Consider the following 57671-nt stretch of genomic DNA (forward strand, 5'->3'; position numbering starts at 1 on the left):
AACACACCCGAAGCCCCCGACACCAGCACCCACCCCGACGACCCGCCGGGCGACGGCACCACGGACTCGCCCGGCACCGACGCCGACGGAACGGAGGCCGGGGAAACGGCATCCGGCGGAACGGGGACCGGAGAAACGGCATCCGGCGGAACGGGGACTGGAGGAACGGCATCCGGCGGAACGGAGGCCGGGGAAGCGGAGGAGGTGTCGGCCGGGAGGCTCAGCACGAGCTTGCCCACATGCTGCGCACGGCTCATCACCCCGAACGCCTCACCCGCCCGCCGCACGTCCCACACCCTGCGCGGCAGCAACTCCAGCACACCCGCCTCGAACAGACCCACCACCTCACGCAAGATCGCACCCAACCGCTCAGGACCCGCCTCGACAAGATCGAAAGCCCGATACATCACCCCGTCATGAGCCGCCGCCACCTCCGCCGGATCCCGGACATCCGCCTTCCCCAGTTCCACGAAACGCCCACCCGGCCGCACCAGACCCAGCGAAGCGTCCACCAACTCCCCCGCCAGCGAATCCACCACCACATCCACCCCCGCCCCGAACCGCTCCGCGAACTCCGCAGAACGCGACGACGCGATCCGCTCCTCCGGCACACCCAACTCCCGCACCGCCCCCCACTTCGCCTCACTCGCCGTCGCGAACACCTCCGCCCCCAACCACCGCGCCACCTGCACCGCCGCCATCCCCACACCCCCCGCGGCCGCATGCACCAACACCGACTCCCCCGCCCGCACACCCGCCACATCCACCAACGCGTAGAACGCCGTCACGAACGCCACCGGAACCGACGCCGCCACCACGAACGACCACCCCTCAGGAACCCCCACCACCACCCGCTCGTCCACCACGACGGTGGAGCGGAATCCGCCCTGCCAGACGCCCATCACGCGGTCGCCGACGGCCACCGTGGTCACACCGGCGCCGACCCCCGTCACGACACCGGCGCCCTCGCTGCCCATGAGGGCGTTCTCCGCGTCCGGGTACATGCCCAACGGGATCAGCACGTCGCGGAAGTTGAGCCCGACCGCGTGGATCGCGACGCGCACCTCGCGCTCACCCAGCGGACGGTCGGTGCGGATCTCGGGCGCGGGGGCCCAGGTGATGCCTTCCAGCGTGCCGTTCCCGGCGTGCGTCAGGAGCCGTTCCCCGGCGGGCACGCGCCGTTCCGGGTCCCGGTCGGTGATCCGCGGTGCGGGGCCGTGCGGTGCGGTGGGGTCCGGCGCCGGGACGGGGGCCTCGACCGGGGCCGGGACGGACTCCTCGTGGACCAGGCGCGGTACGAGGACGTCCGTGCCCCGGACGACGAGTTGGGGCTCGTCCGTGGAGAGCGCGCGCAGCACCGTGTCGGACTCCTCGGCGCGGTCGCCCGCCGCCGGGTCGCCGAGCACGTCGAGGAGGACGAAGCAGCCGGGGTGCTCGGTCTGTGCCGAGCGCACCAGACCCCACACGGGTGCCGCCGCGAGGTGGTCCACCGGTTCGCCGTCCCCGGCCGGTACCGCTCCGCGGGTGACGAGCACCAGCCGGGACGTCGCGAACCGCGCGTCGGCCAGCCACCCCTGGACGAGTTCCAGGGCGTGCCGGGTCGTCCTCTCCGCGCACGCGGCGATGTCGTCGCCGTCCTCGGCGCCCACGTCGGTCCGCAGGTCCACCAGGACGTGGCCGGGTGCGGTCAGGCCCTCCCGTGTGAGGTGTCGCGCCAGTTCCGCCAGGTCGGCGCATCCGGCGTGGGCCGGTGCCGGGGCGGGCAGGTCGGCGGACGGCCGGCCGAGCACCGCGAGGGCCGGGGGCGCGCCGTGGTGTGCCGGGACCGGCACCGCGGTCCACGCCACCCGGTACGTCGCGGCGCTGTCGCCCGCGGCGGGAGCGGGGAAGCGCGCCTCGTTCAGCGGGCGGGTCAGCAGCCCGTCGGCGGAGAGCACCGGCAGTCCCGCGGTGTCCGTGACCCGCACCGAGAACGCGTCCTCGGCGGTCGGGGTGAGCAGGACCCGCAGCCGGGTCGCTCCCGTGGCGTGCAGGGTGGCGCCGGTCCACAGGAACGGCAGCCTGACGGTGTCCTCGTCGTCGGCGCACGCCGACCAGGCGTGCAGGGCGGCGTCCAGGAGCGCCGGGTGGATGCCGAAGCCCGTCGGGTCGCCCTCCGGCAGGGCCGCTTCGGCGTGCACGGTGCCGTCGGGTCCGCGCCACACGTCCGTCAGGCCGCGGAACGCCGGTCCGTAGCCGAGCCCCCGCTCGGCCAGCCGTTCGTAGAGGCCCGTGATCTCGACCCGCCGTCCGTCCGCCGGGGGCCAGGTCTGCGGACCCGCGGGCCGCTCGTGCTCCGCGCCGCGCACCAGAACGGCCCGCGCGTGCCGCACCCAGGCGTCGGAGGGGGCGTCGTGGTGGCGGGCGTGCACGTCCACCGCCCGGCTGCCGTCGTCGGCGGCCGCGTTGACGAGCACCTGTACGTGGGTCGTCCCGGCCTCGGTCAGGACCAGCGGTGTCTCCAGGGTCAGTTCGTCCACCCGGTCGCAGCCGGCCTCGTCCGCGGCCCGCAGGACCATGTCCAGCAGTGCCGTGCCCGGCACGACCACCCGACCGCGCACGGCGTGGTCCCGCAGCCAGGGCTGGTCCCGCGCGGAGAGGCGCCCGGTGAGCAGGAGTCCGCCGGTCCCGGGCAGCTCCACGGCGGAACCGAGCAGGGGGTGCCCCGTGGCCTGCGCGCCGTCCCGGTGACCGGCCCCGGCCTTGGGGTGGGCGGTGTCCGCGACCCAGTAGCGCTTGCGCTGGAAGGCGTACGTGGGCAGGTCGACCCGCCGGACGGGGAGCCCGTCGTAGGAGCGCGCCCATCGGACCGGCACGCCGGTCACGTACGCCTCGGCGAGCGACCGCAGCAGGCGTGCCCGGCCGCCCTCGTCACGGCGCAGCGTGCCGGTGACGGTGACGTCCGTCCCGTTGTCCTCCGCCGTGGCCTGGACGGCGGTGGTCAGCACCGGGTGGGCGCCGACCTCGACGAAGCGGCGGAATCCGGCGTCGAGCAGGGCGCGCACGGTCTCCTCGAACCGGACCGGGCGGCGCAGGTTGTGGTACCAGTACGCCGCGTCCAGCTCCGTGCGACCGAGGTCGCCGCCGGTCACGGTGGAGTAGAACGGCACGTTGGCCGGGTGCGGCACCACGCGGGAGGCGGCCTCCTCGACGTGGCCGCGGATGTTCTCGACCTGTGCGGAGTGGGAGGCGTAGTCGACGGGGATACGTCGTGCCCGCACCCCCTCCGCATCGCACCGCTCGATCAAGTCGTCCAGAGCGTCGACATCACCCGAGACCACCGTCGTACCCGGCCCGTTGACCGCCGCGACCGTCACCCGACCCCCGTACACATCCAGCAGTCCCTCCACCTCCGCCACCGCACGCTGCACCGCCACCATCCCGCCGTGCCCGGCGAGTTCCGCAGCGATCGCCCGGCTGCGCAGCGCGACCACCCGCGCCCCGTCCTCCAGACTCAGCGCACCCGCCACCACCGCCGCCGCGATCTCCCCCTGCGAATGACCCACCACCGCTGACGGGCGCACCCCGAACGACTCCCACACCGCCGCCAACGACACCATCACCGCCCACAACACCGGCTGCACGACGTCCACCCGCTCCAGCGCCTCCGCATCCCCCAGCGCCTCCAACAGCGGCACCCCCAGATACGGCTCCAGCGCAGTGGCGCACTCCCCCATCCGCTCCGCGAACACCGGCACCTCGGCCAGCAACTCCACACCCATACCGGCCCACTGCGACCCCTGACCGGGGAAGACGAGGACGACGCGGTCGTCGGCGGGGGTGGCCGCGCCGTGGACGACGCGGTGGGAGGCGCGGCCCTCCGCCAGGTCCGCCAGGGCGCCCGTCAGTTCGGCGCGGTCCGTGCCGAGCACGACGGCGCGGTGGCCGAGCACGGCGCGGGTGGTGGCCAGGGCGTGCCCGATGTCGTCGGCGGGGGTGGCGCCGTCGGCGAGCGGCAGGAGCCTTCGGGCCTGGTCCCGCAGCGCGGCGTCGGTCGAGGCCGACAGTGTCCAGGGCGCGGGCGCGCCGTCACGGGTTACGGCGTCGTAGGGGACGGCGATGTCCGGGCCCTGTTCCAGGATGACGTGGGCGTTGGTGCCGCTGACCCCGAAGGAGGAGACCCCGGCGCGTCGCGGGCGTCCGGTGTCCGGCCAGTCGCGCGGTTCGGTGAGCAGGCGCACGGTGCCGGAGGACCAGTCGACGTGGGTGGAGGGCTCGTCGGCGTGCAGGGTCGGGGGCAGCGCGCTGTGGCGCAGGGCGAGGACGGTCTTGATGACGCCCGCGACGCCCGCCGCGGCCTGGGTGTGCCCGATGTTGGACTTGACCGAGCCGAGCCACAGCGGCCGCCGCGGGTCCCGGTCCTGTCCGTACGTCGCCAGCAGGGCACCGGCCTCGATCGGGTCGCCGAGCGTGGTGCCGGTGCCGTGCGCCTCCACGACGTCCACGTCCGAGGTCGTGAGGCGGGCGTCCGCCAGGGCCGCGCGGATCACCCGCTGCTGCGCCGGTCCGCTGGGGGCGGAGAGGCCGTTGGAGGCGCCGTCCTGGTTGACGGCGGTGCCCCGCACGACGGCCAGCACCCGGTGGCCGTTGCGGCGGGCGTCGGAGAGGCGTTCGACGACGAGGACGCCGACGCCCTCGGCGAAGCCCGCGCCGTCCGCGCCGTCGCCGAACGCCTTGCTGCGGCCGTCGGGTGCCAGGCCGCCCTGGCGGGTGAACTCGGTGAACACGCCCGGGGTGGACATGACCGTGACGCCGCCGGTGAGGGCGAGGTCGCACTCGCCCTGGCGCAGCGAGCGGACGGCCAGGTGCAGGGCGACGAGCGAGGAGGAGCAGGCCGTGTCGACGGTGACGGCGGGTCCTTCGAGTCCGAGGGTGTAGGCGACGCGGCCGGAGAGGACGCTGCCGATGTTGCCGGTGGCGACGTACCCGGCGGTCTCCTCGGGGACGTCGGGGCTGACGGCGAGGTAGTCGCCGCCGTTGGTGCCGGTGAAGACGGCGGTGCTGGTGCCGTGCAGGCTCGTCGGGTCGATGCCCGCCTGCTCCAGGGCCTCCCAGGAGGTCTCCAGGAGCAGCCGCTGCTGCGGGTCCATCGCCAGCGCCTCGCGCGGCGAGACGCCGAAGAACCCGGCGTCGAAGTCGCCCGCGTCGTGCAGGAAGCCGCCCTCGCGGGCGGACGAGGTGCCGGTCCGGCCCGGCCCGTCGGACGCCAGGGTGTCGAGGTCCCAGCCGCGGTCGGCGGGGAAGGGGGTGATGGCGTCGCCGCCGTCGCTCAGCAGGCGCCACAGGTCCTGGGGGGAGCGGACGTCGCCGGGGAAGCGGCAGCTCATCCCGACGACGGCGATCGGGTCGTCCCGGTCCGCGGCGGCCGCCGGGGCGGGCGGGGGCGCCGGGTCGGTGTGCGGGGCGTCGCCGAGGAGTTCGTCCCGCAGGTGGGCGGCGAGCGCACGGGCGTTGGGGTGGTCGAAGACGACGGTGGAGGCGAGGCGCAGTCCGGTCACCCTGTTGAGCCGGTTGCGCAGTTCGACGGCGGTGACGGAGTCGAAGCCCAGGTCCCGGTAGGCCGTGGCGGGTTCGACGGCGTCGGGGCCCGGGTGGCCGAGGACCTCGGCGGCCTGCGCGCGGACGAGGGTGAGCAGGGCCGCCTGCTGGTCGGCGGGGTCGCGCAGGGCGGTGACGCGGGCCGCGAGGTCGTCGGGGGCCGGGGCGGCGGCCCGCGCGGGTTCGCTCGTGGCGGCGAGGCGGCGGGTCTCGGGCAGGTCGGCGAGGAACGGGCTGGGCCGGGTCGCGGTGTAGGCGACGTGGTACCTCTCCCACTCCACGTCCGCGATCATGACGGTCGGTTCGTGGTCGCCCGCCGTCGCGGTCACGGCGGAGGCCGCGAGGTCGGGGTCCATCACGGGCAGGCCGTGGCGGCCCGCCGTCTCCTCGATGCCGTCCCCGTGGGCCATGCCCCGTTCGTCCCAGATGCTCCAGGCGATGGAGGTGGCGGGCAGGCCGAGAGCGTGCCGCTGGGCGGCAAGGCCGTCGAGATAGGCGTTCCCGGGGGCGTAGTTGCCCTGTCCCGAGGCGCCCAGGGTGCCCGCGAGGGAGGAGAACAGCACGAAGGCGTCCAGGTCCGTGTCCCGGGTCAGCAGGTGCAGGTTCCATGCCCCGTCGGCCTTGACCCGCAGGACCTCGTCGATCCGGTCCGGGGTGAGGCGCTCGATGACGGCGTCGTCGAGGACGGCGGCGGTGTGCACCACGGCGGTCAGCGGGCAGTCGTCGGGGACGGACGCGAGCAGGCGGGCGAGGTCGTCGCGGTCGCCGACGTCGCAGGCGGCCAGGGTGACGCGGACCCCGGTGGCCTCCAGTTCGGCGCGGAGCTCGGCGGCGCCGGGCGCGTCGGGGCCCCGGCGGCCGGCCAGCAGGAGGTGCCGGGCTCCGGAGCGGGCGAGGTGGCGGGCGGTCCGGGCGCCGAGTCCTCCGGTGCCGCCGGTGACCAGGACGGTGCCGCGCGGCCGCCACGCGGGACGGTCCGCGGCGACGGCACGGGTGAGACGGCGGACGAGGGCGCCGGACGGGCGCAGCGCGACCTGGTCCTCGCCGGTGGTGCCGGTGAGGACCGCCGCGAGGAGGCGGCCGGTGCGCGCGTCGGGCCGGGCGGGGAGGTCGATCAGCCCGCCGAACCGCTCGGGGTGTTCCAGAGCCGCGATCCGGCCCAGGCCCCACACCAGGTGCTGGGCCGCCGCGCCGTCCCGGTCGGCGCGGGTGTCCTGGGCGGTGGCGGTGATCGTGTCGTGGGTCAGGCACCACAGGGGGCCGGTGGTCGCGGTGTCGCCGAGCGCCTGGAGCAGGGCGACGGTCGTGGTCAGGCCGGTGCGCGGGACGCCGTCGCCGGTGGCGTCGTCGTCGGTGGCGTCGTCGTCGGTGGCGTCGTCGTCGGTGGCGTCGTCGTCGGCGAGGGACAGCAGGGACAGTACGCCCGCGACGGGTTCCTCGGGCAGTCGGCCGGCGATGTCCCGGCGGGTGGCGGTGGGTTCCAGGGTGAGGGTGGTGACGTCACCGCCGTGGTCGCGGACGGCGGCGGCGACGGTGTCGGCGCACGCGGCCGCGGTGGCGGCCCCGGCGGGGACGGCCAGCAGCCATGTGCCGGTCAGCAGCGGGCTGTCCGGCAGGGAGGCGGGCATCCAGCGGACGTGGTAGCGCCAGGAGTCGACGGCGGCGGTGGCCTTGCGGTCGCGGCGCCAGGTCCGCAGCGCGGGCAGGACGGGGCCGAGACAGGCGCCGTCGATGTCGAGGGTGCGCGCCAGGCTCTCGGTGTCGCCGCTCTCCACGGCCGTCCAGAACGTGGTGTCGTCGGCGGCCGTGGTGTGGTCGCGGGGTGCGGTGGGCCTGCGCAGGGCGGCGGGGTCCCACCAGTAGCGGGCGCGCTGGAAGGCGTAGGTGGGCAGGTCGACGTGGCGGGCCCCGGTGGCGGTGAACGCGCGGGTCCAGTCCACGGGGACGCCGTGCGCGAAGGCGGCGCCGAGCGAGGTGAACAGGCGCCGGGCCCCGCCGTCGTCGCGGGCCAGCGTTCCGGTCACCGCCGCCTCGTGGCCGGTCGTCTCGAGGGTCTCCTGCACCGCGGCGGTCAGGACGGGGTGGGGGCTGCACTCCACGAACGCGTCGAAGCCGCCGGCCGCCAGCGCGCGCACGGCTTCCTCGAAGCGGACCCGGTGGCGCAGGTTGCGTATCCAGTAGGCGGCGTCCGGCACGTCGTCGCCGAGCCAGTCGCCGGTGACCGTGGAGAGGAAGGGCACTTCGGCGCGGCGCGGACGGATGGGGGCGAGGTCGGCGAGGACGCGGTCGGTGAGGGCGTCGACCTGTCCGGAGTGGGAGGCGTAGTCGACGGCGACGCGCCGGAAGCGCACTCCTCCGTCCTCGCAGCGGCTGCGCAGCGCGTCGAGTCCCTCGGGAGTGCCCGAGACGACGGTGGCGGTCGGACCGTTGACCGCGGCGACGGAGACCGTGTCCGTGAGGCCGTCCATGAGGCGGCGCACTTCGTTCTCGGGTGCGGCCACCGCGGCCATCCCGCCGTGTCCGGCGAGTTCCGCGGCGATGGCCCGGCTGCGGAGCGCGACCACCCGCGCCCCGTCCTCAAGACTCAGCGCACCCGCCACCACCGCCGCCGCGATCTCCCCCTGCGAATGACCCACCACCGCGGCAGGACGCACCCCGAACGACTCCCACACCGCCGCCAACGACACCATCACCGCCCACAACACCGGCTGCACGATGTCCACGCGGTCCAGCGCTTCCGCGTCCCCCAGCGCCTCCGGCAGCGGAACCCCCAGGTACGGCTCCAGCGCAGTGGCGCACTCCCCCATCCGCTCCGCGAACACCGGCACCTCGGCCAGCAGTTCGGCCGCCATCCCCACCCACTGCGAGCCCTGACCGGGGAACACGAACACCGTCCGCGCGCCGTCACCCTCCACGGGCACCACGCCCGGGGCACCGGCACCGCGCGCCAACGCCCGTACACCGTCCAGGAGTTCCTGCCGCGAGGCGCCCGCGACCACCGCGCGGCGGCCGAGCACCGCACGGCCGGTCACGAGTGCGGCGCCGATCTCGGTGGGGGACGTGCCGGGTTGTGTCCCGGCGAACGCCGCCAGCCGTTCGGCCTGCGCCCGGAGTGCGGCCTCGTCGTGGCCGGAGAGGACCCACGGCACCACGGGAAGCTCGCGGCGCTCCTCCTCGGCCGGGACCGGGTCCGGTGCCTGTTCGAGGACGAGGTGGGCGTTGGTGCCGCTGATCCCGAAGGAGGAGACGCCCGCCCGCCGGGCACGGCCGGTGTCCGGCCACTCCCGCGCGTCCGCCAGCAGACGCACCGCGCCCGAGGACCAGTCGACGTGCGGCGACGGTTCCTGCGCGTGCAGGGACGCGGGCAGTGTCCCGTGCCGCAGCGCCTGGACCATCTTGATGACACCGGCGACCCCGGCCGCGGCCTGGGTGTGTCCGATGTTCGACTTGCCGGAGCCCAGCCACAGCGGCAGGCGCGGATCGCGCTCCTGTCCGTACGTCGCCAGCAGCGCCCCGGCCTCGATCGGGTCGCCGAGGGAGGTGCCGGTGCCGTGCGCCTCGACGGCGTCGACGTCCGAGGTGCCGAGCCCCGCGTCGGCCAGCGCCGCCCGGATCACCCGCTGCTGGGAGGGCCCGTTGGGTGCCGTCAGACCGTTGCTGGCCCCGTCCTGGTTGACGGCGCTGCCGCGGACGACCGCGAGCACCCGGTGGCCGTTGCGCCGGGCGTCGGACAGCCGCTCCAGCACCAGGACACCGACGCCCTCGGCCATGGCGATGCCGTCGGCGGCGGCCGAGAAGGGCTTGCACCGGCCGTCCGCCGCCAGTCCGCGCTGCCGTCCGAACTGGATCAGCGGGCTCGGGGTGGCCATGACGGTGACGCCGCCCGCCAGCGCCAGGTCGCACTCCCCCGACCGCAGCGCCCGCCCGGCCAGGTGCACCGCGACCAGCGACGAGGAACACGCCGTGTCGACCGTCACCGCCGGGCCCTCGAAGCCGAACGTGTAGGCCACCCGGCCGGACAGCACGCTGCCCGCGCCGCCGGTCATCATGAGTCCCTCGACGTGCTCGGGAACCCGCTCCAGGGGCTGGGCGTAGTCGTGGTACACCTGTCCCGCGAAGACGCCGGTGCGGCTGCCGTGCAGGGCGCGCGCGTCGAGTCCGGCCTGTTCGAGGGCCTCCCAGGAGGTCTCCAGGAGCAGCCGCTGCTGCGGGTCCATGGCCAGCGCCTCGCGCGGGGAGATGCCGAAGAACCCGGCGTCGAAGTCGCCCGCGTCGTGGAGGAAGCCGCCTTCGCGGGTGTACGTGGTGCCGGCGTGGTCGGGGTCGGGGTGGTGGAGCGTGTCGAGGTCCCAGCCGCGGTCGGCCGGGAAGGCGCCGATGCCGTCGGCCCCGTCGGACATCAGCCGCCAGAGGTCCTCGGGGCCGGTGACGCCGCCGGGGTAGCGGCAGGCCATGCCGACGATCGCGAGGGGCTCGCCGGTGGTCGCGGTGGGCGGCTCGGGGTGCGTCTCCCGCGCGGGGGCGGTCTCCACCAGTTCGCCCACCAGGAACGCTGCCAGGTCGGTGGCGGTGGGGTGGTCGAACAGGAGTCCGGCGGGCAGGCGCAGGCCGGTCGCGTTGTTCAGCCGGTTGCGCAGTTCGAGCGAGCTGAGCGAGTCGAAGCCGATGTCCCGGAAGGCGCGCGTCGCGGAGACGCGTTCGGCCGAGGCGTGGCCGAGGACCGAGGAGGCCAGGTCCCGCACGAGGGCGAGGACGGTGCCGACCCGCTCGTCGGGGGCGAGGGCCGTCAGGCGCTGGGCGAACGGCGCGTCGTCGCGGGCCCGCGCGGGCGGGCGGACGAGGCCGCGGAGCATCGCCGGGACGCCGTCCCGCGCGGCCCGCTCGCGGACCGGCCGCAGGTCGAGCCGCGTGGGCACGACGAGCGGGCTCGGGTCGGTGACCGCGCGGTCGAACAGGGCGAGGGCCTCGTCCTCGGGCATCGGCACCACTCCGAGACGGGCCAGGCGTGCCCGGTCGGTGGTGTCGAGGCCCGCGGCCATCCCGCCGCTGCGGTCGTCCTGCTGCCACAGTCCCCAGGCGAGGGACTGGCCCGGCAGTCCGAGGTCGGCGCGGTGGACGGCCAGCGCGTCCAGGAACGCGTTGGCGGCGGCGTAGTTGGCCTGTCCCGCGCCGCCGAGCACGCCGGAGACGGAGGACAGGAGGACGAACGCGGTCAGCGGGTCCTCGCGGGTGAGGTCGTGCAGGTTCCAGGCGGCGTCCGCCTTGGGGCGCAGCACGGTGGTGAGCTGGTCGGGGGTGAGGGTGGTGACGGCGGCGTCGTCGAGCGTGCCCGCGGCGTGCACCACCGCGGTGAGGGTGTGGTCGGCGCGGAGGGTGTCGAGCGCGGCCCGGAGGGCGTCGTGGTCCGCCGCGTCGCAGGCGAGTGCCGTCACCGCGCAGCCGCTCGCGGTGAGTTCGGCCGCGAGGTCGCGGGTGGCGTCGGCCCCGCGCCGGCTGACGAGCGCGAGGCTGCGTACGCCGTGCTCGTGGACCATGCGCCGGGCGAGGAGCCCGCCGATGTGGCCGGAGGCTCCGGTGAGCAGGACGGTGCCCTCGGGGCCGAGGGACGGTGCGGTGTCGTCTGCGGTCCGCGGCGTGACGCGGGTGAGCCGGGGGGCGTGGGCCCGGCCCGCCCGCAGCGCGACCTGGGGTTCGGTGCCCCCGGCGACGGCGGGCAGGGACGCCAGCGACAGGGGGTCCCGGTCGGTGTCGACCAGGTGGAAGCGTCCGGGCGTCTCCGTGTGCGCGGTGCGCAGCAGGCCCCAGACGGTGGCCGCGGCGATGTCGGGCGCGGGGGCCGGACCTGCGGCGCCCTCGGTGACGGCGATCAGACGGGTGGTGGCCGTCCGGTCGTCCAGGAGGAGGGCCTGCGCGGTCTCCAGGGCGGCCGAGGCGTGCGCGTGGGCGGCGGTCACGGTGTCGTCGTCCGTGGGCGGCACGGGCCAGACGAGGACGTCGGGTGCGGGGGCTCCGGCGTCGAGGGCATCGCGCAGGTCGGCGAGGTGCCGGTAGGTGTCCGGGACGGCGCCCGCCTGCCGGAGGGCGTCCAGGAGGCCGGTGCCCGCGGGCCCGGTGTCGTCCTCGCCCAGCAGGGCCCACCGGCCGACGGGCCGCGGGTCGTCCGGCAGCGGCAGGGGTTCCCACGCGACGGCGAACGACGACCGTGCGGCCGCGCCCGCCGACGCGGTGAGGCGCGCGGGGTCGGCCGGGCTGAGGGTGAGCGCGCCGATGGTCGCGACCGGCCGCCCGGACGGTTCGGCGAGGTCGACGCGGACGTCGCCGCCGGTGCGGGTGATCCGGGCGCGCAGCGCGCGGGCGCCCGGTGTGTGGACGGTGACGCCGCCGAAGACGTGTGGCAGCAGCAGGCCCTGACCGGGCGCCGCGGTGGTGACCACGGCGTGCAGGACGGCGTCGAGGAGTGCCGGGTGGAGGACGAAGCCGGAGTCGTCGGCGGTCTCGGCCCCGTCCTCTCCGGGCTGCCCGGTCTCCGCGTAGACGGTTCCGTCGGGGGTCTCCCAGAGCCGGGCCAGGCGCTGGAAGGCGGGTCCGTAGGAGTACCCGTCGTCGGCGAGTCCGGCGTAGAGACCGGTGAGGTCCCTCTCGGTGGCCCCCCGGGGGCGGCCAGGCGGCGGCCCAGTCGGGGGCCGGGAGGTCTTCGGCGGGGGCCGCGCCGAGGACGGCCGTGGCGTGGTGCGTCCAGGGTGGCCGGGTGCCGCCGGTGCCCGCGGGATCGTCGTCGGCGGGCCTGGCGTGCACGGTGGCGGTGGCCCGGCCGGGGCTGTCGGCGTCGGCGGTGACGACCACCTGGAGGTCCGTGGCGTCGCCCGGCGCGGACAGCAGCAGCGGTGCGTGGAGGGTGAGTTCGTCGATGTGCGGGGTGCCGTAGTGCCCGCCCGCCTGCGCGGCGAGTTCGAGCAGGGCCGTGCCGGGCAGCAGCGGGACGGCGTCGACGGCGTGGTCGTAGAGCCAGCGGTGGGTGTGCTCGGCGAGGCGTCCGGTGAGGACGAGGCGCTCGTCGTCGGCGGTGCGCACGACGGCACCGAGCAGCGGGTGCCGGGCCGGGACGAGTCCGGCGGACGCCATGTCGGGGGCGCCGGTGCCGGTGTCGGGGCCGAGCCAGTAGCGTGCGCGCTGGAAGGCGTAGGCGGGCAGGGCGACCTGGCGGGCGCCGGTGCCGGTGTAGGGCTGCGTCCAGTCGACGGGGACGCCGTGGACGAACACCTGGCTCAGCGAGGTGAGCAGGCGCCGGGGGCCGCCGTCGCCGAGGAGCAGCGATCCGACGACGACCGCGTCGCGACCGGCTTCCTCCAGGGTGTGCGTGACGCTGCCGGCCAGGACCGGGTGGGCGCTGCACTCCACGAACGCGTCGAAGCCGCCGGCCGCCAGCTCGCGCACGGCTTCCTCGAAGCGGACCCGGTGGCGCAGGTTGCGTATCCAGTAGGCGGCGTCCGGCACGTCGTCGCCGAGCCAGTCGCCGGTGACCGTGGAGAGGAAGGGCACCTCGGCGCGGCGCGGGCGGATGGGGGCGAGGTCGGCGAGGACGCGGTCGGTCACGGTGTCGACCTGTGCGGAGTGGGAGGCGTAGTCGACGGGGATGCGTCGCGCCCGCACCCCCTCCGCCTCGCACCGCTCCATCAGATCGTCCAGAGCGTCGACATCACCGGAGACCACCGTCGTACCGGGCCCGTTGACCGCCGCGACCGTCACCCGCCCCCCGTACACACCCAGCAGCCCCTCCACCTCCGCCACCGCACGCTGCACCGCCACCATCCCGCCGTGACCGGCAAGCTCCGCCGCGATCGCTTGGCTCCGCAGCGCGACCACCCGCGCCCCGTCCTCCAGACTCAGCGCACCCGCCACCACCGCCGCCGCGATCTCCCCCTGCGAATGACCCACCACCGCGGCAGGACGCACCCCGAACGACTCCCACACCGCCGCCAACGACACCATCACCGCCCACAACACCGGCTGCACGACGTCCACCCGCTCCAGCGCCTCCGCATCCCCCAGCGCCTCCAGCAGCGGAACCCCCAGATACGGCTCCAGCGCAGCCGCACACTCCCCCATCCGCTCCGCGAACACCGGCACCTCGGCCAGCAACTCCACGCCCATACCGGCCCACTGCGACCCCTGACCGGGGAAGACGAACACCGTCCGCGTCCCGCCGCCCTCCACCGGCACGGCACCGGGGGTACCGGCACCACGCGCCAACGCCCGCACGCCGTCCAGGAGTTCCTCGCGCGAGGCGCCCGCGACCACCGCACGACGACCGAGCGCCGCACGACCCGCGGCCAGGGAGAGGCCCACGTCCGCTGCGGACGCGTCCTGCCGCTCCTCGACGAACGCCGCCAGCCGCTCGGCCTGCGCCCGGAGAGCGGCCTCGTCGTGGCCGGAGAGCACCCACGGCACCACGGAGGGCAGGTCGCGGTGGCGCGCGGGTCCGGCCGCCGCGGGGGCCTGCTCGATGATCACGTGGGCGTTGGTGCCGCTGATCCCGAAGGAGGAGACGCCCGCCCGCCGGGCGCGGCCGGTGTCCGGCCAGTCCCGCGCGTCCGCCAGCAGACGCACCGCACCCGAGGACCAGTCGACGTGCGGCGACGGATCCTGCGCGTGCAGGGACGCGGGCAGCGTCCCGTGCCGCAGCGCCTGGACCATCTTGATCAGGCCGCAGACCCCGGCCGCGGCCTGGGCGTGCCCGACGTTGGACTTCACCGACCCGAGCCACAGGGGCCGCCGCGGGTCCCGGTCCTGCCCGTACGTCGCCAGCAGCGCCCCGGCCTCGATCGGGTCGCCCAGGCGGGTCCCGGTGCCGTGCGCCTCGACGGCGTCGACGTCCGAGGCGCCGAGCCCCGCGTCGGCCAGCGCCGCCCGGATCACCCGCTGCTGGGCCAGGCCGCTCGGGGCCGACAGACCGTTGGTCGCGCCGTCCTGGTTGACGGCGCTGCCGCGCACGACCGCGAGCACCCGGTGGCCGTTGCGCCGGGCGTCCGACAGCCGCTCCAGCACCAGGACACCCACGCCCTCGGACCATCCCGTGCCGTCGGCGGCGGCCGAGAACGGCTTGCACCGGCCGTCCGCCGCCAGTCCGCCCTGGCGGCCGAACTCACGGAACATGCCGGGCGTCGCCATGACGGTGACGCCGCCCGCCAGCGCCAGGTCGCACTCGCCCGACCGCAGCGCCCGACCGGCCAGGTGCACCGCGACCAGCGACGACGAACACGCCGTGTCGACCGTCACCGCCGGGCCCTCGAAGCCGAACGTGTAGGCCACCCGGCCGGAGATCACGCTCGGGGTGCTGCCCGTCAGGAGGTGGCCGGTGAGGTGGTCAGGGGCGTGGTGCGCGCGGGGGCCGTAGTCGTGCGTGGTGGCACCGACGTAGACACCGGTGGCCGAACTCCGCAGCCCCGCCGGATCGAGTCCGGCCTGCTCCAGCGCCTCCCAGGAGGTCTCCAGGAGCAGCCGCTGCTGCGGGTCCATCGCCAGCGCCTCGCGCGGCGAGACGCCGAAGAAGTCCGCGTCGAAGTCCGCGGCTCCCTCCAGGAATCCGCCGCCGGGGGCGGGCGCGTCCTTGTCCTTCGCGTACTGGTCCGCGGGTGCCCAGTCCCGGTCGGTGGGCCAGGTGGCGGCGGCGTGGGCGCCGTCGGCGACCAGGCGCCACAGGTCGTCCGCGGAGGCGACGCCGCCGGGGTACCGGCAGGCCATGCCGACGACGGCGAGGGGTTCGTCCGCGGCGGGGCGCGGGCGGGTGCCGTGGTCCCCGGTGTCGGCCGGTCCGCCGGTGAGGTGCGCGGCGGGCTCCGTCGGTGCCCGGCGGCCGGTCTCCGCAGGCGCGGCGAGCGGTGGCCCCGTGCGCACGGCGAGGCCCGTGGCGGGCCTGCCGTCCGGGGCGGCCGCCGCGCCGGGGGCATGGCCCGCGTCCATCAGCGCGTCGAGGTGGGTGGCGAGCGCCGTGGACGTCGGATGGTCGAACACCGTGCTCACCCCGAGCGCCAGTCCCGTGCGGGCGGCGAGCCTCCTGGCGAGTTCCTCGATCATGACCGAGTCGAAGCCGAGGTCCTTGAAGGTGAGCGCCGGGTCGACCGGACCGCTGTCCCGTGCGACGGCGGCGGCCTGCTCGCCCACCAGGGCACGGAGGGCGGCGGCCCGCTTCGGGCCGGTGAGCGCGGTCAGCCGGGCGACGTCCTCGTGCCCGCCGTCCGGCGCCCCGGAGACCGGACCGGCACCGCCGCTCGCGGGTTCCACGGCAGTCTCGGTGGGCTCTGTGGACTCGGCGGTCTCGGTGCTCTCAACGGTCTCGGTGGGGTTGGTGAGGTCGTCGAGCCAGAAGCGGCGGCGCTGGAAGGGGTAGGTGGGCAGGTCCACGCGGCGGTTGCCGCCCAGCAGAGGAGCCCAGTCGACGTCCGCGCCCGCGACCCACAGTTCCGCCAGCGCCCTGACCGCGCCGTGTCCGGCGTCCTCCCCCTCGCCGACCAGCGCCACGGCGGCGGGGCGGGCCCCCGCGTCCCCATCCGGGTCGTCCGCCGCCTGCTCGACGGCAGGGGTGAGGAAGGGCTCCTGACCGATCTCCAGGAAGGCCGACACGCCGTGGTCGCGCATCGCGCCGACGGCGTCGGAGAACCGGACGCTCTCGCGGGCCTGGCGCTCCCAGTACGCCGGGTCCCGGAGGAGCTCCGGCGCCGCCGCCTCCCCCGTCACGGCCGACGCGAGCGTCAGCCGCGGGACGCCGAACTCGACCGAGGACAGGACCGCGCGGTACGCCGCCGCGCCGGACCCGGTCAGGGGCAGGTGCGCTCCGTGCGCGTGCTCCAGCGGTCGCGTGCGCACACCGGCGCGGGCCAGCCGCCCGGCCTCGGCGGCGACGGCGTCGCGGGGCCCGGTGATCAGCACCGAGCCGGGCGCGTCGAGCGCGGCGACCACGACGCCGTCGTCCGTGCGCACGGCGTCCGCCGCGGCGTCCACCGCGACCGTCGCGCCGTCCGCGTCCGAGGTCTCCATCAGCCAGCCGCGCGCGAGCACCACCCGTGCGGCGTCGCGCAGCGACCACAGGCCCGCGGCGTGGGCGGCCGACGCTTCCCCGACCGAGTGTCCCGCCACCACCGACGGTGTGACACCCCATGAGGTCATCAGCCGCCAGGCGGCCACGCCGAAGGCGAACACCCCCGCCTGCGCGCACCCTGTGCCGACGGCGCCGGCGGCCCCGACGCCGGTCTCGGCGCCGTCGGTGCCTTCGGTGTTGTCGGCGCGCGCCGCTGCCGCGCGCCGCAGGTGCGCGCCAAACTCGCCGCGGTCCACGCCGAGTCGGTGACGGATCCCGGTCGGCAGGTCCACGGCGTCGGCGACCTCCGCGGCCACCGCGTCGAACGTGTCGTACACCTCCGCCAGTGCCTCGGCGAACACCGGGAAGACGGCGAGGCCCTGGCCGGTGCCCGTGCGCCGCGGGCCGTGGCCGGAGAACACCACGCCGACCTGCCCCGTGGTGGCCGGGCCGGACAGCAGGACGCCGGGCGGCGGGCTGCCGTCGGCGAGGGCGCGGACCCCGGTCAGCAGGTCCTCGCGCGAGGTCGCCAGGACCGCCGCGCGCCGCGCGAAGGCCTTCCGTGACGAGGCGAGGGACCAGGCGGTGTCCGCCGGGTCCGCCGTCCGGCTCGCCGTGTCGCTGGCCGCCAGGCCGGACGCGGCGTCGCGGAGGGCGGCCTCGTCGCGTCCGGAGAGCAGCCACGGCAGCACCGGAGGCGCCGGGGGCCGGGGTCCTGGCTCCGTCTGCCGGGGTGCCCAGTCGGACAGCAGGACATGGCAGTTGGTGCCGCCCATGCCGAACGAGCTGACACCGGCGACGAGTTCCCGGTGCGCGGAGCCGGAGGGCGCCGGGCCGTCGGGCCACGGGCCGAGTTCCCGCTGGACGCGCAGGTTCAGCTCGTCGAGGGGGATGCGGGGGCTGGGCTTCTCGAAGTTGAGGCTGGCGGGCAGTTGCCGGTTTTTGAGGGCGAGGACGACTTTGATGAGGCCCGCGATCCCGGCGGCACCGGCGAGGTGACCGATGTTGGTCTTGACGGAGCCGACGGCGAGGGGGCGGTCGGCGGGCCGGTGGCGGCCGATGGCCCGGCCGAGCGCGGCGGCTTCGACGGGGTCGCCGGTGGGCGTGCCGGTGCCGTGCAGTTCGACGTAGCCGACCGCTTCCGGGGCGATGCCCGCGGCGTCGCAGGCGCGGGTGAGGACGTCGGCCTGGGAGTCGGCGGTCGGGGTGGTGAGGGTCGCTCCGGCCGCGTCGTTGTTGGTCGCGCTGCCGCGCACCAGGCACAGGATCTCGTCGCCGTCCGCGAGCGCGGTCTCGAGGCGCTTCAGGACGACGGCGCCGCCGCCCTCGCCCGGTACGTAGCCGTCGGCGCGCTCGTCGAACGTGAAGCAGCGGCCCTGGGGCGACAGGGCGCCGAGGCGGTGGGCGAGCAGCACGCTCTGCGGCAGCAGGTGGAGGTTGACACCGCAGACGAGCGCGGCGTCGGACTCTCCCGTGCGCAGGCTCTCGCCCGCCAGGTGGAGGGCCACCAGGGAGGACGACTGGGAGGAGTCGACGGTGACGCTGGGACCGCGGGTGCCCAGGAAGGCGGCCAGGCGGTTCGCGAGGACACCGCGCTGCACGCCGAGCATCGCGTGCTGCGTGGCGAGGGCGTGGACGTGCGGGGAGAGCAGGTGCGCGTAGTCGTCCCCGGTGACGCCGACGAAGGTGCCCATCCGGCTCCCGCGCACCCGCTCCGGAACGATGCGGGCGTTCTCCAGCGCCTCCCATCCCAGCTCCAGGGCGAGCCTCTGCTGCGGGTCGACGAACGGCGCCTCGCGGGGCGAGATCCCGAAGAACGCGGCGTCGAACCCGGCCACGTCCTCCAGGAAGGCCCCCCGGCGGGGCGTCTGCCGCGCGGCGGGTCCCGTCCACCGGTCGGCGGGCACCTCGCCGACGCTGCTCCCGCCCGCGGCCAGCAGCCGCCACAGCGCGTCGGGGTTCGCGGCTCCGGGGAAGCGGCACGAGACGCCGACGATGGCGAGTGCCGGGCCCTGGCCGTCCGATGCCGTCATGTGTGCGACTCCCTAGATCCCTGCGGAAGAAATGCGGACGATGGATGTCGACCCGCGCCGGGGCGTTCCGGGAATAAGCCCTCCGGAATCCGGCGATCAGCACTCCCGGTGAATTCCTCACGCTTCCACCGGCACGCGGGAAAGATATCCGCGAAATCCGACGTTACGGCTCCCGGAAAGGAATGCGGCCGGTGCCGCACGCCTCTGCGTGCGATGTTCTCCGTGTCCCGGCCGGCCGTTCCCGGACGTGCCGCGCGGGGCGTCGGCCTGTCCCGCGCCCGCGCCGGTTCAGGCGGGCCGGGGTGCGGGCCGCCCGGGGCGCGGACACCGGGTCACGTGAGGTAGTCCTCGGGCCCTCCGTCGCGGACGGTGTCGAGGGTGAAGCAGTGGAACCCCCCGCCGAACAGCCGCCGGTGCCGGTGCCGGACGGGGACCACGGTGAGCTTCGCGGCCTCCAGGGCCCGGACGAGTTCGGGGCTCGCCTCGTTGACCAGGACGGTCTCCTCGTCGACGGACAGCACGTTGAGGTCGATGAAGGGGCTGGTCAGGATGAGCGCGTCGTCGTCGTAACGCGGGAAGTTGTTCCGCTGCGGAGTGGGCGCGACGATGCGGTCCCAGCGGCTCAGCCCGGCCGGCAGGGCGTCGGCGACCTCGTGGGAGCGCACCAGCAGCAGGCCGGGGCGCAGGGCGAGCACCATGCTGTCGATGTGGCTGTCGCTCAGCCGGTCGACCCGGTGGACGCGGAAGCGCCCTTCGAGGTGGCGCTCCAGCCAGGTGACCGCGAGCGCGTGGTTCTCGGTCGAGACGTTGGCGACGATGTCCCGCCCGACCCGCAGGCACTGGGCGGCGTCGAACATCATCTCCACGCCGACGTCCCACGGCGAGGGCCGGGGGTCCTCGACGGGTTCGGTCGGGCCCCCGGCGGTCGCGGTGCGCACGTAGGAGAGGTCGAAGGAGGCGTCCGTCATCAGCGGGCGCGGCATGGTCGTCCAGCGGGCCCCGGCGCGGAAGTACTCCTGGAAGAGCGGCTTGAGGAACTGGGTCTCGAAGTAGCGGGAGCGGATCATCGGGGGCGTCTCGATGATCTCGTCGCCGAGGACGAGCGTGTTGTCGCGGAGGTTGAGCGGTGGCACGACGGACGCGGACCAGGCCGGTGTGGTGACCTCCGCGGTCTCCGCCGGCAGGGCGAGCGGACGGTGGACGGTGACGCCGAGGCCGCGCAGGGTGTCGGCCAGGCCCTCCAGGTCCTCGTTCAGCTCGTCGACGTAGGCCCGCGCGACCGGCAGCCGCCGCCGGTCGCTCTCCTCGCGCCGGGCCGTCAGGCGCGGGTAGTACCACTCGGAGCGCGTGGGGTTGTCCTGGGCGAGGTTGTCGTGGAAGAAGAGGTCGAAGGAGAGTTCCCGCTCGTGCGAGACGTAGTTCTCCGCCGAGCCGACGACGACCTCGCGCAGTCGCGACCACTCGTCATAACTGTTCAGACGCACGCAGCGAACCGCCTACTCATCGGGGTGACCTGGGGACGGGTCCGGATCGGTCCCGGCGTGCCGATCGCCCCCGGTGGGGCGGGTCGGCCGCGGCTCGGGCCGCAGCTCCTCGGCGCGGGCGGGACGATCCGCGCGGACGCCGTGGCCGCGGGCGGGCCGTCCCCGTGCCGGCACCTCGACGGGTGCCGGCCGCGGGGCGGGCCGCCCGTCGTCGAACCGCACCGGGATCGTGGCTTCCTGGCCGCCGCACGGGTCACCCCGCTCACCGCCTTCCTGCTCCGCGCACGTGGACACGACAGCTCGTCCGAGCTGTGGTCATCGTCATGACGGCCCGTCCCGGCAGGCATCGGCGAGGGCCGCCGTTACGGCACGGCGGGCCCCTTCGCCCGCCCCCGGAGGGGGCTCGGAGGCCGGACGGGCGCCGGGAGTCCGCGGGCCGGGACGCCTTCGCGCGCACGGAGAGGAAAGGGGGGACGTCGGGGGTGGCGGAAAACATCGGCGCGGGACGGAGGGGAAAGCGTCCGGCGCGCATCCGGTGCAGCGGTTCCCCTTTCCGGGAATTCCCACCGCCGGGACGGATCGGGTGCGTTACGCCGGGAGTCAGACCGCCGTCCCGTAATTGACAGCCATTCTCCGCGCACCGTAGCTTTCGACCGTTGCCGAATTCTTTGTTCCGTGAGGAGAGGAAGGGCCATGGGTGACCCTGTGCACACCGTCACGACTCTGCCGACAACGCGCGGGCCCGGCCGTCCCTTCGACCCGCCGGCGGAACTTCTGGAGGCCCGCCGGCACGGTCCGATCAGCCGGTACACCTTCCCCGGCGGGGTGTCCGGCTGGCTCGTCACCGGCTACGACCTCCTCAAGACGGTGCTGGCCGACCCGCGGTTCAGTTCACGGCGGGACCTCATGGTCCACCCGACCGTCGACTACGGGGGCATCCGGTTCCCGCCGGTGCCCCCGGGCGAGTTCCTGCTGATGGACGAGCCCGAACACGGCCGCTACCGCAGGCCGCTGATGGGCAAGTTCACCGTGCGGCGGATGCGGCTGCTCACCGAGCGCGTCGAGCAGATCACCGCCGAGCACCTGGACGCCATGGCGGAGGCGGGCCCGCCGACCGACCTGGTGACCGCCTTCGCCAAGCCCATCCCCGCCATCATGATCTGCGAACTGCTGGGGGTCCCCCGGCACGACCAGGACTCCTTCCAGCGGCAGTTCGAGTCGTTCATGGACGCCGAGGCGAACGAGGAGGACACGGTCGCCGCGTACGTCTCCACCCAGCACCGCCTCGCGGAGCTGGTCGCCGCCAAGCGGGCCCGTCCCACCGACGACGTCCTCAGCGACCTCACCGACAGCGACCTCACCGACGAGGAGCTCAAGGGGGATGGCGCTGGTCCTCCTGGCGGCCGGACTCGACACCACCGCGAACATGCTGGCGCTGGGCGCCTTCGCGCTGCTGCGCAGCCCCGAGCAGCTCGCCGCGCTGCGGTCCGACCCCTCGCTCACCGACCGGGCCGTGGAGGAACTGCTGCGCTACCTGAGCGTCGGCAAGACGTTCATGCGGACCGCGCTGGAGGACGTCGAACTGGGCGGCCACCTCATCGAGGCCGGTTCGCCGCTGATCCTGTCGTACAACACGGCCAACCGTGATCCCGACCGGTTCGCCGACCCTCATGTGCTCGACCTGCACCGGCAGGAGAGCCGGCACGTGGCCTTCGGACACGGCATCCACCAGTGCCTGGGCCAGCAACTGGCCCGGGTGGAGATGCGCGTCGCGTTCCCCGCGCTGGTCAACCGCTTCCCCACCCTGCGCCTGGCCGTGCCCGACGAGGAGATCGCCCTGCGCGCGGAGATCTCGGACATCCACGGCGTCAAGAGCCTGCCGGTCGCCTGGGACGGATGAGCGGCGAGGACCGAGGGGCGACCGCGGACGCCGGACACGGCGACGGACGGCGGGACGGGCGCCGCCGGACGCGGTGACGGACGCCGGGACGCACGACGCCGGTCGAGATGCCCGCCGTCCGCGCGCAGGACGGCGGGGCGGTCGTCCCGCGTCCGCCCTCCCCCCTCCCGGGACGGCGGACGCGGCAGGGGCTGTGACCTAGCCCCTGCCGCGGTGACCTGTGTGACGGCCGGTCAGCCGCTCATGGCGGACTCCCGCGCGGGTGACGTCCTTTCGTTCCGCTCCCGCTCCCGCTCCGGAAGCGGGTGCCCGGCGGGTCCGTCACCGCGGACGCGTCACCGGCGGGCGTCTCCTGCTCGGCGGGCGGGGGCCCTCAGCGTCTCGGTGACGAGCGCGGCGATCTCGGCCTCGTGGTCGGTGAGGAAGAAGTGGCCGCCGGGGAAGAACCGCAGGTCGAAGGCGCCGGTGGTGTGGTCGCGCCAGGCGGCCGCGTCGTCGGACGGGACGTGCGGGTCCCGGTCTCCCGCGAGCCCGACCACGTCGCACCGGACGACCGCGTCGGGTCCGGGGTCGTAGGTCTCCGCGACGGCGTAGTCGGCGCGGATCGACGGCAGGACGAGGCTCAGCAGTTCGGGTTCGTCGAGGATGCCGACGTCCGTGCCTCCCAGGGACCTCATCTCCGCCACGATGCCCTCGTCGTCGCGGAGGCGCACGCCCCGGTCGCTCGGGATCGACGGAGCGCGGCGGCCGGAGACGAACAGCGCGGCCGGCGCCTCCCGCCCTTCCCGTTCGAGGAGCCGGGTCAGCTCGAAGGCGACGGCGGCGCCCATGCTGTGCCCCAGCACCGCGAAGGGACGTCCCGCCAGCTCCGGGCCCAGGTCCCCGAAGGCACCGCGGGCGATTTCCTGGGCCGAGCCGAGGCAGGGTTCGCGCAGCCGGTTCTGACGTCCCGGGTACTGCACGGCCAGCACCTCGATGTCGGCGGGGAGCCGTTGCGACAGGGAGAAGTAGGCGTTCGCGGAGCCTCCGGCGTGCGGCAGGCACACCAGGGCGGTCCGCGCGTCCGGTCGCGGATGGAACCGCCGGAACCACGGGCTCTCGGACGGGACGGGTGGTGCCATGGGGCTTCCCCTTCGGCTCGGTCGGACGGGTCCGGCGCGGCCCGTCAACGGAGCGCCTGCCCGCACCCACACGCACAGCCGCGGTACGCCCCCGAGCCTGGCAGGCCCGGCCGGGAGCGGCCTCCGTGCTTGCCACCGTTACGAGTCCGGCGCGGCTCCCGGCGCCCGCCACCACGGGGGCGCCGGCGGCGGGCGGACGGCGGTACACGGCACAGGACCGAGCGGCCGCGGACCTGTCGGCGGGGCGGGAGCAGAGGAACCGGACGGCGGGACACGCACCGGACCGCCCGACCGCGGACCCGTCAGCGGCGGGGCATCAGAGGGACCGAACGGCGGACCACGCACCGGACCACCCGACCGCGGACCCGTCAGCGGCGGGGCATCACAGGTAGCGGACGCCGGTCAGTTCCTCGGCCGCGGTCCACAGCCGCCTGCCCACCGCGGGGTCGGCGGCCTCCCGGCCGAACCGGGCCCCGGTGACCCGGCCCCGCGTCTCCCCCGGCCCGGCCGGGCCGAAGAACTCTCCGCCGCGCAGTCCGGGCTCGGTCGCGGCCCGCAACTGCGGAAGCGTGCCGCGTTCGACGGGCTGGGTGACGAGCAGGCCGAGGCGTGCGATCAGCCGTCCCGTGCGCCGCCTGTGCTCCCAGGCTCGCGGGGTCAGGTTGGTGCGGGTGAGTCCGGGGTGCGCGAGCGTGCTGACGACCGGCGACCCCGCGGCGCGCAGGCGGCGGTCGAGCTCGACGCCGAAGACCGTGGTGGCGAGCTTGGAGCGGCCGTAGGCGGAGGCGGCCCGGTAGGAGCGCTCGTACATCAGGTCGTCGAAGTCGAGATGGGCGTTCCGGTGGGTGATCGAGCTGAGGCTCACCACCCGGGGAGCGGGCGCCGTGGCGAGCGCGCCGAGCAGCATGCCCGTCAGGGCGAAGTGGCCGAGCATGTTGGTCCCGAGGTGCAGCTCGAAGCCGTCGGCGGAGGTGCGGCGGGGACCGAGCAGCACGACACCGGCGTTGTTGACCAGCAGGTCGATCACCGGACGGTCGGCGGTGAGCCGCGCGGCGAACGAGCGGACCGACGCGAGGTCGGCCAGGTCCAGTTCGCGCACCTCGACGGCGCCGCCGATCCGGCGGGCGGCCTCCGCGCCGGCGGCCGTGTCGCGCACGGCCAGCACGACGCGGGCGCCGCGCCGGGCCAGTTCCGTCGCGGTGACCAGGCCGAGGCCCGAGTTGGCGCCGGTCACGACCGCGGTCCTGCCGTGCTGGTCGGGGATCTGGTCGGCGGTCCATCCGGTCATGCGCTGCTCCTGGGGGTCGGTGGTGGTGCGCCGACGACGGTAGGGCTCCGCCGGGCCGGTTCGGTCGTTCCCGGTTGCCTGGGTCTGCGGGACCTACCCTGGGCGCCGGCCCCGCTGACACACTGGCGGGATGACACATCCGTACGCCCGTGAGCTGGGGGATTTCCTGCGGGCCCGGCGCGGCAGGCTGCGTCCGCAGGACGTCGGTCTGGAGCCGGGCGGGCGCCGCAGGGTCACCGGTCTGCGGCGCGAGGAGCTGGCGCTGCTGGCCGGGCTGAGCACCGACTACTACCAGCGGATGGAGCAGGGCCGGGAGGTGCGGCCCTCCGACCCCGTGCTGGACGCGCTCGCCGACGCGCTCGGTCTCGACGACGAGGAGCGCCGGCACCTGTTCGCCCTCGCTCGCGCCGCCCGCCGCCCCGTGCCCGTCAGGGCGGACCACGGCCCGCAGGAGGTGCCGCGGGGAACGCTGCGGCTGCTGGGGGCGCTGGACACGCCGGCGGTCGTCCTCGGGCGGCACCTCGACCTCCTCGCGTGGAACCCGCTGGCGGAGGCGCTGCTCGGCAGCCCCGCCGGCCTCCCGCCCGACCGGCTGAACATGCTGCTGCTGATGTTCGACGACACGCTGACGGGCGAGCGGAGCTGTCCCGGCTGGGAGCGGCAGGCCATGGACTACATCAGCATGATGCGCTCCGCCGTCGCCGCCGACCCCACACACCCGCGCGCCGACGCGCTGATCGGTGAACTGACCCTGCGCAGCGCCGAGTTCAGACGACTGTGGGCCCGGCACGACGTCGCCTCGTCGGTCAGCGGCGCCAAGACCTTCCGGGTGCCGGAGGTCGGCGACATCGCTCTGGACTGGGACACCTATCCGGTGCCCGGCAGGCCCGGGGCGGTCGTCCTGGTGTACACCGCCGAGCCGGGCAGCGCCGACGCGGAGCGGCTCCGGCTCCTGGCGTCGCTGCGCGCGCCGGGTCCGGCGCCAGGCGCCGTCGGCCCCGCGGCGCGCGTGGACGCGCGCAGCCGATGACAGCGCGGACCGCGAGGACGGCGAGGGGCCGCCGACCGCGCCGTCCGGGCACCCGACCGCGCCGTCCGGGCACCTGACCGTGACGGCGCACCGCCGTCCGTTCCGGTCGCGCGTGCGCGTCCGCTCCACAAGTGCGCGCCGGACGACGAAGAGGCCGCGGCACCCGCCCCCGTGACGCCGGCATCACGCGAACTCACGCCATGCCCGGGACCGGAGACCGGCCGACCCTGGTTCGGTGCTGCAACGGTACTTGCCAAGGCGCGCGGCCCGGTTCATCGTTGACCCGCATATGAGTGGTGACCGAGCGCAAATCCTCTGTTGGTCAAGGGAGTTGGAGCAGCTCCATGGCCGGTTCTCGCATCGCTTCACCCGCAGCGAGCCCCGTGAGACGGCGCTGGCCTACCTGCGGGGGCTGCTCGCCCCGCTGGGACGCAAGAACGGCTGGACGCTGGCCGAACAGGCGGGCCACGCCGCGCCCGACCGCATCCACCGGCTGCTGAACCGGATCGAGTGGGACGCCGACGGAGTCCTCGACGACGTGCGGGGGTACGTCGTGGACCACCTCGGTGACCGGGACGCCGTGCTCGTCGTGGACGACACCGACTTCCTCAAGAAGGGCGCGCGGTCGGCCGGTGTGCAGCGTCAGTACTCCAGCGCCGCGGGCCGGACGGAGAACTGCCAGGTCGGCGTCTTCCTGGCCTACGTCTGCCGGCGGGGACGCACCCTGATCGACCGTCGGCTGTACCTGCCGACCGCCTGGACGGACGACCGGCAGCGCTGCCGCCGGGCGGGCATCGGCGACGACACCCCCTTCCAGACCAAGCTGGCCCTGGCGAGGGAGATGGTCCGGCGCGCGATCACGGACGGCGTCCCGTTCCTGTGGGTGACCGCGGGCCCCGCCTACGGGTTCAGCGCGAGCTGGCGGCTGGAGCTGGAGGAGGCCGACGTCTTCCACGTCATGGCCACCACCCGGCACGAGACCCTCGTCACCCGCTGGGCCGTCGACCATCCCGTCCGTGACCTCTTCGACGAACTGCCGCGCGACCAGTGGGAACGCCGCCCGTACGGCGACGCGCACGGCGGCCGGACGGCCGACTGGGCCCGGGTCGAGATACGTCCCCGGCACCGCGCCGACCGGACGCACTGGGCCCTGGCCCGGCGCTCGGCGGGCTGCCCGGACGACGTCTCCTACTACGTCGTCTACTGCCCGGCCCGCACCGGCCTGGACGAGCTGATCCGCGTGGTCGACAGCCGGGCCGCGCTGGAGGAGTGCTTCAGGACCGCCCGTCAGGAGTGCGGCCTCGACGACTACCAGGTGCGCCGCTATCCCGGCTGGCACCGCCACATGACGTTGGCGATGGCCGCCCACGCCTGTCTGACCGTGCTGCGGGCTCGCCAACGAAGCACCAAGGAATCGCAAAGAATTGCGGGATCGGCTGACGATCGCGACCCCCGGGAATCAGACACCTGACCGGACGTGGCTGGTCCTTGACGCCCCCCTCAGACCGGAAACCCACCCTGCTCACACCGCGACGGCGGCCGTCGGCACCGGTGCCGGACCCGCCCCCGTCAACGAGACCGAGAAATTCCTTGACAGCGCAGGCGCACCGTCTAAGGACCGTTGCAGCAGCAAGTGGTCGCCCGTTGTCCGCTAAACCGGTCGCCCCGCAGGGTAGGAGAGCCTGCATGCCACTACAGCACCAGCGGCAACTCAGTCACCCTGAATCACAACTCCCCCCCACGATGTGCGAAACCTGTGGCGAACCGATGCCCGGCTCCAAGCGGTCCGGCACGGCGACGCCCCGCGCCCGGTACTGTTCCAACGCGTGTCGGCAGCGCTCCTACCGGCTGCGCCAACGGTCCGGAAGCATGGACACCTCGTTCGGCTGCGAGCCGCTCACCCAGTTGAGCAGTTTCGTGGGCCGGACCGAAGAACTGGTCGAACTGGCCCAACTGCTCCCCAAGGTGCGGCTGCTGACCCTGACCGGGCCGGCCGGCGTGGGCAAGACACGGCTGGCCCTGGAGTTCGCCAGCCAGCAGTCCCGCAGCAGACGCTACGACGTCGTGGTGGTCAGGCTCAGCCCCCTCGGCGAGAGTGACGCGATCCGCCGACAGGTGCTGTCCGCCCTGGACGAGGCGACCGGCGAGGCGGAGGCCGCGGGCCGGGACCAACTGCTCGTCCTCGACGACTGCGAACACGTCCTGGAGGCCTGCGGCTCCTTACTCACCACGCTGCTTCCCCAGCGGCCGGGTCTGCGGGTCCTGGCCACCAGCCGCGAGTCCCTGCGGCTGCCGGGCGAGTCGGTCTTCTCCGTGGCCGGGCTGCCCGTGCCCGACCCGGACGCGGAGAACGTCCTCGCCGCGTGCCACCGCTCCGAAGCCGTCACGCTCTTCATCGACCGGGCGCGGGCCCTGGCCCGCGACTTCCAGCTCACCCGGACCAACGCCCCCCACCTGAGCGAGATCTGCACTCGGCTCGACGGACTCCCCCTGTCCATAGAGATGGCCGCCCGGCTGATCAGGGTCTTCCCGCCGGCCGAGGTGCGCGGCAGGCTCGACGACCAGCTCGCCCTGCTCAGGAACGGCTGGCGGCTGGCCGACGCTCGGCACCAGAGTCTGCACGCGTCCCTGAAATGGGGCTACGACCTGCTCACCCCCATGGAGCAGGGCGTGCTGCGCAGGCTCTCGGTGCTGCCGGGCGGCTTCGGTCCTGACGCGGCGGCCACGATCGCCGCCGACGACCCCGACGTCGCCGCCGCGATGCCCGAGATCCTCATCAGCCTGGAGGCGAAGTCCCTCATCGAGCCGGTCGGCACGGGCAGCCCGGCCCGGTTCCGGATTCTGGAGTCCATGCGCCGCTTCGGCCACGAGCAACTCCTCGCCGCACACGAGGACACCGGCGCCTACGAGCGGCTGGTGGCGTGTCTGACGACACTGTGTCTGCCGCTGCACGCCGAGTCGGTGGTGTCGGCCGGGACGCTGGCCAGTTGGGAGGAGGAACGCGTCAACCTGCGCCACGCCATGCAGCGGCTGGCCACCGGCGCCGACGAGCGGCAACTGCTGCTGGCCGGGGCGCTGGCCGCGGTGGAGACCGGCGAGGTGACCGTGCAGCCCCGCGCCGCCGATCTCGTGGCGCGCGCCCTGAAGAGCACCGCCCCCACCTCCGTGTACCGGAGCGTCGCCCTGGCGGCCGCCGCCTCCCTGGCCCGACGGGACGCGCACGGTGAGATGGCGGCCCGGCGCGCGGACGAGGCGGTGGAACTGGAGCGCGGCCACGGCCGCTCCCCGCTGCTGGGCCGACTGCTCCTGATCCGGGGCATGATCCGGCAGGCACGGGACGAGCCGAAGGGCGCCCGCACCGACGTGAGCGAAGCTCTTGACATCGGTGTCAGACTGCACCAGGACTGGCTGACGGCACTGTGCCGGGGCATGATCGCCGGACACCAGGTGCGCGGCGGCGAACTGGGCGAGGCGGAGCAGGAGATCGGCCGGGCCCTCCCCGTCCTGCGCCGCGCCGCGCCCCGTTGGCTGCACCCCGTGCTGGTGACGGCGGGTTCCCTGGCCCTGGAGAAGAACGACCTGCCCGCCGCGGAGGCGTACTTCACCGAGACGCTGCGCACGTCCGCGTTCCACCGGGACGACACCGTGCAGGCGATCGAGGGCACGGCGGTGGTCGCGGCCCGCGCCGGGCAGTTCGACCGGGGTCTGCGGCTGCTGGGCGCCGCGGAGCGGATGCGGATCGGCCGCCGGGGGATCCGGCAGGGCGACCGATGGTGGCGGCAGCGGGTGCGCGAGGCACGCGACAGCGCGTACCAGGCCCTTCCGGCGGCCCGCGCCACGGCGTGGCTGGAAGCCGGCTACGCCCTGTCGCACCAGCAGGCGCTCGCTCTCGCGCTCGGCGACGACGTGAGCGGCCCGAAGGCGAGTCAGCCCGTCCATCCGCTGAGCAGACGCGAGCAGGACGTGGCGGCGCTGATCGTGGAGGGCCTCACCAATCGCCAGATCGCGGCCCGTATGCATGTGTCGGTGCGCACCGTCGAGACGCACATCCGGCACATCAGGACGACGCTCGGGCTGCGCTCCCGGGCCCACGTCGCGGCGTGGTCGGCGCAGCAGCGGTTGGAGCCTCCCGCGGCTCCCCCGACCGCCGACTCCGTCGTGCTCCCGACGGTGCCGCTGCGACAGCGGGTGCAGGAGCCGCGTCGGGCAGGGACCCCCGCGCGTTTCCCGGGCCGGGGCGCCGCCCACGATGTCCGTTCCGCCGCGAGCGGATGAGCGGGCGTCCGCGGAGGGGACGACGTCGGTACGGGGCCTGGTGAGAAGGCCCGCCGCCCGGAGAAGAACCAGCGCGTCGCCGCACAGGCGTCCGCGGCGACCCGGACGAACACGGAGAAGGGGTGATGCCCACAGGGGGTGACGCCGGTGACCGCGGCGATCGCGGGCTCGGGTCCGCCGTCGTCCGACGCCACCGCAATGTCCGTACGGTCAGACCACCGGGGGCAGCGCGAGGGCGACGGCCACCAGCAGGATCGAGACCGGCAGCATGACCACCCTCATCCGGTCCAGGGCGGGCGCGGCACGGTGCTTGATCCGCACCGGCCGCGCCTTCTCTCGCGGTGCTGCGGCGGGGGCTGTGCTGGGGAGATTTGCGGCTGGCTCGTTGTCCATTGGCGTCGTATCTCCCGAAACGGCCTCCACAATCCTCGACACGCCCGCGTTCCGGAACGGCGCCGCCTTCGACTGCTGCGCCGACGAACGCCTCCAGGGCACGCCGTTCGGTGTCGACAGCACAGCCTGGATGATCCCTCCGGCGGCAGCGAGCGGAGCTCGCGAAGGTGACCGCCGAACTGCGCGCCATGGCCGACCGGGGTGCCCAGCACGGGGAAGGCACCGCGGGCACGAGACGACCATCCCGAACCCTCTGTGTCGGCCCCCGGGTACGGGCGGGAGGTACGCGCGGGAGGCACCTGTCAGCCGCGCGCCGGCGCGCGACCTGATGTGCGCCGCGTGCCAGTGCGCCATGACTGCTCCCGTGAGATACCCCGCGCCCCGTTCCCGGGAGGGGCGCGCCAGGTTCTGGCCATGGGGCAGGGTTCTCCGTGTCGCCGCCGGGTCGCGCTTGGCGGATTCCGTGCAGCGGACGCGGGAGTTCACCCGGCTGGGCGTGACGCGCGCGGGCCGTGCCGCTGTACAGCCCTGTGGCACATGCGGCCCGCGTCAAGGGCCGGTGCCGGTCCCGCCGGAGGATCGAGGTCCGGTTCGGTGTCCGCTGTAACGACACAAGGGCACCATTTCCGTCTTACCTGCCTTGTCCGGAAAAGATGTGCGCGGCCGGTGGAGTACGGCGGTTAGGCTCCACCGTGCTCCTGCTCCCCTCCTCGACGCGGCTTCGCGGCTGAGACGGCTGCGCCGTGTTGCTCAAAGCCAGCCCTGACGGGAACAGCTGAGCTCCCTCTTCAGACGTCGTCGCCTCTCACCGTGCAGCACCTCACCCGCAGACGAGGAGCAGTCATGACCGAGATCAGTCAGTCCCAGTTCCGCCGCGAGGCCGCGGAGATCGCGCTGTGGGAGTCGCCCTCCCCCGAGCCGGACACCGCCACCAGGGCCCTCCTCTCGCAGTTCGACTCATCGAGCAACGACCAGGGGGTGGGCAACAACGCGGTGGGAGACGGCAGCAGGCTGCCCGATCTGGGACCTCTGTCGAGCTTCGGCTCGTGGGAGTCCGTCGCCGCCACCATCGTGCACAAGGCCGCGAGCGTCAGTGGCTTCGACCCGGGCGGCACGACCTTCGACCTCAAAGCCTGGAACGACTTCCTCACGAAGTTCGCCACGATTCCGCTGTGCCTGCAGTACGTGTACGACTACCGCGAGGCGAACATATCCTCGCTCTCCCTCAAGAGTGCCGTCGACGCGGTGGACGACCTGCTCAAGAGCTTCATGTCGCCGGAGAACTACCTGGGCGTCGTGGAATCCATCAAGAAGGTGGGCCAGTTGGCGCTCTCGACCGAGCGGCAGACCGAGAAGAACAGCAACCAGCAGATCGGGTGCCTGTCGGTCCATGCCAGCAGGCTCTACCTCGGAGTCGTCCGGACCACGGTGTCGATGGAGCACAAGAAGGGCAAGGGGTACGAGCAGTTGACCCAGACCCTCCAGGTCTACCGGGGCTACGGGGTGCTCGACTTCGACAAGTGCAAGCGCTCCGCCGACAAGCTGCTCGGTTGGGACGGCAAGGACGTGGACGACTGGGCGAACGACACGGCCAGCGCCTCGCAGCAGCCCAACCAGAGCCCCGCCTGGGACAACTGAGCCGGTCAAGGCCTTCCCGTCAGCTACCGGAATCCCGGTGTGCCCCCGGGCGGACAGCCTGTCCACACGGAGCCGGCGCCCTGGGAGCCGTTCACCCCAGGCAGGTTCGATGTTCGCGAAAGAAGTGCTGCCGCCCGACACGGCGTCGGCCTCGACCTTCGTCCACGTCCTCGCCGAGAACCTCGGTCACCCGGAAGGTGGCTGCACCTTCATCCAGGAGGACGGGCGGGAGCACTTCCTGAGCTGGTCGGAGCTGTCTCGGGAGGCCATGCGCCGGGGGCGCCTGCTGCTGCGGAGCGGCCTGCGCAAGGGACAGCGCATCGCGCTCGTCGTCCCCGAGCAGCAGGAGTTCGTCCTCACTTTTCTGGGCGCGGTCTCGGTGGGCGTCATCCCGGTCCCTCTGTACCCGCCCATGGACCTCGGCAGGATCGAGGCGTACCGCGAGGACGCCGCCGCCATCCTCCGCGCGGCGGGAGCCCACGCGCTCCTGATGCCCCGGAGCCTGGCGGATCTGCTGGCCCCGCTCCTCCGGGCGGTCGAGGGCTCACGGGCCGTCGTCCTGGAAGAGTTCTTCGCCGAGCCTCTGGGGGAAGGCACGCCCCAGCCGGAGGCGATCCTCCCGGACGATGTGATGTTCTTGCAGTTCACCTCCGGGAGCACGGGGGCTCCCAAGGGAGTGCGCGTCACGCACGCCGGCGTGCTCGCCAACTGCGCGGCCGTCATCAGCGCCCTTCGTCTCGAACGCGGCCGAGACCGGGGCGTGAGCTGGTTGCCCCTGTACCACGACATGGGGCTGATCGGTTTCGTGCTGGCGCCGCTGGTCGCACGCTGCCCGGTGAGCTTCCTCCCGACGCTGCGCTTCGCCCTCTCACCGAGGGTCTGGCTGGAAACGGTGAGCCGCGAGCGCGCGACCGTGACCTTCGCGCCCAACTTCGGTCTGGCGTTGGCCGTCAAGGACACCCCGGCGAGGGAGCTGCGGCGGCTGGACCTGTCCTGTCTGAGGGTCGTGGGCTGCGGCGCCGAGCCCAACCACCCGCAGACACTGCGCTCCTTCGCGGCGCACTTCGCGGCGGCCGGGCTGCGGCCGGGAACGATGGTGCCGTGTTACGGAATGGCGGAGGCGACACTCGCGATCTCGTTCGGCGAGATCGGAGTTCCGCTCGCCCTGGATGCCGTCCAGAAAGAGCCGTACCACGCGAGCGGCCTGGCGCGGCCCGCCTCGAAGGCGGAACTTCCCGAGGCACAGGTGGAGTTCGTGCCCTGCGGTCGCTCCATCGCGGGTCACCGCATCCTCATCGTGGACGACGACGGGAATCCGCTTCCTGAGCGGCACATCGGCGAGGTGGTCTTCCAGGGGCCGAGCGTGGCCGCGGGCTACCACGGTGACGCGGAGGCGACCCGGCGGAGCTTCACACCTGACGGCCTGCGCACGGGTGATTGCGGCTACCTCGCGGCAGACATCCTCTATGTGACCAGCCGCAAGAAGGACCTGCTGATCGTCAACGGGCGCAATCACGACCCCCAGACGGTGGAGTGGGCCGCGGCAGAGGTGGACGGTCTCCGCAAGGGCAACGTCGTGGCCTTCACCCGGCCGGGCCGGGCCACCGAGGAGGTGGTGATCGTCGCCGAACTCCGCAGGGGGGACGCCGCCACGGTGGCACGGCAGGTCCGCGGCCACATCCAGACGAAGCTGTCCCTGTCCGTGGCGGATGTCCTCCTGCTGCCACCGGGGGAACTGCCCAAGACCTCCAGCGGCAAGGTGAAGCGGAGCACGACACGCCAGCAGTATCTGGAGGGAACCCTCCGCGGTGGAGCGCGCTCCGGGCGAGCCGCACACCGTCCATCCGTACACCCCCGATGAGGAGCAGGCATGAGCAGCACCCATCTGACTCCCCAGGAGCGAGAGCAGCTGTACTCCGTGATCCGCGAGAAGCTGGACCTCAACGGCGCGGGGTGTCGCGAGCAGGTCGAGAACACCACGGTGGTGAGAGAGCTGCCAGGAGTTGACTCCATGAGGCTCCTCAGGCTGCTGGGTGCGGTCGAGTTGGGCTTCCAGGTCAACCTCGGATTCGAAGCCATCGTTCAGGTAAGGACGGTGGAGGACATCGAGCGGTTGATCTGCGAGTCGCGCGAGCGGTACGGCGACCGCGTCCGGAGTTCCGGAGGGCGCCCGTGAGCACCTCCGATCAGGAACGGTCAGCGCGGGAAGCGCTGGCAATTGCCCGGTGGACGGAGGCCGGACAGGCACCTTCGCGGGAAGTGTCGGCGGAGGTCGAGCGGCCGGGTCCGCACGGCCGCGAGCTGGACGAAAGCAACCAGGAGACCGGGGTCGGCAACTCCTACGGCGGAGACGGCGGCGGGCTGCCCGGCCTGGGGCCTCTGTCGGATTTCGGCTCGTGGGAGTCCGTGGCCGCCACCGTCCTGCGCAAGACGGAGGACTCGGCCGGCTTCGATCCGTCGTCCACGTCGTTCGATCGCTGTCAGTGGGTCGCCTTCGAGGACCAGTTCCAGACGATGCCCTTCCTCACCGACATCACCAGCCAGAGCCGCGACACATCCATCTCGTCCCTCTCGCTGCTCCCGGCCGTCTCGACGGTGACCCAGTTGGTCGGGGGGCTGGTGGCGCCGGACACACTCGCCGACATCATCAACTCCATCAAGAAGATCGGCCAGTTGACGGTCCAGAACGAGGGGCTCCAGGAGAAGGACACCAACATGCAGTTGGGGGTCCTGACCGTGGTGGACGGGGATCTGCGCCTCGGGCTGCTCCGGACCACGGTGCGGATGGAGTACAGGACCGGCAAGGGATACCAGCAGCTCAATCAGCAGATCACCGTCAGCAGTCTCATCGGGAGCCTCGACTTCGGCATGTGCGTCCGGAACGCCGAGGCGCTGCTGGCATGGGACGGGCAGGACGTGAACGGCTGGGTGAACGGCACCTCCAGCTCTGCCTATCCCCCCAACACCAGCCCCGCCTGGGGCAGTACGGTGACGCTCGTCTCCGCGGTCTGGTCCAACGGCCGCGTGACCGTCGCCGGTTGGGCGCCCCCGGGCTGGGTGCTCAAGACCACGAACGACACGACCCAGGGCTGGTTCGACATCGAAGGAGGGCGCGTCCACGCCGGAACAGACGGCTGGTTCACCCTGGAAACGGGACGCCTGATCAACGGCCAAGCCGCAGTCATGGCCTTCCCCACCGGCGACAACACCGCGCCGCCTTCCCCGGAGTCGAACCTCATCACGCCTCGGCCGACGATCACCTCCGCGGTCTGGTTCGACGGCCACGTCACTGTTGCCGGTTGGGCGTCTCCGGGCTGGGTGCTGAAAACCACGAACGACCCGGCCCAAGGCTGGTTCGACATCGAAGGAGGGCGCGTCCACGCCGGAACAGACGGCTGGTTCACCCTGGAAACGGAACGCCTGATCAACGGCCAAGCCGCAGTCATGGCCTTCCCCACCGGCGACAACACCGCGCCACGTTCCCCACAGTCGAATCACGTCATGCCCGCATAGGGCGCGAGCGCTGTGGGCGGGCAGGAACGACGGACGGCCTGACCGGCGGCCCGCACCCGTACAGGGGCATCGGCACCGTCGCCTCGTAGCGGCCCGCTGTCCGAGACCGAAGACGCACACGACACGATGGCTCGGCCTCTGCCACATCGGGCAGGGCCACCGATTGCGGCGCGGGTTGTGTCGTGTCCGGCAGATCGTGAGATCTTCTGACCAGTCGCTCGCCGGGCAGACAGCGAGCGGTTCCCGGTGGGAGCGGTCTGTCGGTGAGGATGGAGTCCGTGGAGCAGAGCGAAGACCGGATCCTGGCTGAGGAGCTTGCCGCGCTCGCCGCGACGGGTGGGGCCAGTGGTCACTTGGTCCGGGTGGTGGCCAGGCTGATGAGGAAGAACGTCCACGAGGTCGATCTGCTTGCCCCCTTGCCTTTCGACGAGGCGGTGAAGCGCGTCTCCGATGTGCTCGGGAAGACCGGCCACGTGGTCGAGGCTCCGCCAGTTCGCCTCGGCGAGGGCGAAACCGTCCGCGTCGTCGTCGGGGGCGGTGCAGGTGGCCTGAATCCCGTGGTGGTGACCGCACGCGTGCTGAAGGTCGATGGAGACAACTCGCAAGTCCGGCTTCGTGCAGCCGCCAAGGAAGGTCTGATCAAGCAGCGCGCCGGAGAGAAGACCGCCGTCTGTCTCGCCGCACAGGTGCGGAGAACGACCGGAGCGGACGACGCAGGCGAGTGACAAGTGCCCGCCGTCCCCTGTGGATGCGCGGCATCGGTCTCGGTCGGCGAGTGCGTGCCGCCATGGGTGACGCGCAACTTCGAAGTTGCCGGTCTCCCGCTTGGGCCTGTCCGACTTCAGCAGAGAACTCGTGGATCCCTGACGCGAACGCCGTGGGAGTGCCCCGGACCAGCATTCCGGGGCACTCCGGGACCTCATCAGATGGCGTCGATCTGCCAGGCGATCATTCCGCTTGCCCCGGCGGTGCCGTTGACGTCGATCTTCTCGTCCTCAGCCGTGATGCGCTGTCGCACCACGGACCGGTCGCACGGAACCGTCTCCTCCCTGCGCCCGGGTGACACGGTGAGGCGCGCGCTGCCTCTGCCCACGCAGACCAGGCTGAGCCGGTAGGCCGTGCCCCTGCGGAGAGAGGGCACGGAGCCTTTTTCAACCTGCCGGTGTTGGTCGCGTGTTGGACAGGTCTACAGAACAGCGAAGCTCCCGGTAAACGGGGTCTCGACCAAGATTGCCCGCAGCCACCAGGAGCTTCGCGTGCTTGTCTACCCGTCGTCGATCGACCTGTCCCGTCGCACCCCGCGGTGCCTGGCAGGACACCTCGCTGCCCGGCGAGGAGATGTCGGAACCCGCTGGCGAGGACTCACCACTGGACGACAGGCCCTCCTCGCCCTGGCACATTTGCGGTGCGGTGTCACCTACACCCAGCTCGCGGCCGGGTTCGGTATCGGCATCGCCACTGTTTACCGCTGCATACGCGAGGCCGTCGTCGTGCTGGCCGCGCTTGCACCCACCCTGGCCGAGGCGACGCGTGTCGCACGGACCAAAGCGTTTGTGATCCCCGACGGCACCTGCTGCCGATCGACTGGGTCGCCGCCGACACCCGGTACTGCTCGGGGAAGCACAAGCGCCAGGGCGTGAACGTCCAGGTCCTCACCGATCCCTTTGGGAGGCTGCCGTGGGCCTCACCCGCCCTGCCCGGTTCCACTCACGACTTGACCGCCGCCCGCGCCCACGACATCGTCGACGCACTCACCGGGGTCGGCCTCAAGTGCTGGGCCGACAAGGCGTATCAGGGGGCCGGCGGCTCCATCCGGGTGCCCCTTCCGCTACCGCCACCTCAAGCGGTGGCAGCGCCGGCACAACAGCACGCATGCCAAGATCCACTGCCTCGGCGAACAGGCCATGGCCACGCTGAAGGGCTGGCGCCTCCTGCGAAAGGTCCGCTGCAGCACCAACCGAATCACCGCGATCGTCCAGGCCGTTCTCGTCCTTCATCACGCGTCAACGTGAGATTGGAAAAGGCTCACAGAACATGTCAGTGGAATGCTACGCGGGAAAGCTGCTCGCCTCGCCAGTAGAGGCGCCATCTCACCACCCGATGTCGCCCCACCTGACGGTGCGCCAAAACCAGGTCGGACCGGGTTCTATTCTTCGTCGTCCACCGGTTCTGGGTCTCGGAGGAACCACAGGTCGAGGGTGTAGCGTTCCACGACCGGTGACATTTCGAGCACACGGCGAACATCTTCAACAGTGTCGAACTGCTGGCGTTCCCCCCGGATATTCTGGTCGTAGTATTCAGCCGCAGCCTGTCGGCCAGTCCACCATGCGTGACCGGCGTAGACTCCCGGGCGCGGCAACCTGGTTGTGCCAGCGGGACCGGAAGTGAGCTGGTTTACGACCACTTCACCGGTTTCCGACTCCAGGCAGATTTCGATCCAGCCTTCGACGCCCTCGGGGGGATCCTGAGGGTCGTCCCAGACTCGGATAGCGACCTCGACGCGCAAATCTGGTTGCAGAGTACGGAGATAAAGGTGGTAGCCGTTTCCGGCGACCACTTCAGTCACAGCCCGGCCCCAGGCTTCCTCGTCGCCTTCGTACGCATCGGCGTCATAGACCTCGATCACGCAGCGGTCCGGCCGGGCATTTGTGCGATACTCCGTGATGAGCGTCATGATCGAGAGTTTTCTCCGCGTTACGGGATGATGGTGACATAGAAGGCGTCACCGTCGAGGACGCGATTCAACGTGTATACGGCGTTCAGTCGGTTACCTCCTTTTCCGTTGTCGGTCCCGTCGATGAGTCTGGCCGAGTAGCGCAAGTTGTCCTCTCCGCGCTCCTTGGTGCTGGCGAAAGGGTACTCGTCGCATTCCAGACCGGTTCCAGAATAGTCACCCCACACGTCCTTGCAGGCCTTGATGGCCTGTTCCCTGTTGGCATCCCTCTTCGCGGTATCGGTCAGCCGGTGGAGCGGCTCCTGCGCGCCAGGGACGGTTTTACCGGTCCATGAGGGGAATGTCCGCTCCGGGAACTGCTGGGCATCGAGAATGTGGCGAGCGCTCTGTTCGACCTCGGGATCGCTCAGGCTGAGCTGGAGTTCGACGCGTGCACCGGTGAAGACGGTGCCCTGGTACTTGCCGGCCACCGGTCCAGCGTAGTCGAAGCGGATGTCGGAGTGGGCCATGTCCGGTTCGATCCACGGTACGGCGGTCGGTGAGGTGATCGTCATGGCCAGGGTGATCCGGCCGGCGACGATCTGCGAGTTGGCCGGGTCGTAGCCGCCGGTGTCAGGTGAGGTGTAGGTGACGGTCCACTGCGGGACGGCCACCCATTCGGCGAGCAGAGCGCTGCGCAGGGTGTCTGCCGGCGGCGTGATGACCGGGTCGGCGCCTGAGCCTCCGAGGTTGACGGCATCGGAGTACTGCTGGCTGAGGACCCAGGTGGCGGGGTCGTCGCCGCCGCTGACGGACACCGGCACTATGTTCTCGATGCTGCTCACGTAGTCCACTCGGCGGGAGCCGTCGTAGGCGAAGCCGAGGACCCACAGATCGAACGTCAGGTGACCGAGGATCTCCCCGTTGGCCCTCTTGAGGGTGAGGCTGACGGGCTGGTGCACGCAGGTCTCGAAGCGGCTCTTGACCCAGCCGGTCGTCGAGTTAGCCTCGGAATGGTCGGCGCATTCGGCGCGGAGGTCATCAGCCTCGGCAGCCAGCGCGGCGGTCGTCGGCTGCCGCAGCTGAGCGGCCGTCGCCGCTTCTGCTGTCGACGTCGGTCCCAGGATGGCCACGAGGGTGGCGAAGGCGGCCAGGACCGTGGTGATCAGTCTCGGCCCGTGGGCGAGGCCGGATGCTCGGCGCGCAGACCGGGAAGTCGCGCGACGGTTTGCGTGGAGTCGTATCAGCTGCACATCGTCCCCCAGCAGGCGTCGAGGAGTCGGCCGGTCACTGCCGAGTAGGTGGCCCGGAAGCCGTGGAACATGCGACCGCGCTGCTCCAGGCCGTGCGTCGAGGATGGGGAATCCACGGTCCAGGCAGCGTCCGTGGCGCCGGAACCGGCAGCCGGAGACGCTGTTGCGGTGTTCTCCGCGGCAGTGATGTCCAGTTCCTGGGCCGGGACGTCGAAGGACGCGGCTGCCCGTGCCAGGATCTGCTCGCGGCTGGCGCCGGAGGCGCTGGAAGCAGACGTCCGGGCTGCGTCCGTGTCCTCGGCGGCCAGCGCGGCTTCGTTGCACCGCTGCATGGTCCGGACGCACTGCGCCAGTCCCGGAACGGTGGTCAGGCAGTTGTCCGGATCCTCCGCGATGCATGCGGCGAGTGCCGTCTGGTCGACCCCGTTATAGGTCCCGTGCGTCGCCAACGGCGAGGTATCCGCTGAGGACGACTGTCGGCTGGACAGACCCTGTTCGAGACCGGCAGAGCCGTCGACTGATTGCAGCGTCGTGGGTCCCGGCTTGGCCACGGCGAGTTGTGTGAAGGTGGTGTTGTCGGTCAGTTTCATGTCGAAGCAGTAGGGCGCGGTGCTGCCCTGACCGCAGAGGCCCAGGGAGGCGACCTGCGCGGTGTCGGTGGTCGCGGCGCGGTACCAGGTCTTGTTCTCGGCCATGTACTGCACGCGGTTGGCGATCTGCGGAACCGTGAGGTACTGAGGGCCCATCACTTCCAGGCCGATGTCGATCCGGTTCGCGTTGCCCCGTGGCACGGCCAGTTGTCCGGTGGTGCTGCCGACCCAGTTGAAGTCATAGAGCACGTCCCACTGGTCGGTGTTGTCCTGGCGCAGCACGATGTATGTGTGGTTCGTTCCGTCCGGCGTCGAGGGATTCGTGCCGGCTGTGATGGCTTCCGTGTGACCACCGCTGTCGCTCAGCTCAGTCCAGCGCGGACCGTAGGCGGACGTCGACGTACCCGTCTTCTCGGCGTAGAGACCGACCTGGATGTTGTCGGCGAACAGGCCGCCCTCGGTATTGGGCGTCATCGTGAGGTAGTTGCCCGCGGACACGGTCGTGCCGCCGGTCGAGCCACTGGTGAACGTGACGGGCACGTTTCGCCAGGTGGCGAAGGCACCGATCACCGGTTCGCCCGGCTGTGTGCAAGCGACGCCCCAGAAGATAATCGAGGCTTCGTGCTCGATCTGACAGCTTGTCGTCGGCGGGCTCGCTGACGCCGGAGACGCGGTGGTCAGTGGTAGGACAACGGCGGCTATGGCTGCGGACAAGGCGGGAAGAAGTCTTCTTCGCACGCGCAACGGCCTTCCATTCGGTGATCGAATAAGCGATCGAGATACTGTCCGATGCATGCAGAGGCCACACACATGTGTCGGAACATGGCTGGAACCGCCGGGTCGTGTACCTCGGCGATCAGGGGAAGGCCGTGCTCGGGTCTCCGTTCACGGACGGCACAGTGGCTCGAGCTTCACCGCACGGTGACCGCTCGGTCGGTCAGATCGCCAAGGACTTCGATCTGACCGAGACCGCGGTGCGGCTGTGGGTCAGCGCTGCGGGCGAGCGGGACGGCCTGACCAGCAGCGAACGCGAGGAGTTGGCCGCGCTGCGGCGGGAGAGGCGCCGTCTGCATGAGGACGTCGAGGTCCTCACGCGTGCGACGGCTTTCTTCGTGAAGGAGACCCGGTGACGGTGGACCCGTTCATCGAGGCGGAGAAGCGTGCAGGTCACAGCGTGAAGCGAGCGTGTGAGCTGCTGAAGGTCTCCCGGACCGCCTTCTGTGCCCGGCGCGCTGCAAAGCCTGGTCCCCGCGTGGTCCGTGACGCCGAACTGGCGGGACAGATCACCGATGTCCACGCACGATCGCGGGGAACCTACGGTGCCCCGCGCGTCCATGCCGCGCTCAGACGGGCGGGTGCCGGGTGCGGGCGGCGCCGGGTCACGCGGCTGATGCGGGCAGTCGGCCTGCAAGGCAGGCATCGCAGACGGCGGCACTTGACGACGGTCCCTGATCCGAAACCTGTTCTGCGGCCCGATCTCATCACCCGCGACTTCCAGCCCGACCCCGACGGGCTGAATACCCGCTGGTGCGGCGACATCACCTACATCGCCACGGAAGAAGGCTGGCTCTACCAGTCCACCGTCATCGACATCGCCTCCCGCCGCGTGGTCGGCTGGACAACAGCTGATCACCTGCGGACCGATCCGATCGCCGATGCCCTCACGGCCGCCCGCCGACAACGTCGCCCCACCTGTCTGGTGATCTTCCACTCGGACCGCGGATGCCAAAAACGGATGCAACTAATCGTCGCAACACCTTGATCGGGAGGTGGAACGATGGGTGCTGTGGAGCGGCACAAGCAGGTACGTGCGTATCGGGGGGTCGGTGCCGTCGCTGGGCAGACCGTCGGTGGCCTGGCGCGAGGGCAGGGTCAGGCTCTGGACGGCGATCGCTCGGGGTGCCAAGACCGAGGATGCGTGCAGTACTGCGGGGGTGTCCGGGCCGGTGGGGTTCCGCTGGTTCTGGCACGCTGGCGGCGTGAATCCATGAGCTGATTCCAACCTGTCGGCGATGTAGACCAGTTGGGCGGCTCTGCAACCCGATGAAGCTCCTGGTAGGAGGTGTCACAGCCAAGATCCACTGCCCCACCAGGAGCTTCGCGTGCTTGTCCACCCGTCGTCTATGGATCTGTCCAGACGCACCTCGCGGTACCTGAGTGCTCGGCTGCATGCCCGGAGCGGGGAGATCGAGGCGCGCTGGCGACGTCTGCCCGCAGGACGACAGGCCCTGCTCGCTCTGGCTCACCTGCGGTGCGGTGCCGGGTCCGTCCACGACCTGATCGCCGCACGGACCCATGGGATCGTCGACGCGCTCGCCACGGGCGAGCTGAAGTGCTGGGCGGACAAGGCGTACCAGGGAGCCGACCACCCCATCCGCGTCCCGTTCCGAGGTCGTCGCCTCAAGCGATGGCAGCGTCGGCACAACAGCACACACGCCAAGATCCGCTGCCTCGGCGAGCAGGCCATGGCAACTCTGAAGGGCTGGCGCCTTCTGCGAAGACTCCGCTGCAGCATCACCCGCATCACCGCGATCGTCCAGGCCGTTCTTGTCCTTCACCACGCTTCGACGTGAAGTTGGAAAGGCTCCATGTATCCGACGCATCTCATGTTCTTCGCTCAGATCACTGTTGGTTCGTGAGTCGTGAGTCAGGAATAGGGCTCAGTTCAATGAGGGCGATCGTGGTGTCGATGACGCACCGGAGACACAAGCGGCTCACACCACATCCGAGCCGGGGGCGGAGACGGCTCCGATGTCCTCCGTCCCACGGTGGAACTCCCTCTTGCTCTGTGGGTAGGCGTGGCCGGAGTCAGGGAGCAGGTAACCGGAGTTCGTGCCGTCGGCGTGGCCTAGTGCCTCCAGGCGGGGCCCGAGGTGGACGACCTCGTCGGGGTGGCGGGCGAGGCGCGCGAGCATCCAGGCGACCTCGGCATCCGTACCTGGCCCGAGCGAGGCGGCCAGACGGCGGGACTCCCACGTCGTCCGCGGAGCCAGAACCCATCGCCACATCCATACCCGCGCCCCGCCCTTCCGGAGCGCGGGCGGCGTGCTGTCCTGCGGGGCGGGCTGGTCGCCGCGCGCATGCTGTCCGAGGTCGGCCACAGCGCGAGTCTCCTGGCATCACACAAACGCCCGGCGGCGACCCGGACCGCCTCCACCACAACGAGTGAGACCGACTCGCACTCGCGCGCGGTTGACGTGCGGTCGTTGCATCACCCGCAGCCTCTCGCGCTGCTGATGCCTGGTGCGGCTCTGCCCGGCGGCGGGGGTCCGTAGAGTTCGAGCCCCGTCGAGGTCGGCAGCAGGAGAATCACGTGCATCCACTGGCAGTTGAGCAGCGTTTCCTCGAGAAGGCAGGAAGGATCCGCGGGTGGGGTGTCGCGCTGCTGATCCTCGCCGCACTGTGCTGGGTCTACGCCGTCTGGCAGGTCCTCGTACCGTACGGCTCCACCTATCAGGCGATCGACTGCCCCGCGCCCGTGAACGCCGAGCCCCGGGACCTCTACGTCCCCAGCACCGGAGACCGGCACAACGACGCCTTGCAGTGCGCCTCCGACCGGAACTGGCCCGGACCGCTGGCCGCCCTGGCGTTCTCCGTCCCCCTCTCCGCGACGGGCGCCGCGCTGGTGACCGCCGGAACGGCAGCCGTGTGGCTGCGCAGCCACGACCAGGCGGTACGGCAGGCGACGTGAGCCGCCCCGCCCTGTCCAGGAGCACACCCAGCCGCAGCCCAGGCACCGGCACCGGCACCGGCAGAACCCGCGCCGACATGTCCCCCGCCGTCCCCCGCGATCCCCACCCGGCGCCGGGCCCCCGCCCTCACCCGGCCCGTGTCACCGGAGCCGCCGTCGCGGCCGCCACGTCCTCCGCGGTCACCCCCGGTGCCGTCTCCACCAGGGCGAAGCCGTCGTCCGTGATGTCCAGGACGCCCAGGTCGGTGATCACCCGGTGGACGACACCGCGGCCCGTGAGGGGCAGGGCACAGGTGTCGACGAGTTTCGGGCGTCCGTCCCGGTCGCGGTGCTCCATGAGGACGATGACCCGCCGCGCCCCGTGGACCAGGTCCATCGCGCCGCCCATGCCCTTGATCATCTTGCCGGGGACGGACCAGTTGGCGAGGTCTCCGTGGCGGGAGACCTGCATGCCGCCGAGGATCGCGACGTCCAGGTGGCGTCCGCGGATCATCCCGAAGGAGAGGGCCGACTCGAAGAGAGCGGCTCCGGGGCGGAGCGTGACGGTCTCCTTGCCCGCGTTGATCAGGTCGGGGTCGACCTGGTGCGCGGCCGGGTACGGTCCCGTCCCCAGGATGCCGTTCTCGCTGTGCAGGACGACCTCGACACCGGCGGGGACCTGTCCCGCCACCAGGGTGGGCAGGCCGATGCCGAGGTTCACGTACTGCCCGTCGCGCAGTTCCGCCGCCGCGCGGGCCGCCATCTCGGTACGGGTCCAGCTCATGACGGGGCCTCCGCGGTGACGGTCCGCTTCTCGACGCGCTTGTCGGGGCGGGGCGCGTGGACGACGTGCTGGACGAAGACACCCGGCAGGTGCACGTCCTCGGGACGGAGCCGGCCAGGTTCGACCAGTTCCGCGACCTCGGCGACCGTGACGCGCCCCGCCATCGCCGCCGCCGGGTTGAAGTTGGCCGCCGTGCCCTCGAAGACGAGGTTGCCGTGCCGGTCGCCTCGGGCGGCGGCGACGAGCGCGAAGTCCGTGGTGATGGACTCCTCCAGCACGTACTCGCGGCCCTGGAAGACGCGCGTCTCGCGGGCGGGCGAGGCCACGGCGACGGAGCCGTCCCGGCCGTAGCGCCAGGGAATGCCGCCCTCGGCGATCTGGGTGCCCACGCCGGTGGGGGTGTAGAAGGCGGGGATGCCGCACCCGCCCGCCCGGAGGCGTTCGGCGAGGGTGCCCTGGGGGCACAGCTCGACCTCCAGTTCACCGGCGAGGTACTGCCGCGCGAACTCCTTGTTCTCGCCGACGTAGGAGCCGGTGACGCGGGCGATCCGGTGCCGGGCCAGGAGGACGCCCAGCCCCCAGTCGTCGACGCCGCAGTTGTTGGAGACCACTTCGAGGCCCTGGACGCCGCTGCGCTCGACGGCCCGGATGAGGGTCATGGGGATCCCGCACAGGCCGAACCCGCCCACGGCGAGGCTCGCGCCGTCGGCCAGTGCGGACAGGGCCCCTTCCGCGGTGGTGCGCTTGTCGATCACGACCCGCTCCTGCCCGCCGCCTGGTGGACGTCGTCGTCGGTCCACCGGGGTCGGGTACCGCGTTCGACCAGCGCGCAGCGGACGCCTTCGTCGAAGTCGTGGCCCGCGACGACCGTGCGCGCGGTGGCCAGTTCCCGGTCGAGGCAGGCGCGGAGCGGGTCGGTGGAGCCCAGGCGCAGCAGTTCGTCGGTGATGACCAGACTCGCGGGGCAGGCGGCGCGCAGGGCGGCGAGCGCGTCGTCCGCCTCTGGCAGGGCGGCCAGCGCCGTCGGCAGGTCGGCCAGCTCGGTGGTGACGAACGTCCGCAGGACCGTCTCCAGCGCGGCGGACCGGGCGGGGTCGGGGTCGGACGGCGGCGTGTGGGCGGCGTCGAGGGCGGCGACGCCGTCGCGGGCGAGTCGCGGTATCAGGTCGTCGAGCCGTTCCCGGGGTACGTGGTGGGTGGCCAGGCCGCTGCGGAGGGCGCCGACCGCGTCGGTGCGCGCTCCGGTCAGGCCGAGGTAGCGCCCCCAGCCGGGGGCCAGTCGGGGCAGGAAGTGGCTGGCGCCGACGTCGGGGAAGAACCCGATCGCGGTCTCGGGCATCGCCAGCACGCTGTGCTCGGTGACGACGCGGTGGCTGCCGTGGACGGAGAGTCCGAGTCCGCCGCCCATCGCCACGCCGTCCAGGACGGCCACGTACGGCTTGGGGTAGGTGGCGATCAGCTCGTCGAGCGCGTACTCGGCGGCGAAGAAGGCCATGGTGGTCTCCAGCCGTCCCGCGCGGATCTCCTCCCGCATCAGGCGGACGTCGCCGCCCGCGCAGAAGGCGCGGGGCGTGGTGCCGCGGACGACGACGGTGTGCACGGAGTCGTCGTCCGCCCACTGTTCGAGGTGGCGGGTGAGGTCGGCGACCATGGCCGGGGTGAGCGCGTTGAGCGCCTGCGGCCGGTCGAGCCAGAGCTGTCCGAGTCCGTTCTCGGCGCGCGCCTTCACCGGTCCGCCGGAGGCCGGTGGCCGGTGGGCGCGCTCGCCGGGCGGGCTCCCGGCGGGGGCGGGGGTGTCGATTCCTGGCACGGCGGTCTCTTTCGACGGGGCCGTCACGCGACGAGGGAGCGGTAGAGCCGCTCGATGTCGGCGCGGTCGGGCACGCGGGGGTTGTGGGCGGGCGAGCCGGAGGCGAGGGCCTGTTCGGCCATCGTGGGGGTCAGACGCAGCCAGCGGTCCCGGTCGATCCCGTACCGCTCGGGGCTGGGGACCGCGAGATCGGCGTTGAGGGCGCGGAGTTCGGCGAGGAGCGCGTGGGCGGCGCCCTCGTCGGACTCGCCCGGGGCGCTGAGCGCCATCGCGCGGGCGCAGTCGGCGTACCGGGTGACGGCGGCCGGCAGGGAGTAGGCGGTGACGGCGGGCAGCAGCATGGCGTTGGAGAGGCCGTGGGCGACGTGGAAGTGGGCGCCGACGGGACGGCTCATGCCGTGCACCAGGGCGACGGAGGCGTTGGAGAACGCCATGCCCGCCTGGGTGGAGGCCAGCATCATCGCCGCGCGCGCCGGGAGGTCGTCCGGGCGGGCGTGGGCGGTGCGCAGGTTTCGGCCGATGGCGGCCATGGCGGTGAGCGCGAGTCCGTCGGTGAACGGGGTGGCGCGGCGGCCGACATAGGACTCGATGGCGTGGGTGAGCGCGTCGATGCCGGTGTCGGCCGTGAGCCGGGGCGGCATCGCGACGGTCAGCAGCGGGTCCACGAACGCGGCCGTCGGCAGGAACGCCAGGCCGGAGCAGAGCATCTTCTCGTCGGTGGTGCCGGTGTCGTCGGTGATGATGGTGTAGCGGGTGCACTCCGAGCCGCTGCCCGCGGTGGTGGGGACCGCGACCAGGGGAAGCGCCGGGGTGTCGGTGACGGCGGGCGCCGCGTACTCCCGCATGGGGCGTCCGGTGGTCCCGAGCAGGGCGACCGCCTTCGCGGTGTCCATGGGGCTGCCGCCGCCGAGCCCGACGACGCAGTCGAAGTCGCCCCGGGTGAGGACGGCGACCGCGTCGAGGACGGAGGACACCGTGGGATCGGGACGGGTGCCGTCGTACACCTGGGCGTGGATGCCGTGCGCGGTCAGGCCGTCGGTGATCCGGCGGGCCGTTCCGTTGCCGGTGAGGAAGGCGTCCGTGACGATCAGCGGCCGGGACAGTCCCAGGGAGTCCAGGACCTCTCCGAGCTGGTCGGCGGCGCCGGGCCCGATCCGCAGCAGCCGGGGCAGGGCGACGGAGGCGACGGTGGTCGTCATCGCCGCACCGCCTCGTCCCGGTGCGGGCCGTCGGGGCGCGGCAGTTCCGTGTGCGCGGCGCCCTTGAGGGCGAGCACGCTCCGCGCCTGGTCAGGGGTGGCCGGGCGGCGGCCGATCTCGTCGAGGATCCGGGCGATCTTCTCGACCTGTTCGGCGTTGTCGCGGGCGAGTCGCCCGGCGCCGATGTAGAGGCTGTCCTCCAGGCCGACGCGTACGTGTCCGCCCAGTTGGGCGGCGTGGGTGGCGACGGCGAACTGGTGGCGCCCCGCGCCGAACGCCGAGAAGACGTAGTCCTCGCCGAAGAGCCGGTCGGCGGTGCGCACCATGTGCTGCACGTGGTCGAGATCCGGGCCGATGCCGCCGAGGACGCCGAAGACCCCCTGGATCAGGTAGGGCGGGCGGACCAGTCCGCGTCCGGCGAAGTGGGCCAGCGTGTAGAGGTGGCCGATGTCGTAGCACTCGAACTCGAACCGGGTGCCCAGCGCCTGGAGATCGCGCAGGACCGTCTCGATCTGGGTGAAGGTGTTGGAGAAGATCCGGTCGGCGGAACCGGTCAGGTACGTCTCCTCCCAGTCGTGGCGCCAGCGGGTGACTCGGCTCGCGGCGGGCGCGAAGTTGAAGTTCATCGACCCCATGTTCAAAGAGGCCAGTTCCGGTGCGAAGGCGCGGGCCGCCGCGAGGCGTTCGTCGAGGGTCATGACGGCGGAGCCGCCGGTGGTGATGTTGACGACGGCGTCGGTGCCCGCCGCGATCGGGGCGAGGAACCGGCGGAAGACGTCCGGATCGGAGCTGGGCCGCCCGTCGTGCGGGTCACGGGCGTGCAGATGGAGCACGGCGGCACCGGCACGGGCCGCGTCGAGGGCCTGCGCGGAGATCTCCTCCGGGGAGACCGGCAGGGCGTCGGACATGCTCGGGGTGTGGATGGCGCCGGTGACGGCACAGCTGATGATCGTGTGGTCAGTGTGTTGCACGGGAGCCTCCTCGCGGGCGCAGGGCCCGCACCGTGGCGACGGCGGCCTCGGCGAGCATCGAGGTGTCGTTGCCGACGACGACGAAGTCGAACCCCTGCTCCAGCAGCGCGCCGGCCGCCCGGGGCGTCGCCGTGGCCGCGCCGCAGGGCACACCGTTCTCCCGGGCGGCGGCGAGGACTTGCGCGCACAGGCCGGTGACCTCGGCCGAGGCGGGCGTCTGTCCGACGTCGAGGCCGATGTCGGCCGCGCCGACGAAAAGGGCGTCGACGCCCTCGACGGCGGCGATGGCCGCCGCGTTGCCGACGGCTTCCCGGCTCTCGATCTGCGGTACACAGAGCGCCGCGGTGCCGGAGTCCAGGTAGTCCTCCCGTGAGGCGAGTCCCCAGCGTCCGGCCCGGCTGGTGCCCCCGGCGCCGCGGCGGCCGTGCGGCGGGAAGCGGACGGCCGCCGCGGCCTCCCGGGCCTGCTCGACCGTGTCCACGTGAGGGATCAGGACGCCGGCCGCGCCCGCGTCCAGGAGCCGCTGGATGCGCGACGGGGTTCCGTCCGGCACCCGGACCAGCGGAGTCGTACCCAGCGCGGCGGCGACGGTGATCAGTTCGTAGGCGGTGCGGACGTCGAGCGGGGCGTGCTCCTGGTCGACGACGACGAAGTCGAATCCCGCGTGGGCGGCGATCTGCACGGACTCCAGGGCGGGCAGCTTCACCCAGGTGCCGATGCGCCCTCCGGTGAGTGCGGTCATGAGGTGTGCGTCTCCTCGGGGGCGGGGTAGTCGGCGGCGTTCAGGACCCAGCCCTCGCGGGCGGAGAAGTCGGCGCGGGGCGGGCTGAAGATGTCGATCAGCTCGTTCGCGCCCTCGCCGCAGGCCCGGGTGGTGTGCACGGTGGGCGGCGGGATGACGGCCACCGAGGGGCTGGCCACCTCGCGGTGCTCGTCGGGGCGCCACTGGTCCATGTCCGTCGTCCAGGGGGTGCGGATGTGGTGTTCGAAGCGGCCCGCCACGGCGAGCGAGCACTGCTGGAAGTCGTCGTGGTGGTGCGGCGACAGCTTGTTGCGTGCCCGGGGGCCGTCGGTCGGGTCGAGGAAGTTGACCATGAAGGAGCGCGTCCGGTAGATCCGCCCGAACCGCCCGGCCTCGGCGGGCACCTCGTCGGGCAGGTACACCCGCAGCCGGTCGCCGTCCGCGGGCGCGGGCCAGGGCACGAGGGGGGCGACCCGGGCGTGCGGCTCGGCGTAGTCGGCGGCGTTGGCCGCGAGGGCGGCGATGTCGGCGGTGCGGTGGTCGAAGAGGCGGACCACCTGGGTGCCGGTCCTGGCGGTCAGCCGGGACGGGCCGGGCGGCACCACGATCAGCGCCCTGCCCCGGACGTCCCGGGCGCCGTCCGCCGATTCGACGGCGACGTGCGCGTCCGGCGCGGTGAGCAGCACCGCGTACTCGTGCTCCTGGACGGCGCGTTCCAGCACCTGCCCGGCGCCGAGCCGGGACAGGGTGAGGAGGAAGTTCTGTCCGCGCACCACCCAGGTGGCGCCGGAGGAGGCGTCCTCGGTCGCGGGCGCGTCGTCGAACTCGTGGTACCAGGGCGCCGCGACGGGCGCGTCGGCGGCGACGGCAGCCCGGGGGGCGGCCGTGGGCAGGGTGGAGCGTGGATCGGTGGGGTCGTACACGGTGTCCCTCCCGGGAATCGTCAGACGGTTCAGTCGAGACCCATGAGGTGGGTGGGGTTGTCGACGAGCATGCGGCGGAGGTCCTTCTCGGCGACGCCGTGGTCGAGGAGCGCCGTCGTGACCTCGATGAAGGCGTCGACGGGCCGGGTGCGTCCGATCTGGCCGAGGTCGGAGGCGAGCACGGTGCGCTCGGTCCCGACGGCCTCGATCCACTCCAGCAGGACCTCGATGCCGAAGTGCGGGTGGTCGTCGGGGAGGTACATGCCGACCTCGTGCTCCATGAACACTCCGCGCCGGGAGAGTTCGACGCCCTGGTCGAGGGTGAGGTCGCTGATGAAGTTGGGGTGGCTCGCCACCATCCGCTCGACGCCGCGCTCCGCGCCCAGCGCGAACAGCTCCGCCATGTCGTCGGGGTGGAGGTGGCCGCCGTTGAGGACGGTTCCCGTCTCGGCGACGACGTCGACGACCTGGCCCACCTCGGGCCGCAGGCGGCCCTGTTCGTCGTGGAGGAGCACCGGCACGGTGGTGAGTTCGACCGTGCTGCGCGGGAAGCCGCCGGCGAGGGCCTCCTCCTGGAAGGCGATGTGGCGGCGGGAGGAGAAGGTCGGGAACCAGACGACCTTGCCGCCCATCCGCAGGCACATCTCCACCGCGTAGGGGTTGATGCCGCCGACCTGGTTGTTGAGCACGATCCCGCCGTAGACGCGGGTGCCGACGCCGTCGAAGGACCGGTGCGCGGCCTGGAGGTCCATGACGGTGTTGTGGTGGTGGGACTTGGCGACGAAGGCCCGCATCCTGATCCGGTCGCCGTCCCGTGCGCCGTCCACGTGATCGAACTCGCGGGGGAACGGGCCGGGCCCGGAGTGGCAGTGCATGTCGATCATGCCGTCCAGGATCCGGGCGACTACGGGGCTGACATCCATCGGGCTCTCCTCGCTTCCGGGGCTGCCCTTCGACCATGAAGGATCGCATTGCGAAATGTCAACGCGTCATGCGAACACACTCCGCGAGAGACATCCCCGGTTGAGGCGTTCGAAGAAAAGCTGTGCCAGCATCTTGTTCGCATGCAGGTTTCTGTGTTCGCATTCCGCCAGTGACGTCGCTCGGTGGCGCGTCACGCATGGTGCAGACTTCGTGATGCGAACACGCGGTCCTCATCACGAACGGAGTTCCTCATGGCGGAGAAGGGCGACGACGCTCGCTCCAGCGGCGACATCCAGGCGGTCGACCGCACGGCCCAGATCCTGCGTCTGTTCGGTCCGGAGACCCCGGAGCTGACAGCCGGCGAAGCGGCCGAGCGACTCGGGCTCAACCGGACCACCACCTACCGGTACTGCACCTCCCTGGTCGCCTCGGGGCTGCTGGAGCGTGGCAGCGCCCCGGGCAGCTACGCCCCGGGCGCGCTCCTGCTGCAACTGGGGGCCTTCGCCCTCGGGCGCCGCAAGGTGGTCGATCTCGCCCCCTCCTACATGCGGGAGCTGTGCTCGACCACCGGCCTGACCACGGTGCTCAGCCTCTGGGGGTCGACCGGCCCCATCGTCTCCCGGGTGGAGGAGGACGCCACCCGCACCGTCCTGGTGACCGTGCGGGTCGGCACCCAGCTGTCCCTCACCGCCGCCCAGAGCAAGGTCTTCCTCGCCCACATGTCCGACCAGCTGCGGGCCGACCGCCTGCTGGGCAGCCTGCCCGCCGTGGCGCGCGAGGAGCTGACCGAGGAGATCCGCACCCTCGCGGGCACCGACCAGGTGGCCATGAGCCCGGACGGCTTCGGCATCCACGCCATGGCCGCCCCGGTCTTCGACGAGTACGGCATCTGCGCCACCGTCGCCCTCGTCGCGACCGACGACCTGCTCCCCCTGGACGTCCACGGCGCCACCGCCCGGCATCTCAGGAACACCGCCCGCGCGCTCAGCCAGGCCATGGGCGGCGACAAGGACGCCTGACACCCGCACCGCCCCGGCCGCCGGGGCCCGAACGGAGGACACCGATGTCCACCACAGCCGAGACAGACACGCACACCGAGGAGTCGCGCCGCGCGGCCCTCCGCGGCGGGATCCTCGGGTACTACGCCGACCAGTTCGACATCTTCGTGCCGATCATCACTCTCGCCCCCGCGATGATCTACTTCGAGCCCGCCGACACCTCCAAGTCGACGGCCGCCCTGATCGCCGCGGCGGTCTTCGCGGCCACCCTCCTGGCCAGGCCCCTCGGCTCGGCGGTCTTCGGCTACTACGCCGACAAGGTCGGCCGGCGCATCACCACCATGGTGGCGGTCGCCGGGTTCGGGGTCTCGACGTTCGCCATCGGACTGCTCCCCGGGCACCAGCATCTCGGCATGGGGGCGATCGCCCTCCTGATCGGCCTGCGCTTCATCGGCGGCATCTTCCTCGGCGGGGAGTACGCCACCGCCGTACCGCTCGCGATGGAGTGGAGCCCGCGGCGCAGACGCGGTCTCGCCAGCGGGCTCATCACCTGCACCTCGCCGCTCGCCACCGCGTCGATCGCCGCGCTCAGCCTCTTCCTGCTCAGCGTCATCCCCCCGGACGGCGTGGACAGCGCCTACGTCCAGTGGGGCTGGCGCATCCCCTTCTTCATCGGCGGCCTGCTCGGGATCGTCCTCTTCGTCTACTACCGCAACAACGTCGAGGAGGCGCCCGCCTTCGAAGCCGCCGAACCGACCGGCTCACCCCTGCGGGAACTCCTCGGCGGCCGGCACCGGCGCGACCTCGCCCAGGTCTTCGTCCTCATGACCGGCGCCTGGCTCCTCACCAACGTCGCCGCGGCCGTCCTGCCCTCGATGCTCAGGACCGAGGTCGGGCTGCCCGACCGCACCGTGAGCGTCATCCTGCTCGTCTCCTCGCTCGTGTGCGTCGGCACCTTCGTCGGCTGCGCCCTGCTCTCGCAGCGCGTCGGGCGGCGCCGCTTCTACGCCTGTTTCGGGGTCGTGTCCGCCGTCGCCGCCTCCACCTGCTACGTCCTGCTCACCACGCTGGGGCCGGACGACACGGTCCTCGCGACCGTCCTGGCCGTCGGCGTCCAGACCACCACCATCTCCATGTACGGGCCGATCGCCGCCTACCTCACCGAACGGTTCCCGTCCGCCATCCGCGCCACCGGCTACGGCGTCGGCTACAGCCTCGCCCTGGTGATCCCCGCCTTCTACGCCTTCTACATCAGCGGCCTCGCGACGATCACCGGCACCGCTCTGGCGCCCGTCGTGCTCCTGGTGGTCGGCGGACTCCTGGTCGCGCTCGGCGGAGCGCTCGGCCCCGAGACCAAGGACGTCGACATGACGACCGGCGGCGCCACGGAGCCGGAGCCCCGCCCGTGACCGCGCTCGGCCCCGTGCCCCCGGCGCCGTCCGGCCCGGCACGTGTCCGCATCTTCACCGGGCCGCGCATCCTGGCGGGGGACGGCACCGAACCCGAGGCACTCGCCACACGCTCGGGCCGGATCATCGGCACCGGCACCCGCGGGGAACTGCGCGAGCGCCATCCGCACGCCGAGGAGACGGAACTCGACGGCGCGCTGCTCGTTCCCGGCTTCAACGACGCCCACTGCCACCCCTCCCAGGCGGCCCTCGCCCGCACCCGCGTCGACCTGGACGCGGTGGAGGACCCCGCGGCGCTGCGGGAGACCCTGCGGCGCCGAGCCCGGCAGGCACCTCCCGGCACCTGGGTCGTGGCGCAGCCTCATGACGAACACCGGCTGGGACCGCTGGACCGGGACCTCCTCGACCAGGTCTCCGAAACGCAGCCCATCGTCGTCATCCACTACTCGCTGCACCGTGCCGTGGTGAACAGCGCCGGACTCCGGCTCCTGCGCTACCGGACTCCCCGGGACGCGCCGTCCGGCGGCCGGCTCGGGACCCGCCCCGACGGAACCCTGGACGGACACCTCGTCGAGCGGGCCTGGCTCGACCCCTGGCTGCCGGGGTCGGGCAAGGTCTCGATCGCACAGCCCGGATCCCCCGAGCGGCAGCGGGCGGCGCTCGCCGAGGTCATCGCCGAACTGCACGCCAAGGGCATCACCTCCTTCTGCGACGCGCTGGTCACCCCCGTCGAGCAGAAGCTCTACGCCGATGCCCTCGCGGCGGGCGAACTCACCGCGCGGGTCGGCATGCTGCTCTGGCACGCGTACGCCGACCCGGCCCGGTTGCCGCCCCCCTCGCCGGCCCCCCACCGGCTGCGGACGGTCGGGGTGAAGATGATGCTCGACGGAGCACTGACGGGAGGAACCTGCCGCTGCCGGGATCCCTACAACAGCACCACGGGCACCGGCAACGGCCTCGAAGTCCTCTCCCCCGGCGAACTCGGTGACCTCGTCGGGCGCTTCCACCGTGCGGGGACGCGCGTCGCCGTGCACGCCAACGGCGACGAGGCCGTCCAGACCCTCCTGGAGGTGATCGAATCCCTGCCTCCGGGCACCCTCCGGCACCGCATCGAACACTGCAGCATCGTCGACGACCGGCTCATCGAGCGCATCGCCGCCACCCGCACCGTCGCCGTGCCGTTCGGCCCGTTCATCGCGCTCCACGGCGACAGACTGGTCGACTACTACGGGGAACGGGCCGAGATGATCTCCGCTCACCGTTCCCTGCGTGACGCCGATGTCACGGTGGCCGGTTCGTCGGACTACCCGCTGGCACCCGCCGACCCGTTGCTGGCCATCCGCTCGCTCGTCACCCGCACCACGGGTACGGGAAGAACGGTCGGCCCCCGGCAGCGCGTCGGCTTCAGGGACGCTCTCGACATCTACACGCACGGTTCGGCAGCCGCCTCGGGCGAAGCCGGGACCAAGGGAACCCTGACGGTCGGCCGACTCGCCGACTTCGCCGTCCTGGACACCGACCTCGGCGCGACCCCGCCCGAGGAGTGGGCCGAGGCACGGGTCAAGTCGACCTGGTCGGGAGGGAGATGCGTCTACAGCGACCGCCGTCGGCCGTGAGCCGCCCGCCGCCGCGAGCCGTCCTCCGCCGTGGGACGTGCCCCCTGCGCGGGCCGACGACGGCTCACGGGACGAGGGCCGCGGCCAGCTCGTCCGGCCGGGCGGCGAAAGGGCTGTGGCCGCCGGGCAGGGTACGCACGGTGAACGGGTTGCCGGGGAAGGCCCGGTCGGCCTCCGCGATCATCAGGTCCTGCGCGGCCGGTGCCAGCGCCCGGTCCTCGGCGCAGCGCAGGAAGGTCCGTGGAACGCTCCCCCACCGTGCCGCGGTCAGGGTGACCGGGGCCGTCGGGATCGCCAGGGGCAGATCGGGGCTCAACGCGGACCGCCACCGGTCGAAACGGTCCGCGGGGGTGTCGTGGTAGTGGGTCCGGCGCAGTTCGTCGAGGTAGGCGGGATCCGGTGCGAGCGGATTGATCCGTACGGCGCCCAGTGCCCGAGCGTCTCCGAGGTGCAGGTTCCGGCCCAGCGCGGTGGCGTTCTCGGACGAGCCCAGGTAGTCGGAGAACCGCGGCCGCCCGCCCGGCACGAACGCGGACAGGTAGACGATCCGGTGCACCAGCTCGGGCGCCCGCTCCACGGCGAGGGACGCGGGACCGCCTCCCGCGCTGTGCGCGACGAGCACGACCCTGCGACGGTGACGCACCCGGCGCAGGACGCACAGCACCGCCTCGGCGCAGTCGTCCATCGTCAGCCCGGCCAGGCGCGACCTCTCGGTCAGCAGGCCCGGCTGGCCGGGCAGCAGGTATCCGGTGGGCAGGGGTGCGTCGAAGCCGTGCCCCGGCAGGTCGACGGCCACGCTCGCGGCGCCCGCTCCGGCCAGCGCGCGCTGCGTCGCCGCCCACTGCCCGGAGCTGTGCCAGGCGCCGTGCACGAGGACGAGGACGGTGTCGGTCAGGGATACGTTCGTCATGGCTCCATTCCAGACCGGAACGGCCACACCATCCATCCGTGGATCCGGCAAGCGGACCGGCGATATCTTCGAGGTATCGCAGCAGGTCGGCGGGGCAGAGGGATGGGGCGGACGCGGGATGGAAGCACGGCATCTGCGGTACGCGATCGCTCTCGCCGAGCACGGGCACTTCGGCCGGGCGGCCGCCTCGCTGGGCATCGCGCAGCCGCCGCTGTCCAAGCAGATCGCCGACCTGGAGCGCGAGGTCGGGGCCCGGTTGTTCGACCGCACCCGGCAGGGGGTGTTCCCGACCGCCGCCGGTGAGGCGTTCCTCGCGCGGGCGCGCCGGGCGCTCGACGAGATCGCGGCGGCCGCGGTCGACGCGGGCCGGGCCGCGCGCGGCGAGACGGGACGTCTGCGCCTCGGTTTCATCGCCTCGGCGCTGCTCGATCCGCTGCCGGGCGTCCTGAGCCGGTTCGGGCGTGAACGGCCCGGCGTGCGGCTGGAACTGCACGAGATGGCGACCAGCCGCAGCGGCTCGGCCCTCGTCGCCGGGGAGCTGGACGTGGCCTTCACCCTCGGTCCGCCACGAGGTGCCGGAACCGAGCGTCTGGTGTCCGTCCCGGTCGGACGCGACCACGTGATCGCCGTGGTGCACACGGCGCACCCGTACGCGGGTCAGCAGTCGGTGAGCGCCGACCAGTTGCGGCGCCAGCCCCTGATCGTGTCGGCCGGTGAGGACGAGCCCGCCGTCGTCGCCGGACTGCGCACCCTGCTGGGCCCGGACTCCCCGGCTCTCGGCGGTGCGACCGTCGCGAGGGACGTGCACACGATCATCGGTCTGGCCGCGTCGGGCGTGGGCGTCGGCCTGGGGCCGTCCCGGATGAGGGCGGTCCCGCGTCCGGGAGTGCGGTTCTGCGACGTCACCCCGCGTACGCCCCTGCCCGACCTCGTCCTGTCCTTCGCGGCCCGCGATCGCTCCCCGGTGCTGCGCGCCTTCCTCGACACCGTCCGGCGGAACTGCCCCGACGTCGGAGCCGCGCTCGACGACCGGCTCCGGCACCACCGGTGATGCGGACCGGTGCCCGGCACGCGGAGGACCGGGCGTCCTCCGACTCCCCCGACCGACCGGAATCGACGGGACGGCGATAAAAATCGACACCGTGTAGACTTTTTTCGCGGGGAGCGGTCCGGCTCCTCGCCAGAGGTCCCTGGAGGAACAGTGCGGAAGCAGAACTGGCTCATCACCGGCGTCAGCACCGGCCTCGGTCGCGCCTTCGCGGAGGCCGCCCTGGCCGCGGGTCACACCGTCGTCGGCACGGTCCGCTCCGAGGAGGACCTGCGGGCCTTCGAGGAACTGGGGCCGGGCAGCGCCCACGGCCGTCTCCTGGACGTGACGGACGACGACGCCGTCCTCGGTGTGGTCACGGAGGTGGAGCAGAACGTCGGCCCCCTGGATGTCGTCGTCGCCAACGCCGGGTTCGGTCTCGAAGGGACCTTCGAGGAGACCCCGCTGGCCGAGATGCGGCGGCAGTTCGAGGTCAACGTGTTCGGGGCGGCGGCCACCCTGCAGGCGGCGCTGCCCCACATGCGCCGGCGCCGCCGGGGACACCTGATGGCCGTCACGTCCATGGGCGGCCTCATGGCCGTGCCCGGCATGTCCGCCTACTGCGGCAGCAAGTTCGCCCTGGAGGGCATCCTGGAGGCGCTGGGCAAGGAGGTCGCGCAGTTCGGTATCCATGTGACGGCGATCGAGCCGGGCTCCTTCCGCACCGACTGGGCCGGACGGTCCATGACCCGCGCCGAGCGGACCATCGACGACTACGACACGCTGTTCACTCCCCTCCGCGAGGCCCGGCAGAAGGCCAGCGGCAACCAGCTCGGCAATCCGGCCAGGGCCGGGGAAGCGGTCGT

35 protein-coding genes and 5 pseudogenes (1 of these 40 running past the window's edge) are annotated in these 57671 nt (G+C 72.8%); 20 read left to right on the forward strand and 20 right to left on the reverse strand.

The features are described from left to right. The 4 genes and pseudogenes from GA0115242_RS42195 to GA0115242_RS38610 form a co-directional block, all read right to left on the reverse strand. Positions 1-12347, reverse strand: a 12347-nt coding sequence (locus GA0115242_RS42195; protein ID WP_370672354.1) for a type I polyketide synthase, incomplete at its 3' end; no start/stop codon positions are given. 25 nt (positions 12348-12372) lie between these two features. After that, positions 12373-15768: pseudogene (locus GA0115242_RS38590) on the reverse strand (acyltransferase domain-containing protein); the annotation flags it as partial. Positions 15769-16128: 360 nt separating this feature from the next. Then, positions 16129-18684: pseudogene (locus GA0115242_RS42680) on the reverse strand (type I polyketide synthase); the annotation flags it as partial. A 332-nt stretch (positions 18685-19016) separates the two neighbouring features. After that, positions 19017-20168, reverse strand: coding sequence for a glycine amidinotransferase (locus GA0115242_RS38610; protein ID WP_093836320.1), 1152 nt, complete (start codon positions 20166-20168; stop codon positions 19017-19019). A gap of 693 nt (positions 20169-20861) precedes the next feature. Here GA0115242_RS38610 and GA0115242_RS38620 point away from each other — a divergent pair. After that, positions 20862-22068: pseudogene (locus tag GA0115242_RS38620) on the forward strand (cytochrome P450). 335 nt (positions 22069-22403) lie between these two features. Here GA0115242_RS38620 and GA0115242_RS38625 read toward each other — a convergent pair. After that, positions 22404-23189, reverse strand: a complete 786-nt coding sequence (locus GA0115242_RS38625) for a thioesterase II family protein (RefSeq protein WP_093836322.1) — start codon at positions 23187-23189, stop codon at positions 22404-22406. A gap of 382 nt (positions 23190-23571) precedes the next feature. Next, positions 23572-24477, reverse strand: coding sequence for an oxidoreductase (locus GA0115242_RS38630; RefSeq protein ID WP_093836323.1), 906 nt, complete (start codon positions 24475-24477; stop codon positions 23572-23574). Positions 24478-24607: 130 nt separating this feature from the next. Here GA0115242_RS38630 and GA0115242_RS38635 point away from each other — a divergent pair, with 130 nt between their 5' ends. The 8 genes from GA0115242_RS38635 to GA0115242_RS38670 all read left to right on the forward strand — a co-directional run bounded on the left by GA0115242_RS38635 (position 24608) and on the right by GA0115242_RS38670 (position 36051). Next, positions 24608-25507, forward strand: coding sequence for a helix-turn-helix transcriptional regulator (locus GA0115242_RS38635; RefSeq protein WP_093836324.1), 900 nt, complete (start codon positions 24608-24610; stop codon positions 25505-25507). Between the two features lie 289 nt (positions 25508-25796). Continuing rightward, positions 25797-26978 (forward strand): IS701 family transposase, encoded by a 1182-nt coding sequence (locus GA0115242_RS38640; protein WP_093836325.1) that lies wholly within the window; start codon positions 25797-25799, stop codon positions 26976-26978. A gap of 398 nt (positions 26979-27376) precedes the next feature. Beyond that, positions 27377-29782, forward strand: a complete 2406-nt coding sequence (locus GA0115242_RS38645) for an ATP-binding protein (RefSeq protein ID WP_161353514.1) — start codon at positions 27377-27379, stop codon at positions 29780-29782. A 1236-nt stretch (positions 29783-31018) separates the two neighbouring features. After that, positions 31019-31813, forward strand: coding sequence for a hypothetical protein (locus tag GA0115242_RS38650; protein WP_093836327.1), 795 nt, complete (start codon positions 31019-31021; stop codon positions 31811-31813). Between the two features lie 109 nt (positions 31814-31922). After that, on the forward strand, positions 31923-33674 hold the full coding sequence (locus GA0115242_RS38655; RefSeq protein ID WP_093836328.1) for a fatty acyl-AMP ligase: 1752 nt from the start codon (positions 31923-31925) through the stop codon (positions 33672-33674). A gap of 9 nt (positions 33675-33683) precedes the next feature. Further along, positions 33684-33989 (forward strand): acyl carrier protein, encoded by a 306-nt coding sequence (locus tag GA0115242_RS38660; protein ID WP_093836329.1) that lies wholly within the window; start codon positions 33684-33686, stop codon positions 33987-33989. Next, positions 33986-35326, forward strand: coding sequence for a hypothetical protein (locus tag GA0115242_RS41155; RefSeq protein WP_176730003.1), 1341 nt, complete (start codon positions 33986-33988; stop codon positions 35324-35326). The genes GA0115242_RS38660 and GA0115242_RS41155 overlap by 4 nt, the downstream gene beginning before the upstream one ends. Positions 35327-35595: 269 nt before the next feature. Then, the gene (locus tag GA0115242_RS38670) at positions 35596-36051 is read left to right on the forward strand and encodes a hypothetical protein (RefSeq protein WP_202556608.1); all 456 of its coding nucleotides are present in this window, start codon (positions 35596-35598) and stop codon (positions 36049-36051) included. Between the two features lie 197 nt (positions 36052-36248). Here the strand turns inward: GA0115242_RS38670 and GA0115242_RS38675 are convergent, their stop codons facing one another. Continuing rightward, positions 36249-36467, reverse strand: a complete 219-nt coding sequence (locus GA0115242_RS38675) for a hypothetical protein (RefSeq protein WP_093836331.1) — start codon at positions 36465-36467, stop codon at positions 36249-36251. Between the two features lie 115 nt (positions 36468-36582). Here GA0115242_RS38675 and GA0115242_RS38680 point away from each other — a divergent pair. Next, a pseudogene (locus GA0115242_RS38680) lies at positions 36583-37338 on the forward strand (transposase family protein). A 134-nt stretch (positions 37339-37472) separates the two neighbouring features. Here GA0115242_RS38680 and GA0115242_RS38685 read toward each other — a convergent pair. From GA0115242_RS38685 to GA0115242_RS38695, 3 genes are all read right to left on the reverse strand, one after another. Continuing rightward, a complete protein-coding gene (locus tag GA0115242_RS38685; protein ID WP_093836332.1) occupies positions 37473-38000 on the reverse strand; it encodes a hypothetical protein in 528 nt (175 codons plus the stop codon). A gap of 20 nt (positions 38001-38020) precedes the next feature. Next, positions 38021-39112 carry a NucA/NucB deoxyribonuclease domain-containing protein gene (locus tag GA0115242_RS42375; protein WP_093836377.1) on the reverse strand — a complete coding sequence of 364 codons (1092 nt, stop codon included), beginning with the start codon at positions 39110-39112 and terminating at the stop codon, positions 38021-38023. Between the two features lie 110 nt (positions 39113-39222). Then, on the reverse strand, positions 39223-40536 hold the full coding sequence (locus GA0115242_RS38695) for a hypothetical protein (RefSeq protein ID WP_202556610.1): 1314 nt from the start codon (positions 40534-40536) through the stop codon (positions 39223-39225). A gap of 185 nt (positions 40537-40721) precedes the next feature. Here GA0115242_RS38695 and GA0115242_RS38700 point away from each other — a divergent pair, with 185 nt between their 5' ends. From GA0115242_RS38700 to GA0115242_RS38710, 4 genes and pseudogenes are all read left to right on the forward strand, one after another. After that, positions 40722-40952 carry a hypothetical protein gene (locus tag GA0115242_RS38700; protein ID WP_141721921.1) on the forward strand — a complete coding sequence of 77 codons (231 nt, stop codon included), beginning with the start codon at positions 40722-40724 and terminating at the stop codon, positions 40950-40952. Next, positions 40949-41584 (forward strand): IS3 family transposase, encoded by a 636-nt coding sequence (locus GA0115242_RS38705; RefSeq protein WP_093836335.1) that lies wholly within the window; start codon positions 40949-40951, stop codon positions 41582-41584. Before GA0115242_RS38700 ends, GA0115242_RS38705 begins: the two co-directional genes overlap by 4 nt. A gap of 15 nt (positions 41585-41599) precedes the next feature. After that, positions 41600-41810 (forward strand): annotated as a pseudogene (locus GA0115242_RS42210) (IS30 family transposase); the annotation flags it as partial. Positions 41811-41924: 114 nt separating this feature from the next. After that, positions 41925-42395 carry a transposase family protein gene (locus tag GA0115242_RS38710; protein ID WP_093836336.1) on the forward strand — a complete coding sequence of 157 codons (471 nt, stop codon included), beginning with the start codon at positions 41925-41927 and terminating at the stop codon, positions 42393-42395. Between the two features lie 141 nt (positions 42396-42536). Here the strand turns inward: GA0115242_RS38710 and GA0115242_RS41160 are convergent, their stop codons facing one another. Next, positions 42537-42737 carry a hypothetical protein gene (locus tag GA0115242_RS41160; protein WP_176730004.1) on the reverse strand — a complete coding sequence of 67 codons (201 nt, stop codon included), beginning with the start codon at positions 42735-42737 and terminating at the stop codon, positions 42537-42539. Between the two features lie 398 nt (positions 42738-43135). Here GA0115242_RS41160 and GA0115242_RS38720 point away from each other — a divergent pair, with 398 nt between their 5' ends. Then, complete coding sequence (locus GA0115242_RS38720) at positions 43136-43513, forward strand: hypothetical protein (RefSeq protein WP_093836338.1); 378 nt, start codon at positions 43136-43138, stop codon at positions 43511-43513. Between the two features lie 127 nt (positions 43514-43640). Here the strand turns inward: GA0115242_RS38720 and GA0115242_RS38725 are convergent, their stop codons facing one another. The 8 genes from GA0115242_RS38725 to GA0115242_RS38760 are packed head-to-tail and all read right to left on the reverse strand — an operon-like array spanning position 43641 to position 50844. After that, on the reverse strand, positions 43641-44276 hold the full coding sequence (locus GA0115242_RS38725; RefSeq protein ID WP_093836339.1) for a 3-oxoacid CoA-transferase subunit B: 636 nt from the start codon (positions 44274-44276) through the stop codon (positions 43641-43643). Continuing rightward, on the reverse strand, positions 44273-45028 hold the full coding sequence (locus tag GA0115242_RS38730; protein ID WP_093836378.1) for a CoA transferase subunit A: 756 nt from the start codon (positions 45026-45028) through the stop codon (positions 44273-44275). Before GA0115242_RS38730 ends, GA0115242_RS38725 begins: the two co-directional genes overlap by 4 nt. Beyond that, positions 45028-46086 carry an enoyl-CoA hydratase/isomerase family protein gene (locus GA0115242_RS38735; protein ID WP_202556630.1) on the reverse strand — a complete coding sequence of 353 codons (1059 nt, stop codon included), beginning with the start codon at positions 46084-46086 and terminating at the stop codon, positions 45028-45030. Before GA0115242_RS38735 ends, GA0115242_RS38730 begins: the two co-directional genes overlap by 1 nt. Before the next feature lie 23 nt (positions 46087-46109). Next, entirely contained in the window at positions 46110-47285 is a 1176-nt protein-coding gene (locus tag GA0115242_RS38740; protein ID WP_093836341.1) for an iron-containing alcohol dehydrogenase, read from the reverse strand. Beyond that, positions 47282-48256 (reverse strand): 3-keto-5-aminohexanoate cleavage protein, encoded by a 975-nt coding sequence (locus tag GA0115242_RS38745; protein ID WP_256089855.1) that lies wholly within the window; start codon positions 48254-48256, stop codon positions 47282-47284. The genes GA0115242_RS38740 and GA0115242_RS38745 overlap by 4 nt, the downstream gene beginning before the upstream one ends. After that, positions 48243-48998: an HpcH/HpaI aldolase family protein gene (locus tag GA0115242_RS38750; RefSeq protein ID WP_093836342.1), complete on the reverse strand. Its 756-nt coding sequence runs from the start codon at positions 48996-48998 to the stop codon at positions 48243-48245. Before GA0115242_RS38750 ends, GA0115242_RS38745 begins: the two co-directional genes overlap by 14 nt. Then, positions 48995-49921 (reverse strand): hypothetical protein, encoded by a 927-nt coding sequence (locus GA0115242_RS38755; RefSeq protein WP_093836343.1) that lies wholly within the window; start codon positions 49919-49921, stop codon positions 48995-48997. The genes GA0115242_RS38750 and GA0115242_RS38755 overlap by 4 nt, the downstream gene beginning before the upstream one ends. 29 nt (positions 49922-49950) lie before the next feature. Then, on the reverse strand, positions 49951-50844 hold the full coding sequence (locus tag GA0115242_RS38760; RefSeq protein ID WP_093836344.1) for a DUF6282 family protein: 894 nt from the start codon (positions 50842-50844) through the stop codon (positions 49951-49953). A gap of 252 nt (positions 50845-51096) precedes the next feature. On the opposite strand from GA0115242_RS38760, the gene GA0115242_RS38765 reads away from it, so the two are divergent. From GA0115242_RS38765 to GA0115242_RS38775, 3 genes are read left to right on the forward strand one after another with little or no spacing between them, the layout of a single operon-like run. Then, positions 51097-51864, forward strand: coding sequence for an IclR family transcriptional regulator (locus GA0115242_RS38765; protein ID WP_093836345.1), 768 nt, complete (start codon positions 51097-51099; stop codon positions 51862-51864). A gap of 44 nt (positions 51865-51908) precedes the next feature. Next, on the forward strand, positions 51909-53252 hold the full coding sequence (locus tag GA0115242_RS38770) for an MFS transporter (protein ID WP_093836346.1): 1344 nt from the start codon (positions 51909-51911) through the stop codon (positions 53250-53252). Then, positions 53249-54868, forward strand: coding sequence for an amidohydrolase (locus tag GA0115242_RS38775; RefSeq protein ID WP_093836347.1), 1620 nt, complete (start codon positions 53249-53251; stop codon positions 54866-54868). The genes GA0115242_RS38770 and GA0115242_RS38775 overlap by 4 nt, the downstream gene beginning before the upstream one ends. Before the next feature lie 64 nt (positions 54869-54932). Here GA0115242_RS38775 and GA0115242_RS38780 read toward each other — a convergent pair whose 3' ends face one another. Continuing rightward, positions 54933-55778, reverse strand: a complete 846-nt coding sequence (locus GA0115242_RS38780; protein WP_093836348.1) for an alpha/beta fold hydrolase — start codon at positions 55776-55778, stop codon at positions 54933-54935. Positions 55779-55896: 118 nt separating this feature from the next. Here GA0115242_RS38780 and GA0115242_RS38785 point away from each other — a divergent pair, with 118 nt between their 5' ends. Together GA0115242_RS38785 and GA0115242_RS38790 are read left to right on the forward strand one after the other, a co-directional pair. Continuing rightward, positions 55897-56829, forward strand: coding sequence for a LysR family transcriptional regulator (locus GA0115242_RS38785; protein WP_093836349.1), 933 nt, complete (start codon positions 55897-55899; stop codon positions 56827-56829). A 150-nt stretch (positions 56830-56979) separates the two neighbouring features. Next, positions 56980-57671, forward strand: partial view of an oxidoreductase gene (locus tag GA0115242_RS38790; RefSeq protein ID WP_093836350.1) — the 5' portion only. It continues 157 nt past the right edge of the window; the window shows 692 of its 849 coding nt (coding positions 1-692); the start codon lies at positions 56980-56982; its stop codon lies off the right edge, out of view.

Origin of the sequence: Streptomyces sp. SolWspMP-5a-2 (assembly GCF_900091845.1) — a bacterium.
Lineage (GTDB): Bacteria > Actinomycetota > Actinomycetes > Streptomycetales > Streptomycetaceae > Streptomyces > Streptomyces doudnae.

Coding starts and splice junctions, on each gene's coding strand:
- GA0115242_RS38625 (WP_093836322.1), bottom strand. CDS start 23,189: ATGGCACCACCCGTCCCGTCCGAGAGCCCGTGGTTCCGGCGGTTCCAT.
- GA0115242_RS38630 (WP_093836323.1), bottom strand. CDS start 24,477: ATGACCGGATGGACCGCCGACCAGATCCCCGACCAGCACGGCAGGACC.
- GA0115242_RS38635 (WP_093836324.1), top strand. CDS start 24,608: ATGACACATCCGTACGCCCGTGAGCTGGGGGATTTCCTGCGGGCCCGG.
- GA0115242_RS38640 (WP_093836325.1), top strand. CDS start 25,797: ATGAGTGGTGACCGAGCGCAAATCCTCTGTTGGTCAAGGGAGTTGGAG.
- GA0115242_RS38645 (WP_161353514.1), top strand. CDS start 27,377: ATGGACACCTCGTTCGGCTGCGAGCCGCTCACCCAGTTGAGCAGTTTC.
- GA0115242_RS38650 (WP_093836327.1), top strand. CDS start 31,019: ATGACCGAGATCAGTCAGTCCCAGTTCCGCCGCGAGGCCGCGGAGATC.
- GA0115242_RS38655 (WP_093836328.1), top strand. CDS start 31,923: ATGTTCGCGAAAGAAGTGCTGCCGCCCGACACGGCGTCGGCCTCGACC.
- GA0115242_RS38660 (WP_093836329.1), top strand. CDS start 33,684: ATGAGCAGCACCCATCTGACTCCCCAGGAGCGAGAGCAGCTGTACTCC.
- GA0115242_RS38670 (WP_202556608.1), top strand. CDS start 35,596: ATGGAGTCCGTGGAGCAGAGCGAAGACCGGATCCTGGCTGAGGAGCTT.
- GA0115242_RS38685 (WP_093836332.1), bottom strand. CDS start 38,000: ATGACGCTCATCACGGAGTATCGCACAAATGCCCGGCCGGACCGCTGC.
- GA0115242_RS41160 (WP_176730004.1), bottom strand. CDS start 42,737: ATGCTCGCGCGCCTCGCCCGCCACCCCGACGAGGTCGTCCACCTCGGG.
- GA0115242_RS38725 (WP_093836339.1), bottom strand. CDS start 44,276: ATGAGCTGGACCCGTACCGAGATGGCGGCCCGCGCGGCGGCGGAACTG.
- GA0115242_RS38740 (WP_093836341.1), bottom strand. CDS start 47,285: ATGACGACCACCGTCGCCTCCGTCGCCCTGCCCCGGCTGCTGCGGATC.
- GA0115242_RS38750 (WP_093836342.1), bottom strand. CDS start 48,998: ATGACCGCACTCACCGGAGGGCGCATCGGCACCTGGGTGAAGCTGCCC.
- GA0115242_RS38760 (WP_093836344.1), bottom strand. CDS start 50,844: ATGGATGTCAGCCCCGTAGTCGCCCGGATCCTGGACGGCATGATCGAC.
- GA0115242_RS38765 (WP_093836345.1), top strand. CDS start 51,097: ATGGCGGAGAAGGGCGACGACGCTCGCTCCAGCGGCGACATCCAGGCG.
- GA0115242_RS38770 (WP_093836346.1), top strand. CDS start 51,909: ATGTCCACCACAGCCGAGACAGACACGCACACCGAGGAGTCGCGCCGC.
- GA0115242_RS38780 (WP_093836348.1), bottom strand. CDS start 55,778: ATGACGAACGTATCCCTGACCGACACCGTCCTCGTCCTCGTGCACGGC.
- GA0115242_RS38785 (WP_093836349.1), top strand. CDS start 55,897: ATGGAAGCACGGCATCTGCGGTACGCGATCGCTCTCGCCGAGCACGGG.